Here is a 57,671-nt window from a genome sequence, read left to right as displayed (position 1 = left end):
TTAAACAATCCCGCCGCCATGCCCGCGCGATCTACGGATACCGCCGAGACGGCGAGGCCATCCATTAATCCCCACGGCAAGGCGGCTCCCGCACCAGTGATGACCATGGAAAAGGCAAGTAGAGTCAGTTCATTCAGAGTGATGGCATACGCCATGCCGAACAATCCCAGCGTGGCCAGCAACAGGCCTGCTACCGAGATTTTACCCGCATCAAACCAACGCGTTAATCCAGCCGCAACGCCCGGGAACAGCAACATCGGGGCCGTCAGCGACAGCAAAATAATTGCGCTCTGGGTTTCGCTGAGATGGCGTGCGCCCATTAAAAAAAGTGGGATAACGATCAGCAAAACCACATAGCAATAGCAGGTGGCCACAGGCAACAACAACACCCCAGCAAAGTGCGGCTGACGCAGCAATGCCAGGCTAAACACGGGATGGGCGACACGCTGCGTATGGCGAATGAAGCGCCAACCCGCCAGCAACGTCACGACAATGCCGACGATCGCGGCTGAGGACGATACGCCATATTGGGGTAACAGGATCAGCGTGGTGGTGAGCGCAAGGAGAGCGAGACTAAACAGTGCCGTGCCGCGAATATCTGCCGGTGGGGAATGTGTCGCTGGCGCGGACACCACACTGAACTGACCCACCAAACCCACGATGGCCGCCAGAGCGGACAGCAGCGCATACACCCAACGCCAGCTGAGCGCATCGGTTATCACGCCCATTAACAGTGGACCAAACGCCAGCCCGACGCCAAACAGCGTGCCGAGCAAACTAAATGCCCGCGTGCGAGCCGGCCCACTATAAAGATGGGCCAGTGCAGTTGCTCCGCCGGCCAACGTAAGTGCTGCGGCAATGCCCTGTAATGCACGATAAATGCCGAGGATATAGGTGCTGTCTGTTAGGGCAATCAGCAATGAGCTGAGGGAGAAAAGAGCCAGCCCTGCGATGAACACCCGTTTGTAACGCAGTTTGTCTGCCGCCACACCTGCCGCCAGCAAGCCGCTACCGAAAGTTAACATAAAACCGTTGGTTAACCATGCCAGCGATAGGGGCCCACCATGTAAGGCGTGGCTGATGGCGGGAGTGGTGACCACGCCGCCAGTAAAACTTAAAGGCAGTAACAGCGCCGCCAGCAAAATAGCCAGGGTTGCGCTAATCCTGAAGCCTGTCAAAGAGGGAGAACTGATTTCCGCCATCGTTTATCTCGCAAATGTTGGGGTAGATGACGCCGCATATTATTGAGGATATAAAAGGGGGTAAATGGGGTTTGGCTCCAGACTTTGCGGACAAAAGGTTTCTTATCATGGACAGTATTTCGGCATTAACCTCCTTTGTGCGCACGGCTGAAACACTCAGTTTTGTGCAGGCGGCACAGCTGTTGGGAATTTCTGCTTCGGCAGTGGGGAAAAACGTTGCCCGGCTTGAGCAACAGTTGGGCGTGCGGTTGTTCAACCGCAGTACGCGCAGTGTGAGCCTGACGGTTGAAGGTGCGTTGCTATTGGCACGCACACGTCCCATTCTGGAACAGCTGCGTGATGTTGAGGCCGAGATGACTCAAACGGTGGCGCATCCGAGCGGTAAACTGCATGTGTCGCTGCCGGTGGTTGGATATCGGCTGATAACGCCGTTGCTGCCTCAATTTAGTCAGCTCTATCCTGATGTTGAATTGGATTGTGATTTTAGTGATCGGCTGGTCAATGTCATCGATGAAGGTTTTGACGTCGCGATTCGCAGCGGCGAGATGCAGGATTCACGTTTACAGGCGAGAGCGTTGGGGCCTTTTCGTTTTGTGCTGTGTGCCAGCCCAGCCTATATTGCCGCGCACGGCAGGCCAGCATTAAGTGCAGATCTTATCGATCACCACTGTATCCTTTTCCGCTTTCCCGCCACGGGATTGATTCAACATTGGGAGCTGGACGATCTGCGGGTGACGGGGGATTTCCAACCCGTAAAAAAGCTGACGGTGAATAACATTGAAGCCATGGTGCAGAGTACGCTGGCCGGAATGGGGATCAGCTATGTGCCGGATTTCGTCGTCTGGGAATTACTGGACCAGGGCGAGTTGATTGAAGTGCTGCCGGGAAGCTGTATCCGCGAAAGTGGTTTTTCGGCCATTTGGCCAGGGCGCTATTTATCACCGCGCGTACGTTGTTTTATCGATTTTCTGGCAGAACACTGGCCGGTGTCGCGCCGGCAATAAAAAACGGCGACATCACTGTCGCCGTTTTTCACACTGATTTCAGCATCAGAACTTGTAGTTAAAGTTCGCGCCGTACAGCCAGGCTTTGCCTTCGGAGTTAAAGGTGTAAGGGCCTTCTTTCACCGTGACTTTCTGGCCGTGCATGTAAGAGATACCGAGGTCAACTGACGCATTTTCATTGAAGGCATAAGAAGCACCGGCGCTCAACCACAGACGGTCCTGATCCGGAATTGAGATAGAGCGTTTGTCGGCAGGAACCGGGCTATCATCAAACGCGATACCGGTACGGAAGGTCCAGTTATCGTCGTAGAAGTAAGTGGTACCCAGTGCGATGCGATATGCATCCTTGAAGCCTTCATCTTTATAGAACAGCGTCTGACCATTGCTGCCAGTGGCCTTCAGCTCCTGGAACTGGCTCCAGCTGGTGTAGGTCAGGCTATAGTGTACGGCCCACTGCGGTGCCACTTTATGCCAGCCCGACACTTCCCACATCTCTGGCAGGTTCAGCGTGAGTGAACCCGGAATGGTCTGGCCGCTGGTGCCATATGGCAGACCTAAAGCAATCGCCTGCGGTGTACCGTTGTAAGCCGTTGGAATGCTGCTCTTATAATCGCCGTCAAAGTCGATTTTCACTTCTGAACGATAGGTGAAGCCGAAGCGGTTGTTTTTATCCACTTCATAAAGGATGCCGGCGTTCCAGCCGTAACCCCATTCGTCACCTTTCAGGTGGGCAACCTGAGTATCCGCTGGCATGCCGACGCGAGCGCCGGCTTCACCCGCATAACGTTCGATTTTTGCTTTAGCGTAAACCGCATCAAAGCCAACACCAAAGCTGAAGTGCTCATTCAAACGATAAGCGGTGCTAAGGTTAAAGTTACCGGTCATCAGGTCGGTTTTACCACCGTAACCGCCGGCGGTGTAACCGTCATTGAACTCTGTCGCCAGACCATAGTTAGAGGTGACGGATGCGCCTACCCACCACTGATCGTTAATCGGATGAACGTAATGGAGGTTAGGGATCCACTGATTCGGTGCGATGTTTTTCGCATTCAGGCTGTTGCCGGTTGGGCTCTGGCCGCTGATATCCACTTCCGGATCAATATAAACGGTACCGATGGAGAAAGAAGGGCGATCCATCAATGCCATGGTCGCCGGGTTACGACTGGCAGATGCGGCGGTATCGCCCATCGCACCTTCACCCGAATAAGCACGACCTAAACCAATTGCTGAGAATTCATTAAGTTGAAAGCCTGCGGCGTAAACCTGGGAAGAGATAAGCGCCACTGCAGCTGCCACAGCTGACTTTGCAAACAGGTTCTTATGGTTCATGACCACAACCTCATCTAGATTTATTATTAAACGTTGTTACGTCGCGTAACAAAGGACGGCGGATTGTAGGGACTGATGACAAAGGCACATATCAGACCAGTGCGACGAGTATAGGTCTGACCTGTGTATATGTTGCAATAATGTTTTTTAAATATTTCCGATTTGATCGATAAAATCAGATCTGCTTAACAAAATCTTGTCGATGCTCATCTAGCATAGCGGTCAAATTTGTTCTGGATCAATTTTTAGTGTGATATTCGTCACTTAGCCGCTGAGAGATAGAAGCCAGACCGCGCGGGGCGTACACTTTGTGTCAGAAAATGATCCGATTGTGTCGATTTATCGTCAGGAGAAAACAATGACTGATGCCATTAAAAAATGCAGTGCCACGGAAACGGCGGCGTGCTGCTGCGTAGATGTAGGCACCGTAATGGACAATACCGATTGCACGGCGAGCTGGTCTGGCGCTTTTGCCAATCGTCATGCGGCTGAAGCGATGCTGAAGCACCTGACGGACAAAGCGCGTCAGGTTGAATCCGAGCCTTGCGAGATTCACGCAGAATTCATTGAAGAAGCGCCAGGCATACGCCTGAATGTTGATTTCACTTTTGCCTGCCAGGCCGAAACCTTGATTTTTCAACTCGGCTTACGCTAATCCTGTCGCTGCCGGAAGCCCTTCCGGCAGCGTTTTCTCTTTTTCGTGTCTTCCCTCGCACTTTTTTTCTTCTGTTATTGGCGACTGAGCAACACCTGGTTAACACTGATGATCAGGTCAGACCTGTTTGGCAATGATGCTACGGTCGTAAATTACAGGTGAGTGCAATGAGCAAAGCGCAGCCGCTGCTGACGCGTCAGGGCGAACGAATCGCCATAACCCATGGATTACGCACGCCTTTCGCCCGTCAGGCGAGTGATTTTCATGGCATTCCCGCGCTGGAGTTGGGGCGCATGGTGGTGTCAGAGTTGATGGCGCGCAGCGAATTGCCGGTCGACGTTATCGATCAACTGGTATTTGGCCAGGTGGTGCAAATGCCGGAAGCGCCCAATATTGCGCGCGAAATCGTGCTGAGCAGCGGATTGAGCGTGCACACTGATGCGTACAGCGTCAGTCGTGCCTGTGCCACCAGTTTTCAGGCGGTGGCGAATGTGGCGGAAAGCCTGATGGCGGGCACCATTGATGCGGGTATTGCCGGTGGTGCAGACTCCTCATCGGTACTGCCTATTGGCGTCAGCAAGACGCTGGCGCGCGCGTTGGTCGATCTCAACAAAGCACGAACCTTCAGCAAAAAGCTGCAAATCTTACGCCGTCTGCGCCCACGCGATCTGTTGCCGGTGCCGCCTGCGGTTGCAGAGTATTCCACCGGCTTACGCATGGGTGATACCGCCGAACAAATGGCGAAAACCCACGGCATCACACGTGAACAACAAGATGCTCTGGCGCTGCGCTCACATCAGCACGCAGCACGTGCCTGGCAGTCAGGCGTGCTGGCGCAGGAAGTGATGGCGGCCTTTGTACCGCCATGGAAAGCACCAATTGAGCAGGACAACAACATTCGCTTTAATGCCAGCGCTAGCGACTACGCAAAATTGCGACCGGCCTTTGATCGTCGCCACGGTTCCGTCACGGCAGCCAACAGCACACCGCTGACCGATGGCGCGGCCGCGGTGATTTTGATGCGTGAAGGCCGTGCACAAGAACTGGGAATTGCGCCGCTTGGCTATCTGCGCAGCTACGCGTTTACTGCGATTGATGTCTGGCAGGATATGTTGCTGGGTCCCGCTTATGCCTCACCGCTGGCGCTGGATCGCGCTGGCATTACCCTCAACGACCTGACGTTGATCGATATGCACGAAGCCTTTGCGGCACAGACGCTGGCCAATCTGAAAATGTTCCGTGATGAGCGTTTTGCGCGAGAGGTACTGAATCGCCCGCATGCCTTGGGTGAAGTGAATGAAGAACGTTTCAATGTGTTGGGCGGCTCCATTGCTTACGGCCATCCGTTTGCTGCCACTGGCGCGCGTATGATCACCCAAACGTTGCATGAACTGCGGCGACGCGGCGGGGGATTAGGACTGGTGACCGCCTGTGCAGCGGGCGGATTAGGCAGCGCAATGGTTCTGGAGGCCGAATAATGAGCGCATCTGCATTCCATTTACACATGCGCCTCGATCATGTCGGCATCATTACCATCGACGTGCCGGGCGAAAAGATGAACACGCTGAAAGCGGAGTTTGTCCCACAAATAAAAGCGGTGCTGGCTGAAGCGCGCAGCAATCCGAAGCTGGCGGGATTAGTGCTGATTTCGGGTAAAAGCGATAATTTTGTCGCCGGTGCGGACATCAGCATGATCGCCGATTGCCTGACGGCAGAAGAAGCGGAAGCTTTAGCCCGCCAGGGGCAAGAGGTAATGGCGGAGATTGCGGCGCTGCCTTTCCCGGTGGTCGCGGCGATCCACGGTGCCTGTCTCGGCGGCGGCCTGGAATTGGCGCTGGCCTGCAGCGCACGTATCTGCACGCTGGATGATAAAACCCGCCTGGGCCTGCCGGAAGTGCAGTTGGGCCTGTTACCTGGCTCAGGCGGGACGCAGCGCCTGCCAAAACTGATTGGGGTGCCACAAGCGCTACCGCTGATTCTGAGTGGTAAGCAGCTGCGCGCTAAACAGGCGTTGAAACTGGGTATCGTTGACGATGCAGTGCCTCAATCCATCTTGCTGGAAACGGCGATTGCGCGTGTGCATAAAGGAAAGGTTGTTCGCCGTGAGTTATCACGTCGCGATCGCCTGATGCAGGCGCCACTGGCGCGCTCGCTGTTATTCGCGATGGCAAAACGGCAAACCGACCGCAAAACGCAGGGGAATTACCCAGCAGCGGATCGTATTCTGCAGGTGGTGCGCACGGGGTTGGAGCAGGGCAGTCACGCCGGTCATGCGGCAGAGGCGCGGGCCTTCGGCCAGCTGGCGATGACCCCTGAATCTGCGGCACTGCGCAGTCTGTTTTTTGCCTCGACCGCGATCAAGAAAGAAGCGGTGGCCGAGGCTGAATCGCGCGCATTAAAACACATCGGCGTACTCGGTGGCGGATTGATGGGCGGCGGCATTGCCAGCGTAACGGCGCTGAAAGCCGGTTTTCCGGTGCGAATTAAAGACGTCAATCTCAATGGTGTGAACCATGCATTGCAATACAGCTGGGACCTGCTGAGTCAAAAAGTGAAGCGGCGCCAGCTGAAACCCGCTGAGCGTCAACAACAGATGGCGCGCATCAGCGGCGGTATCGATTATCAGGGGTTCAGCCAGCGCGATCTGGTGATTGAAGCGGTATTTGAGGATTTGACGTTGAAGCAGCAGATGGTAGCGGATATTGAAAGTCATTGTCAGCCACACACCATCTTTGCTTCCAACACCTCTTCGTTGCCGATTGGCGATATTGCCGCCAACGCGCAGCGCCCAGAGAATGTGATTGGTCTGCATTACTTCAGCCCGGTGGACAAAATGCCGCTGGTGGAGGTGATTCCGCATGCGGGCACCTCGGCTGAAACGCTGGCGACCACGGTGCAGCTGGCGCGTCAGCAAGGCAAAACAGCGGTGGTGGTGGCCGATAAACCCGGTTTTTACGTCAACCGCATTCTCGCGCCCTATATAAATGAAGCCATGCGCTGCTTGCTGGAAGAGGAGCCGGTGGACCATATCGATCGCGCGTTAGTGAAGTTCGGTTTTCCTGTCGGGCCGTTACAGTTGCTGGATGAAGTGGGCATTGATGTCGGCAGCAAAATCAGTCCGATTTTGCTGCAGGCTTATGGCGAGCGTTTCAGCGCACCCGAGGCGGTCAATGCCATCCTGGCCGATGGCCGCAAAGGGCGTAAAAACCAGAAAGGATTTTACCTTTACAACGCGGCTCGCTGGCCGGGAAAACGCAAAGTGGATGCCTCAATCTATGACCTGATTAGCGTCAAACCGCAGGCAAAGCAGAGCGAAGAACAGATTGCGCAACGCTGCGTGATGATGATGCTGAATGAGGCCGCACGCTGTCTGGACGAGTCCGTGGTGCGCAATGCTCGGGATGGTGATATTGCGGCGGTATTTGGCATCGGTTTCCCGCCATTTCTTGGCGGGCCGTTCCGCTATATGGATCAACGCGGCGTCAGCCAAATCGTTAATACATTACGTGCATTAATGCAGCAACATGGCGATCGTTTCGCGCCCTGTGACGCTTTAATGGCAATGTCAGAAGCGCAAACGAATTTTTACACTTCTGCACAAATATGAATAGGCGCACAGATTCAGCGGGTTAGTTATGGTGCCATGAAGAAGGTGGTGCGGCACCATTCTGAGATGTGCTTATTTAATAAACAACCGGTTGACTATACTGAAGCCATTGGGGTAAAACACAGCGTTCATTCGCAGAATGAAGCGTCTGGTGCTGTGGTACCCGACGATATCGACAAACAACAGCGGTGCTTTATGCAAGTTTTTATCATGCGTCATGGCGATGCAGCTCTGGAAGCAGCGAGTGATTCAGTACGCCCACTCACAATCTGTGGCTGTGACGAATCGCGCCAGATGGCGAGCTGGCTAAACGGCCAGGCGCTGGATATCGAAAGGGTGTTAGTGAGCCCTTATCTCCGTGCAGAGCAGACGCTCGCCACGGTTCGTGAGGCACTGAACCTGCCAGAAGGGCAGGACGTGCTGCCGGAACTGACGCCGGGAGGCGATCCGGGCATGGTGGCCTGTTATCTGCAGGCGCTGGCGCAGCAGGGTGTGAAATCAGCCTTAGTCATTTCGCATCTGCCGCTGGTGGGCTATCTGGTGTCAGAGCTTTGCCCGCAGGAAGCGCCACCGATGTTTGCTACGTCGGCAATTGCTTATGTGAACTTTGATGCAGACGCCTGTGAAGGCAAACTGGAGTGGCAGGTCAGCCCGTCAAAACTGGCCAAAGCGATGTAATGTCGCCAAAAGTCATATCTCTATGGGCCGCCTTCTGCGGCCCTTTCCTTTTTAAGGATTAAGGCAGCTCCGGTGGTTGCCACTCTTCGACTTCAATCAGCACCAGCAGCGCGGCATCGCCGCCAAATAACTTCGGTGCCTGGTGAAATGCCATCACATGCGGATGTTGCGCCAACCACAGCGGTGTTTGCTGCTTGAGGATATGCTTGCCGTGCCCGGTCATCACGCTGGCACAGAACAGGTGTTCACGGCGGCAGGCGGCAATGAGCGCCCCCAGCTCCTGTTTGGCCTGCTGCTGTCTTAAACCATGAAGATCGAGAAAAATTTCCGGCGTGTAATCGCCGCGTCGCAATTTCTTCAGCTCGTAATGACTGACATCCGCGCGCACATAACGCATCGGCCCCTCGCTGGAGAGCAAAGGCTGAAACTCATCTGAGAAGTAGTGACTGTTATCGGCTTGCTCGGAAAGCAGTCTTTTCAGCGGGACTTCGCGGGTTTTCACTACCGGTTTGTGCACGATAGTGTCTTGTTTCAGCTTACGCGTTCCGCTCATTAACTCACGAAACAGCGCCTGATCGTCCTGGTTTAGGGGCGTCTTCTTACTCATGGCTCAAATTAGGGTTAAAGGGCTGGTTAATAGCCGGTGGCATACCTTAACGCTTAGCGTTAACAAATGTCAGCTTTTTCGCCTCGCTGCGCTGAATTCTGCCCGGCTTCGTGGCAAACTAACGGCCGATTGATTTTAAGGCCTGCGGAGGGCTACGTGGACAAGATTTTCGTCGATGAGGCAGTGAGTGAACTGCACACCATTCAGGATATGCTGCGCTGGGCTGTCAGCCGTTTTTCGGCGGCAGGCATTTGGTACGGCCACGGCACGGATAATCCCTGGGACGAAGCAGTCCAACTGGTTCTGCCCACGCTCTGGCTGCCGCTGGATATCCCAGAAGATATGCGCAATGCGCGCCTGACGGCCAGCGAGCGTCACCGCATTGTTGAACGTGTGATTCGCCGCGTCAACGAGCGCATTCCGGTGGCTTATCTCACCAATAAAGCCTGGTTCTGCGGCCATGAATTCTATGTCGATGAGCGTGTGTTAGTGCCGCGTTCGCCGATTGGTGAGCTGATTGAAAACCGTTTTGCCGGTCTGGTTGGTGAACAACCGCACCACATTCTCGATATGTGTACCGGCAGTGGCTGCATCGCGATTGCCTGTGCTTATGCCTTCCCGGAAGCGGAAGTCGATGCGGTGGATATCTCCACGGATGCGCTGGCGGTGGCGGAGCAAAACATTGAAGAACATGGATTGATCCACCACGTTACGCCTATTCGTGCCGATCTGTTCCGTGGTCTGCCGCAGGTGAAATACGATCTGATCGTCACCAATCCACCGTACGTGGATGCGGAAGATATGGACGATCTGCCGAATGAATATCGCCACGAACCGGAACTGGGCCTGGCAGCAGGCAGTGATGGTCTGAAGCTGGTGCGCCGAATTCTCGCCTGTGCGCCGGATTATCTGAGTGAGCAGGGCGTGCTGATTTGCGAAGTGGGCAACAGCATGGTGCATATGATGGATCAGTACCCGGATGTGCCGTTTACCTGGCTGGAGTTCAATAACGGCGGTGACGGTGTGTTTATGCTGACGCGCGAGCAGATCGTCGCGGCACAGCATCACTTCTCCTTCTACAAAGACTAAAAATGGGGCGAGACATCGCCCGCAACATCGCAACAAGGAACCACAATGGCCGGTAACAGCATTGGACAAGTTTTTCGCGTAACCACCTTTGGCGAGTCGCATGGTATTGCGCTGGGCTGCATCGTTGATGGCGTGCCACCAGGCATTCCTCTTACGGAAGCGGATATTCAGCACGATCTCGATCGCCGCCGTCCGGGCACATCGCGCTACACCACCCAGCGCCGCGAACCGGATCAGGTGAAAATTTTGTCCGGCGTGTTTGAGGGCGTCACTACCGGCACCTCTATCGGCCTGCTGATTGAAAATACTGATCAGCGTTCACAGGATTATGGCGCAATCAAAGATCTGTTCCGCCCCGGCCATGCGGATTACACCTACGAGCAAAAATATGGCCTGCGCGACTATCGCGGCGGTGGCCGTTCCTCTGCGCGTGAAACCGCGATGCGCGTGGCGGCGGGTGCGATTGCCAAAAAGTATCTGCAAATGAAGCACGGCATTCAGGTACGTGGTTATCTGGCACAGATTGGTGATGTAGCCTGCGAGCTGAAAGACTGGAGCATCGTTGAAGAGAACCCGTTCTTCTGCCCGGATGCTTCGAAGCTGGAAGCGCTGGATGAACTGATGCGTGGCCTGAAGAAAGAGGGTGACTCGATCGGCGCTAAAGTCACGGTGATGGCAGAGAATGTGCCACCGGGACTGGGCGAGCCGGTGTTTGATCGTCTGGATGCCGATCTGGCGCATGCGCTGATGAGCATTAACGCAGTGAAAGGCGTGGAAATTGGAGACGGTTTCGCGGTGATTAACCAGCGCGGTAGCCAGCATCGCGATGAGATTCGTGCCGACGGTTTCCAGAGCAACCACGCGGGTGGCATTTTGGGTGGCATCAGCAGCGGCCAGACCATCAGTGCGAATCTGGCGATGAAACCTACATCCAGCATCACCGTTCCGGGTAAAACCATCACCCGTGAAGGCGAAGAAGTGGAGATGATCACTAAAGGTCGCCACGATCCTTGCGTGGGCATTCGCGCGGTACCGATTGCCGAAGCGATGATGGCGATTGTGTTGATGGATCACCTGTTGCGTCAGCGTGCGCAGAACGGTGACGTCAACAGCAGCGTTCCGCGCTGGTAAGCCACGGATGCGCCGCCTGCTCACCACCGTTGCCGCGCTGTTGTGCAGTGCGGCCGTGTTTGCTGCCACGCCCTGGCAGCAAATCCATCAGCCGATTGCTGGCAGCCCACAGTCGATTGGCGGGTTCGCCAACGGCTGTATTGTCGGTGCACAGCAACTGCCACTCAATTCACCCAATTATCAGGTCATGCGTCAGGATCAGCGGCGTTATTTCGGCCATCCCGATCTGATTGCCTTTATTCAGCGTCTCAGTACCCAGGTGCATCAACTGCAGCTGGGGCAGGTGTTGATTGGTGATATGGGCATGGCGGCCGGCGGGCGCTTCAGCAGTGGGCATGCCAGCCATCAAACCGGGTTGGATGTCGATATCTGGTTGCAGCTGCCGCAAAACCGCTGGACGGCGCAGCAGCTGCTGAAGCCACAGCCACTGGATTTGGTGGCACCGGATGATAAGCAAGTGATTGCGCGTCATTGGCAGCCGCAGATCGACAGCCTGATAAAGCTGGCGGCGAAAGATAATGAAGTGACACGTATCTTCGTCAATCCGGCGATTAAAAAGCAGCTTTGTGCGGATGCCGGAAGCGATCGTGCATGGCTGAATAAAGTGCGCCCGTGGTTTGCCCATCGTGCCCACATGCACGTGCGTCTGCGCTGTCCGGCAGGCAGTCTGGAGTGTGAAGATCAGGCTGCACCGCCGCCGGGTGATGGTTGTGGTGCAGAGTTAGACAGTTGGTTCCTGCCGAAAAAACCGGGTAGCACGCCGCCTGTGAAGAAAACGCCGCCGCCGTTGCCGCCATCCTGTCAGGCACTATTAGATCGTCATTTACTCTAGCCGTGACGCTTCCTGTTGCAGCAGTATTGGCAACGTTCTCTCTCCCAGACACAGATGTTTGTGAGACCAGGAGAGAGCACGGATGCCCAGCCTGCAATAAGAATGGTCGGGTTAACTTTACGAGAAAAAAATGGACCTCTTTGTTGTTAGCCCACTATTGCTGGGCGTGTTGTTTCTGGTTGCGGTGCTGGCAGCGTTTATCGACTCCATCGCCGGCGGCGGTGGCTTACTCACCGTTCCTTCATTACTCGCTGCGGGACTCTCTCCTGCTCAGGCTTTAGCCACTAATAAGTTACAGTCGGTGGGTGGATCTTTCTCTGCCAGCCTCTACTTTGTGCGTCGCGGCGCGGTGAATCTTCGCGAACAGCGGCTGAACATTGCCATGACCTTTATCGGTGCAGTGTGTGGCACGGTGCTGATTCAGCATATCCAGGCGGATGTACTACGACAGATTTTGCCGCTCCTGCTGATCAGCATCGGGTTATGGTTCCTGCTGATGCCGCGGCTGGGCGAGTCGGATCGTGAGCATCGCCTGCAGGGGATCGCTTTTGCGCTGGTCGGCGGTGGTTGCGTCGGTTTTTACGACGGCTTTTTTGGTCCGGGTGCCGGTTCATTCTATGCATTGGCGTTTGTGACGCTGTGTGGCTTCAATCTTGCCAAGGCCACCGCCCACGCCAAAGTCCTAAATTTCACCTCCAATTTCGGCAGTCTGCTGTTCTTTATGTTCGGCGGAAAGGTAGTGTGGGGCACGGGCGTGATCATGTTGATTGGCGCATTCGTGGGCGCGCGTATCGGCGCCAGACTGGTGCTGAGCCGGGGTCAGAAGCTGATCCGCCCGATGGTGGTGACTGTATCCGCTGTGATGAGCGCCAAATTATTGTGGGATAGCCATGGCAGTGCGTTGCTGGCGTGGATAGCCACGCTGTAAAGCAGTACTCGTCAAGAACGGCTGCCAATGCGACAATGGCGCTAATTTTTTTAAAGATTAAAATATTATGAGTACAGAACATCATTACCAGCAGCTGGTGGATATTTTTGATGGCTGCTTTGTTGAAGACTTTCAGACCCGTCTAATTAAAGGCGATGACGAACCTATCTATCTTCCAGCGGATGAGGAATCGCCGTGGAACCGCGTGGTGTTTGCTCACGGTTTCTACGCCAGCGCGCTGCACGAAATTTCTCACTGGTGTATTGCCGGTGAAGCGCGCCGCAAGCTGGTGGATTTTGGTTATTGGTACTGCCCGGATGGGCGGGATGCGCAAACGCAAAGTCAGTTCGAGTCAGTGGAAGTCAAGCCACAGGCGCTGGAGTGGCTGTTCTGTGTCGCGGCGGGCTTTCCCTTCAATGTCAGCTGTGACAACCTCGAAGGCGATTGTGAACCCGATCGCATCGCGTTCCAGCGCAAGGTCCATGCTCAGGTGATGACTTATTTTGAGCAGGGTATCCCGGCACGTCCGGCACGTTTTATCGATGCGTTAGCCAGCTATTACGGTACGCCAGCGCTGACGGCGGCACACTTCCCGTGGCCGGAAGATTTGTGATTCGCAAACATATTATTAATGACCCAAAGTCACCCGCGTTGCAGCATAACGGCGAATGAACGACCCCCGGGAACGCGAACCAGCGTGTAACGGGGCAAGAGCGTGAAGCCAGCGCAGTAGCGGCGCGGCGTATCAAGGGCAATAAGGAACAAGACGATGATCGTAGAATTCGAATCCCGCATCCTGGCATTGATTGACGATATGGTTGATCACGCCAGTGACGACGAGCTGTTTGCCGGTGGCTATCTGCGTGGCCATCTGACCCTGGCGGTGGCTGAGATTGAAATCAGCGGTGAGCACACGCCAGAAGCGCTGCAAATCCATGTGACCAACAGCCTGCAAAATGCGATTGCCGCAGGTGAACTGTCACCACGCGATCAGGCGCTGGTGATTGGCATGTGGGATAATTTGTTCCAGCAGGCGCGTCAGACCGCCTGATAAGTCGGGGCGGCCGCTCGCCCCGCCATCCTAGCGTCCCGCTTTCTTACCTTTCAGCAATTTTCTGACCCAGTAACGATTCGGATTCAATGCCGCCAGCGTGGTGATATCCAGCGGTTGCGGCTCACCACTCATCTGTGCCGCCAGTACTTCCGCCGCCAGCGGCGCGCTGCACAAGCCGCGTGAACCCAGCGCACCCAGCACAAATAAACCGGCATGAACCGGTGCATCGGCAAGGGTTTCACCCCGTGCTCGTTGCCCCGGCAAATCAGCATATTGCACCAGCGTTGCGGCGTAATCAGGCGCGCTGCCACTCATCGGTAAGTGATCGCGCGTGGCGCAGCGCACGCCAACACGCGCCTCGTTATCACTGATATCCACCTGCTGTGGCCACTCTGCATCCGGCAGACAGTTCACCAGGCGCTGGCGGTTTTCCTGCTGATCGTCAGCACGGAAATCGGTTGTGGTATCGCCACGATGGTAGCTGGCCCCGATGCAGTGGGTGCTGAAATTCGGGCTGACTGGCGTGAGATAGCCGTCATAGCAGAGTACGGTATTTAACGCGCCCAGCTTAGGATTGGTCGGCACATGACTGACCTGACCCGCCACCGCGTAAACGGGCAAGTCTTTGCTTTGCTCAATTTCCAGCAGCGCATGGCCATTGGCCAACACCACCTGCTGATGTTTTACCGAGGGTTGCTCGCTGAAGTTAAGAGTCCAGCCTTCAGTCGTCGTTTCCAGCGTGGTGACGCGATGCAGCCAGTGCAGGCGTAAACCCAGGTTTTGCGCATGCTCCAATAGGTTGCTGGTCAGTTGCGACGGAGAGAGCCAGCCGCCCTGAGGATAGAAAATGCCACCACTACCGGTATCGACGCCCGCTAATTGCTGCGCGTCCTCCTGACTTACGCCGTACGCCACATCATGCGGCAATCCCATCTCCAGCATCTGGGCAATTTTATCGGCACTTTTACTGTCCCAGCCGAGTTGCAACACACCGCTCCAGTCATGCTCGAACATTACCGATAGCTGGTCGTACAAACGGCGGGCAAAGGTGAACGCTGCAGGAAAGAAAGTGGCGAGAGCGGGATCGTGCTGATTAAGCAGCGGGTAAAGTGCGCCCTGACGATTACCGGAAGCACCCAGCGCGGGCGCAGCATCGGCGCAATAAAGTGTGACCTTCCAGCCGCGGCGCAACAGCGCCAGCGCCAGTACGGCACTCGCCACGCCACCGCCAACCAGCGCCACTTCCTGAGTGCGAGCCGCAGGGCGGGCATACCACGGTTGGCTATGGGGCAGGGCAGCAACCTGCTCCATTACGCCCGTTAGCATTTCGCGTTTGTGACCAAAGCCTTTGCGCTTAGCCACGGTAAAACCCGCTTCCTGTAATCCCCGACGGACAAAACCTGCCGAGGTGAAGGTCGCCAGCGTCCCACCCGGCCGGGCCAGACGGGCCATGGCGGCGAACAGTTCCGGCGTCCACATCTCCGGATTTTTAGACGGAGCAAAACCATCTAAAAACCATGCATCCACCTGAGCATTAAGACTGTCATCAAAGGTATTAATTAGCGCGTTAATATCACCGAGCCAGAGATCGAGCGTGACTTTACCGTTGTTGAACAGTAAACGCTGGCAACCCGGCAGCGCCTGTGGCCACTGTTGCTGTAACTGTTCTGCCCAGTGCGCCAGCTCAGGCCAGTGTGCGTGCGCTGCGACCAGATCGGTTTGCGTCAGTGGGAATTTTTCGCAGCTAATGAAGTGCAGACGCTTAAGTGTCGCGTCGGGATGTTCGCTACAGAAGCGATCGAATGCTTGCCACAAGGTAAGAAAGTTCAGACCCGTCCCAAAACCGCTTTCCGCGACAATAAAAATATCGCGTGAATGTTGAGCGAAACGGACAGGAATTTGGTTGCCGTTGAGGAAAACATAGCGCGTCTCCTCCAACCCGTTGTCGTTGGAGAAATAGACGTCATCGAATGCTCGGGAAACAGGTGTACCCTGATCATTCCAGTTTAATTGCGCGTGTTCAACCGGGGCTAATTTCACGGGAAAGGCTCGTTTTTCAGGCAGTGGCGCGATTTTAACGACTGCCGTCACATGACGCAAATTTACAAAAGGAAATGGCTGATCGGACTTGTTCGGCTTACAACTGTAAGCTAGAGTGCACGTCAATCCAAAAGAAGTGGAATGAGGACTATTGAATGAAACGTGCAGTGATTACTGGCCTGGGTATCGTTTCCAGCATTGGTAATAACCAGCAAGAAGTGCTGGCTTCTCTGCGTGAAGGCCGTTCGGGTATCACCTTCTCTGAAGAGATGAGAGATATCGGTATGCGCAGCCACGTATGGGGCAACGTCAAACTGGATACCAACGGGCTCATCGATCGCAAAATCGTGCGTTTCATGAGTGATGCTTCAATCTACGCTTACCTGTCTATGGCGGAAGCGATTCAGGATTCCGGCCTGACTGACGAGCAGTATCAGAACAACCCACGCGTGGGTCTGATTGCCGGTTCAGGCGGCGGTTCCCCGCGTTACCAGGTGTTCGGTGCCGATGCGATGCGTGGCCCGCGTGGCCTGAAAGCCGTTGGTCCTTATGTGGTGACCAAAGCCATGGGTTCAGGTGTATCAGCTTGTCTGGCTACCCCATTCAAAATCCACGGTGTGAACTACTCAATCAGCTCTGCTTGTGCCACTTCCGCACACTGCATCGGTAACGCGGTTGAGCAGATTCAGTTGGGCAAACAGGACATCGTGTTTGCTGGTGGCGGCGAAGAGCTGAGCTGGGAAATGGCCTGTGAGTTCGATGCGATGGGCGCACTGTCCACCAAATACAACGAAACGCCAGAAAAAGCCTCTCGTACTTACGATGCGAACCGTGATGGTTTCGTGATCGCTGGCGGCGGCGGCATGGTGGTGGTTGAAGAGCTGGAACATGCTCTGGCACGTGGCGCACACATTTACGCAGAAATCGTTGGCTACGGCGCAACCTCTGACGGTGCTGATATGGTGGCACCATCAGGCGAAGGCGCAGTGCGTTGCATGAAGATGGCCATGCAGGGCGTTGATACCCCAATCGATTACCTCAACACCCACGGTACTTCTACACCTGTCGGTGATGTGAAAGAGCTGGGTGCGATTCGCGAAGTGTTTGGTGACAACTCACCGTACATTTCTGCTACCAAAGCCATGACCGGTCACTCACTGGGTGCAGCGGGCGTGCAGGAAGCGATCTACACCTTGCTGATGCTGGAGCATAGCTTCATCGCACCAAGCATCAACATCGAAGAGATTGATGAAGCCGGTAAAGGCCTGAACATCGTGACGCAGCCGACTGAAAAAGCGCTGACCACCGTGATGTCCAACAGCTTCGGTTTCGGCGGCACCAACGCCACCTTGACCATGCGTAAGCTGCCAGCTTAATAGCGTGATCACCGTTTTCCAGGGGCCGGTTTATCCGGCCCCTGTTGTTTTTGACAATTCTCCCGCAGCTTGCCTACACTCTTCACATCTTGCCTGAAACAAAATAATCGTTTGCGCACAGTATGAACCAAACAACCCGTTTTCGCCTGAATACAGGGTGCGAACGTATGTTGGTTTTGCCTGTCGTGCACGCTCTGAACAAGGAGTTCATACCATCATGACCACGGCTGCTGATACGCAGACGCAATCTGTGCTGCCTTTGGGTTGCATATCCTTTGCGGTGTTTCTCACTTACTTAACCGCAGGGCTGGCGCTCCCGGTTATCCCACTGTACGTGCATCAGGAATTGGGCATGAGCAACCTGATGGTGGGTGTGGCGGTAGGGATTCAGTTCTTCGCCACGCTGCTGACGCGCAGCTTCGCCGGACGCCGAGCCGATCAGCACGGTGCCAAGCTCACCACCCAACACGGTATGATCGCCATCGCGCTGGTGGGTGTGGCGTATCTGGCCGCGGCGTTGTTGCCCGTTTCGCCGTGGGCAAAATTTGGTTTGCTGGCGGTGGGGCGCTTATTGCTGGGATTTGGTGAAAGCTTGCTGCTCACCGGCAATCTGACCTGGGGCATGGGGTTGGTGGGAAGCAAACGATCCGGCCTGGTGATGTCGTGGAACGGTATGGCGATTTATGGATCGCTGGCGGCGGGCGCACCGCTGGGTTTGTTGATCAATCAACATGGCGGATTCGCAGCACTCGGTGCTGTCGCGCTGCTGTTGCCACTGCTCTCGCTGGCGATCAATAGCTGGGTCAGTAAAGTGCCGGTGGTGGGTGGTGAACGTCCCTCATTGTTCAGCGTGGTGAAAACTATCTTCCAACCCGGCATGGCGCTGGCGTTACAGGGCACCGGCTTCGCCGTTATCGGCACCTTTACCTCGCTCTATTTTGCCGCAGAAAACTGGGGCAATGCCGGTTTTGCCCTGACCGCATTTGGCTGTGCTTTTGTATTAGTGCGTGTTTTCTTTGGCGGCCTGCCGGATCGTTACGGTGGCGTCCGCGTCGCAATGATCTCGCTGCTGGTGGAAACTGCCGGTTTGCTGGTGCTGGCGTGTGCAAGCTCTGGCTGGATGGCGCTGATTGGCGCCGCGCTCACCGGTTGCGGCTGTTCACTGATTTTCCCGGCGCTCGGCGTCGAGGTGATCAAACGTGTCTCGCCGCAAATTCGTGGCACGGCGCTGGGCGGTTTCTCTGCTTTCCAGGATATCGCTTACGGTGCCAGCGGCCCACTGACCGGCCTGCTCGCCACGGCGTTGGGTTATGGCTCGGTCTACCTTGCGGGTGCCTGCTGCGCAGCCCTGGGCATTCTCGTCACCTGGTCGTTTGCGCGTAGCGCGACAACAGCGTAACCAGCTTATCGCAGGCGCTGACAATCTCACCCGGCGTCAGCGCGGCAAAGCCCAGCAGCCAGCCCGATTGCGGCTGACTGTTGCTGTACAACGGCGACAGACGTGGCAACAGCAGACCGATTTCCCTGGCCTGTTGCGTGAGCTGTGCTTCCTCACCCTGATGCAATGCTACCGTCAGCTGTAGCCCGCCAGACGTCTGCAGCGGCGTCAACCACGGCTGCAGGCGCGTGTTGATCTGCTCCAGCAAACGATTACGGCGGCTGTGGTAAAGCTGGCGCATCAGCCGCAGGTGGCTGGCAAAATGGCCTTGTTGGAGGAACTCAGCGGTAATCGCTTGTGGCAACAGCGCGCTGTGCCCATCCAGAATGCTACGTGCGCGACCCATGGCATCTACCAGTGCTGGCGGCACGACCATCCACGCCAGCCGCAGGGAAGGGAAGAGCGTTTTGGAAAAAGTGCCAAGGCAGATAACCCGGCTGTTATCCTCCAATCCCTGTAAGGCGGGAAGCGGGCGATCGTCATAGTGAAACTCACTGTCGTAATCATCCTCAATTAACCAGCTTTGCTGCTGGTGCGCCCAGTCGAGCCACTGCAGGCGGCGGGCAAGGCTCATCGCGGTACCGGTGGGATAGTGATGTCCCGGCGTCAGATAAACCAGTCTCGCGTCTCCTTCAAGCGGCATCGCGCCTTCGCTATCCAACGGCATCGCACGGCAGTGTGCACCCGCAGCGAGGAAAGCGTTACGCGCGCCGGGATAGCCTGGCTCTTCAAGCCACACTTCATCATTGGCATCCAGCAACATCAGCGCCAGTAACTGCAGGGCCTGCTGTGAACTGGTTAGGATAACGACTTGCCCGGCAGCACAGCGCACCCCGCGTGATAACGCCAGATAATCCGCCACCGCCTCACGAAGCGGCATAAAGCCTAGTGGATCGCCATAACCCATCACCTGGCTGCCCAGCGAGCGCTGCACGCTGTTACTGATCCGGCGCCATTGGGTATGCGGGAAAGCGCGTAATTCAGGCGAACCGGCGGCAAACGCATGGGGGAACGGCGGATCCTGGCAGCCACCGGTTGCTAATATTTGCTCACCACGCCGTGAGAAACGAGGTGAGTTATGTGCGGGTGTGGTCGCCGCCCGTGCAGGCATTGCAATCGATACAAAAGTACCCCGACCCGCCCGCCTCTCCAGATAGCCTTCACTCTCAAGCTGCGCATAAGCGGCTTCCACTGTCACTCGCGACAGCGACAAATCCTCGGCTAACTGACGGCTGGAGGGTAAGCGTTGTTGATGGTGCAAATGGCCGCGGGTTATGGCCTGGCGTAGCGTATGGCATAAACGTTCACGTAAGCCGCCGGATGACGTGTGATTAAACAGGGCTAAAAAAGAGTGGCGCATTGTGGTCTTATCGCTGTGGCGAAAGTGGTATCAAATTGCAGACCACTTTGCCGTAAACTCAGGGAAAATTACACAAGGAGAATGCGATGTCATCAGTCTTACTCTTCCCGCCCGCGGATCCTCAGGAAAGCATGGCGTATCTGCAGCACAAACTGAGTTACTACACCGATGCCTGGGATTTGGCAGAGGATCTGGCGCAAGGCGTCAATGCGATAGTGGTGGTTGATGCGCGATCCACTGATGTCTATCAGGCGGGACACATCACCGGGGCGATTTCGTTTCCGCATCGCACCATGAACGCCGACTCCACCGCGCAACTGGATCGCAGCAAGATCTACATCACTTATTGCGATGGCATTGGCTGCAACGGTTCGACTAAAGCGGCATGGAAACTGGCTTCGCTAGGGTTTCAGGTCAAAGAGTTGATAGGTGGACTGGATTTCTGGAAGCGTGATGGGCATCCGTTAACGTGGGGAACGTCGCCGGGCGAGTGGCCACAGGCCGCACCCGGCGCGCACTGTGGCTGCTAAATTACAGGAACAGCCAGAGTAAAAAGAAGAACAGTGCCAGGCCCAGAATCAATGTCAGTGCCGGGCGCTGTGCCAGCGGACGCGGCAAAATCTCAATCCACGGCGACCAGATCGGCTGCGGACGTAAATCACTGGCGGCGTGCGGCTGCTCCAGCGTTTTCTCGACGCGGCGGCTAAACAGCAAGTTGAGGAGATCCTGGGTTTGCGCGGGCGTCAGTACCGTTTGTGGCGTGGCCTGGAAGCGCTGCTGGCTGTAATCCTCCAGCAGGCGTTGCTCGTCATGCGTCAGCGGCTGCTTCAGCGAAGTTTCCAGCATTTGTAAGGTCGGTGCGCTGTGTTGACCCAATGTCTGACGTACCTGCAAATATTGTGTCAGCAGCGGGAAGTGGCGAGAGGGAATTGGATCGCCACTCTTCAGATTGACCAGTTTCAGCGCTTCAGACAGCAGCTTGACCGGTGATTCGCCGGTCGTGGCCGCGAGACGCGTAACCTGTTGATTCAGCGATTGCTGTTCAGCTGGCAGCAGCGTGCGATCGGACGCGCGCGTTTGCTGCGGCTGCGGGATCGCCATCTGCCCATTTTGCAGCATGGTCAGCACCTGATGTAACTGGTCTTGCGACAGCGCACTCAGCACCGTTTGGTTAAATTGCTGACGGATAAAGTCACTCACCGCCTGGCGATTATTGCCCTGCGGCAGCTTTTCCAGCAGCTGCTGCAACAGCTGACGCGTGGCAAGGCTGTTCTGTACCTGGGTTAAACGACCATTCAGATGTTGCTCAGCGGCAGGAAAATGACGCGATTGCAGCTCAGCATCATTCTTTACGCCCACTTCATGGCGTACGCCAGCCCACAATTCCGGAGCTTTCAAGGTGCTGAGTGACATGATGCGCACAATCAGACGTTCCAGCGTGGTGCGCTGGGCAGGGGAGAGTGGCTGTTCGCCCGCCGGTCCGCCAGGACGAGTGGGGCCAGTCGCGTTAGTGAGCGTTGTACGATCGCCCGCGGGCACACCGGGACCGCTGAGAGGTTGCATGGCGGAATCCTTGAAAAACGAGGTCAGATCCGGGTGCGCCGGAAAAAAGAGGCCATATGATAGCAAAAGCCCCCGGGAAATCCACGGGGGCAGTGAGGGGAAATCGCGTCAGTTCTGGATTTATTCAGCTTCAGCCAGTTTGAGACGCTTACGACGCCAGCGTTTCCACAGTGGCGGCACGATCAGGACAGCGATCGCCAACACCAGCAACACTTTGCAGATCAGGCTTTCCCATAGAATCGGCAGGTTGCCGTTACTGATGGAGAGCGCGCGGCGCAGGTTTTGCTCCAACATCTCTCCCAGTACGAAGCCCAGAATCAGCGGCGACATCGGGAAATCCATTTTACGCAAGATATAGCCAAAGATACCCAGTCCGACCATCAGCAACAGATCAAAAGTGGTACTGTGCACGGCGTAAACGCCCACTGCAGAGATCGCGGCGATGGCGGGTACCAGGAACCACAGCGGGATGGTCAGCATGCGGGCGAAGATGTTGATCATCGGGATGTTCATGATCAGCAGCATGACGTTGCCAATCAGCAATGCTGCAATCAGACCCCAGACGATATCCGGCTGTTCGGTAAACATCGCCGGGCCGGGTGTGATGTTGTACAGCGTCAGCGCACCGACCATCACCGCCGTGGTGCCGGAGCCCGGAATACCCAGCGTCAGCATCGGAATAAAGGAGCCACAAGCCGAGGCGTTGTTGGCCGCTTCAGGTGCCGCCACGCCGCGAATATCCCCTTTACCAAACTGGTCGCTGCCGCTGATTTTTTTCTCGCTCATATAAGCGATGGCACTGGCGATGGTGGCACCGGCGCCGGGCAGTACGCCAACAAAGAAGCCGATAAAGGAGGAACGTAAGGTGGCACCGGTTGCCTGCGCCGCTTCTTTCATGTTGAACATCATGCGGCCACTGGCGCGAACCACTTTCTGCCCGCTGCTGGTGGATTCCAGCATCAGCAGTATTTCACTGACAGAAAACAGCCCGATCACCACGACCACAAACTGGATACCGTCGGAGAGGTGCACGCTGTCGAAGGTGAACCGATAGACGCCGGTATTGGCATCGACGCCAACGGTGGCCATACCCAAACCGATCAGCGCGGCTAAAAACGATTTCAACGGATTGTGGCTCATCATGCTGCCCAGACAGGCAATCGCAAACACCATCAGCGCGAAATACTCCGCTGGACCAAAGGCCAGTGACCAGTTGGCCAATATAGGGGCAAAGAGAATAATGCCGAGAATGGCGATAGTGGATCCTATAAATGAACTCACTGCTGAGATCGACAGGGCCACGCCAGCTTTGCCCTGTTGCGCCATCGGGTAGCCATCCAGCGCGGTCATGATTGCCCCGGCATCGCCTGGCACGTTAAGCAAAATAGAGGAGATACGACCACCGTACTCGCAACCGATGTAGACCGTAGCAAGCAGGATCAGCGCGGACTCGGCAGGTAAGTGCAGAGCAAACGCCAGCGGCATCAGGATCGCGACACCGTTAATCGGCCCGAGTCCGGGCAGTAGGCCAACAATGGTGCCAATAAAGCAGCCGATGAGTGCGATCATCAGGTTTTCCGGCGTCATCGCGACGGCAAACCCTTGCATCAGAAAAGACCAGGTATCCATGTGAGACTCCTGTTAATTGAACCAGCTGCCGACAGGCAAGGTGACATCGAGCAGGCGGTCAAAGGCATAAAACAGTGCGATGCCCATCACCACTCCGGACACCGCAGCCGCCCACCAGCGCGCGCCAAACAACAGCCCAATGCCAAAGGTCAGCAGCGTGGTGCATGCAGCAAAACCCAGACGCTCAAACAGCCAGCCATATACCATCAGCATGACGCACATCAGCACTAACTTTTTCAGAGTGGTGGCGGAAGGCCACTGCACCAGATCGGGTTTGCGCAGTAACATCATCACGGCGCAAATCGCCATTAATCCCAGCAGCAGCATCGGGAAAGGGCGTGGGCCGACCGGTTCATAGCTGTATTCACTCTGGATTTGCCAGGCAATAAACAGCCCGGCAATGCACAGCAGCAGCCAGATACCGGCGAAGATACGATCGCTCATCATCGACTCCGTTATTTGGCCAGGCCAAAGGATTTGGCTTTTTCGCGATAATCAGCCACCTGTTTTTTCACGTAGGCATCCAGCTCGCTGCCGAACATGTTGAACTCAAACAGTCCGCGCATATCTCGCTGTTGCTGAAACTCTTTGGTGGTCACCAATTTTTTGAACGCGTCTTCCCACCACTGATATTCCGCGTCAGTCACTTTTGGACCAAGGTAATAACCGCGAATAATCGGCCACTCGACGTTATAGCCTTGCTCTTTGGCGGTCGGCACACTCGCCAGTTCACCCGGTAAGCGTTTGTCAGACATCACTGCCAGCACGCGCAACTTGCCGGCTTGCAAATGTGGCACCATCTCGCTCATATCCCCGGAGACCACCTGAATATGGTTGCCAAGCAGAGCCGTTACCGGCTCGCCACCGCCCTCAAACGCGATATAGCGCATCTTGCGTGGGTCGATGCCCGCTTCACGAGCCAGCAGGGCGGTTTTCATCCAGTCCTGACTACCGATCGAAGCACCTGCGCCGACCACCACTTTGGTGGGATCGCTCTTCATGGCTTCCATCAGTTCACCGAGGTTTTTCCATGGGGCGTCATTGCGTACCGCGACGATGCCATAATCGGTGCCGACGGCAGCCAGCCACTTCACGTCACTTTCTGAATAGCGGCCAAACTTGCCCTGAGAGAGATTGAGCAACGAACCGCCGGAGAAGGCCACCAGCGTGCCTGCTTCGGCGGGGCGCTGAGCAATGATGGCGTTGTAAGCCACCGCTCCCACACCGCCGGGCATATAGGTCACGCGCATTGGTTTACTGATTTCGCCGGTTTCCTGCATGGAAACCTGAATCAACTTACAGGTCAGATCAAATCCACCGCCGGGTTTGGCGGGGGCGATACATTCTGTCCGGTCTGGCGCTTCCGCCAGCACAGAGGATATCGACAAGGCCACGAGGGTTGAGGCGAGGGCGAGGGGTAAGATTTTTTTCATTATTCGCTCCATTCATGCTTCCAGAGTGTGACAACTGCCGAACATTCGGCGTTGCTGAATTGTTAATGGTGTAACCTTTCATTTACCTTTCAGTGCTCGGGAAAAGTATCAGGATGTGATATGCGTCTCTTACTGGTGGAAGATACGGTTGAGTTGGCCAGCTGGCTGCAAAAAGCGCTGACACAGAAAGGTTTTGCCGTGGATTGGGTCGCGGATGGCCTGGCGGCAGACCACGTGTTGCAGAGCGAAGACTATGCGTTGGTGGTGCTGGATGTATCACTGCCACGGCTGGATGGTCTGGCGGTGCTGGCGCGTTTGCGTAAGCGTGGGCAAACCACGCCGGTATTGCTGCTCACGGCCAAAAGTGCACTGGAACAGCGCGTGCCGGGCCTCAATGCGGGCGCGGACGACTATCTCACTAAACCCTTTGAACTGGATGAGCTGGAAGCGCGCCTGCGGGCGTTGTTGCGTCGCAGCCAGGGGCAGACTGCGCAATCGCAGACTGTGGGCCAACTGGAACGCGACGGCGAAGGCTATTTTCTGCTGAATCATAAACCGTTGATGCTCACCCCGCGTGAAGCCAGCGTGCTCTCGACTTTGATGCAACGCCCTGGACGTCCGGTGTCACGCCAGCATCTTTATGAACAGACCTTTACCTTAACCGATGAAGCCAGCCTGGAAAGCATTGAGCTGTATGTGCATCGGGTGCGGAAAAAGCTGCAGGGCAGCGATGTCGCGATCGTGACGCTACGTGGACTGGGATACAGCCTGGAGTGCCAGCCGTGCGCCTGAGCCATTCGCTGCGTGGTGAACTGCTGTTGTGGCTGGGCGCACCGTTGATGTTGCTGTGGGGGTTGTCGGTTTATACTCATTACCAGAGTGCGCTGCAGGCGGCGAATCAGGCTTACGATCGTTCACTTCTCGCCTCGGCACGCACGGTGGCAGAAAGGCTGGTGGTGCGACAGAACCATTTGGAGGTGGATGTGCCCTGGGTGGTACTCGACAGCTTTGAGCGCAACATGAATGACCAGTTGTTCTATCAGGTGATATCACCGCAAGGCAAAACTCTTTCAGGTTATCCCGATCTGCCCCCTTTACCGCGCAATGCGCCGCTTTCTGAAGCCTATCCCGCTTTAGTGCACTTTTACGATGGCAGCTATCGTAAGCAGCCGATTCGTATTGCGGCGTTATGGCAACCGGTAAACGAGCAGGGCGTAGAGGGGATGGCGCTGGTTCTGGTGGCTGAAACCCTGAACTCTCGCCATGGGTTTGCGGAAGGATTATTGCGCACCGCGTTGATCAGTCAAAGCTTTCTGGTGTTGATTACCCTGCTGTTAGCCAGCCTGTTATTACGCAAAGTGTTGCGGCCGCTGCGCCGATTATCGCGCATCATGCTACGACGTGCGCCAGGTGAGTTGACGCCTTTGCCGTCGCTATTGCCCTGGTCGGAATTGCAGCCGTTAATTATTGCCTTTAATCGACATCTGGAACGACTGCGCGGTTTGCTGGCACGACAGGAACGTTTTAGTGCCGACGTTTCACACCAATTACGTACACCGCTCACTATTTTAAAAACACAGGTTGGCGTTGCGCTCAACAGTGATGATCCTGCGCAGTGGCGGGAAAGTTTGCTCGGCATGCGCCATACGCTCAACGATACGGTGCAACTTACCGATCGGCTGTTGCAGCTGGCGCAAATCAAAGCCCGGCACGGTGAGGACAAGCCTTTTTCTCGGATCAGTTTGAATGAAATTGTGGAACAGGCATGTTTCAGCAGCTATGCCGGCGCGCGCCACAAACACATCGATCTGGGATTTGAAGGCGACATTCCCTGTGTGGTGCAAGGCGATGGCTTATTACTGGCCGAACTCTGTGCCAACCTGCTGGACAATGCGATTAAATACACGCCAGAGGGCGGGATCGTCACGGCGAGATTGCGGGAGAAACAGCTGGAAATTGAGGACAGCGGACCGGGCATTAGCGCGGCACAGCAGCATCAGGCTTTGCAGCCGTTTGGTCGCCTGGATAATGCCAGCCAGCCCGGTGCGGGCATCGGGCTGGCGCTGGTCAAAGATATCTGTGCCTGGCACGGTGCGCAGTTGCTGCTGGATCACAGCCCGCAACTGGGCGGGCTGCGCATCATCATCAGCTTTCGCTGAGCTGAACGGTACGTTCACGTGGCTTGCGCAGCGGTGTTTTCAACCGTTGCGCCAGAATCACTCCCACCAACGTCATGCCACCGCCAATCCAGTGATAGGCGTGCAGTTGCTCATGCAGGAACAGCACGGCAATGATGGCGGTGAACGCGGGCACAAAATTCATAAAAATGGTGGTGGTACTGGCACCGAGACGTTGCACACCAAGGATCCACAAGAACGGCGCGATAATGGACGCGAACAGCCCGGCAAACAGCACCAGCGGAATGTTATGCAAGTTCAGCGTGACGTCCGGTGCGCGCAAGAATCCAGGCAGTAACAGCAACACACCAAAGAAAATCTGCACGTACAGGCTCTGCCAGGTCGGCAGAGGGATTGCCCAGCGTTTGGTCAGCACACCGTAAAGCGCATACGAGGTGGAAGCCGCCAGCATCATCAACTCGCCGTTGCCCAGACGCTGATTCAGCAACTGAGCTGGATTCCCTTCACTCACCAACCATACTAAACCGGCAAAGGACAACAGGCCGCCGATCAAAATACCGCGCGTCGGCGCAAGGCGTAAAACGAACAGGCTGAGCAGAATGGTCAGTAACGGAATCGTGGCACCCAATATACCCATCATCACCGCCGACACGCTGTGGGCGGCATAGTAGGCGAGACTCTGATAAAGCACCATGCCCAACAGGCCGAGGATCAATAATCGCCACAGATTGGCCTTCACGGCATGGCGATGGCGCCACACGCCGGGCAGGCTGAAGGGGGCCAGCACGATGAGCGCCAGCAGCCAGCGATAAAAGGAGATGGCGGCAGGATCGATGCTCCCGGCAGAGAGTTTGCTGACGATGGTGTTGATCGACCAGATCATCACCGCAATCAACGGAAACAGTAAATTCATCGTACGACTCCTGAGTTTAATCGCGAAGAGTTTACATTTGACCGGTTTTATTCAGATAGTTAAAATCGGACAATATTCGTTAGTGACCGGACAGAATGAATTTACAGATCGAGTATCAGCCGCCGATTGATGCGCCGCTACTGCGCTATTTTATGCGCTACGAGCAGGCTAACGCGAAAACTGAATATCTACCGCATCTGCACCGCTGGGGGCAGGTGATTTTCGTCACCAGCCACGTGCTGGAGATGGAAGTGGAGGGGGAACGGTTATTAACGCCCGCTGATATGCCGATCTGGATCCCGCCAGAACAGCGCCACAGCAGCTATAACCATTGCCATGCCCAGTTCCGCACCTTCAATCTCGCCGCCGATCTCTGTGCGGGGATGCCCGACAATGCCTGTTTACTGCACGTTGATGCGATTGTGCACGCCATCATGAATGATTTTGCACAGCGTGAGTTGGAGCAGCCTCAAACGGAAGCGGACTGGCGACTCTGTGAAGTCTTGATTGATCGTCTGCGTCAGGCACCGGTGCACACCAGCTATTTGCCCTTGTCGGACGACAAATTTCTCGCGCCTATTTTGCGCGCGCTGGAAGAAAATCCCGGCGATAACACCACGCTGGCACAATGGGCGAAGCGGGTGTTCACCACCGAGCGTACGCTGGCGCGACGTTGTCAGCAGCAGTTGAAGATGTCTTTCAGCGAATGGCGGCAGCGTTTACGGTTTTTGCGTGCCATTGCGCTGCTGGAGCAGGGGTGCAGCGTGCAAGGCATTGCACACGAACTGGGTTATAGCTCGTCGTCGGCGCTGATTGTGATGTTCCAGCAGCAGGCCGGCACTACACCGGATCGCTATCGCAGCCGGTTAGGTTAATCCCCAGCTTTATGTAAGAATACGCGCCTCAAAACGCCTCAGCAGACAGGACCGCCGCAGTGAAAATTCTCGTCGATGAAAACATGCCTTACGCTCGTGAACTCTTCAGTCGCACCGGTGAAGTATTGGCCGTACCGGGACGTCCGTTACCCGAAGCAGAGTTGCAGGATGCCAGCGGATTGATGGTGCGCTCGGTGACTAAAGTGAATGCGGCGCTGCTGGCCGGTACGCCAGTGAAATTTGTCGGTACCGCGACAGCAGGCACTGACCATGTCGATGATGCATCGCTGGCGGCCGCCGGCATTGCCTTCTCGGCGGCACCCGGCTGTAACGCAATTGCGGTGGTGGAGTATGTCTTCTCCTCCTTACTGCTGCTGGCCGAGCGCGATGGTTTTGAACTGCGTGATCGTACCGTGGGTATTGTCGGCGTCGGTAATGTCGGCGGTCGTCTGCAAAAACGCCTTGAAGCCTGGGGGGTGAAAACCCTGCTGTGTGATCCGCCGCGTGTAGATCGTGGCGATCAGGAAACGTTTCACTCGCTGGATGAACTGGTGGCACAGGCCGATATTCTGACCTTCCACACACCGCTGTTTAAAGACGGCCCCTATAAAAGCTGGCATCTGGCCGACATGGCTCTGCTGATGGCGCTCAAACCCAACACCATCCTGATCAATGCCTGCCGTGGTCCAGTCGTCGATAACACTGCGCTTCTGGAAGTGCTGAGAATGCGCGACGATCTCAGCGTGGTGCTGGATGTGTGGGAACCGGAGCCGGATCTGAACCTCGATCTGTTGGATAAAGTGGATATCGCTACCGCGCATATCGCGGGCTATACGCTGGAAGGCAAGGCGCGTGGCACCACTCAGGTATTCGAAGCCTGGTGCGCGTTTATCGGCCAGCCGCAACAGGTCGCGCTGGAGACTCTGTTGCCTGCACCGGAATTTGGCACCATTACGCTGCACGGCAAGCTCGATCAGCCAACGCTGAAACGACTGGTGCACCTGGTGTATGATGTGCGCCGCGACGATGCGCCACTGCGAAAAGTGGCTGCCAAACCGGGCGAGTTTGATCGCCTGCGCAAGCAGTATGAAGAGCGTCGTGAATGGTCGTCACTGCAGGTGAAATGTGATGATGCCGATAGTGCCGCGATGCTGGAAAAGCTCGGTTTCCGCGCCAGTTTGTAAAGTTAAATCAATCCCCTGCGTTTTCGCGCGGGAAAAGTCTTAAATGTCAGGCGGTGTCATCACCGCCTTCTGTTTTTATGTCATTGTCTGGAGTAAACCAACATGTCTGACGGCTGGAATATTGCGCTATTGGGCGCAACAGGCGCAGTAGGGAACGCTGTACTGGAATTGCTGGCAGAACGCCAGTTCCCGGTTGGTGAATTGTATCTGCTGGCGAGCGAAAACAGCGCCGGTGAAAGTGTGCGTTTTGATGGTCGCACCCTGCGCGTGCAGGATGCGGCTGAATTTGACTGGACGCAGGCGCAGCTGGCGTTTTTCGCTGCCGGACGTGAAGCTTCCGCGCGTTACGCGGATGAAGCCGCAAGCCAGGGTTGCCTGGTGATCGACAGCAGCGATCTGTTCGCGCTGGAGCCGGATGTCCCGCTGGTGGTGCCTGATGTGAACCCGCAGGTGCTGGCCGATTATCGCAATCGCAATATCGTGACGGTGGCCGATGCGCTGGTAAGCCAGCTGTTAAGCGCTATCAAACCGCTGGTGGATACTGCGGGGTTAAGCCGTTTGCAGGTGACCAATCTGATGTCGGTTTCCAGCCACGGTAAAGCGGCAGTGGATGGCCTGGCGGGCGAAAGCGCACGTTTGCTGAATGGTGTACCGGCAGATGAGCACTATTTTGGTCGTCAACTGGCGTTCAACCTGTTGCCGCAGTTAGCGGATAGCCATGGCAGCGTGGAGAGTGAACGTCGTCTGGTGGATCAGGTGCGCAAAGTGCTGCAGGACGAAGGCTTGCCAATTGCCGTCAGCAGCGTGCAGGCGCCAGTGTTTTACGGCAACACGCAGATTGTGCATGTCGAAAATTTACGTCCGCTGTCAGCCGAAGAAGCGCGAGATGAACTGGCGCGTGCTGATGACATCAACCTCAGTGAAGACGGTGAATATCCGACGCCCGTCAGCGATGCATCAGGCAATGATGCGCTGAGCATTGGCAATGTGCGTAATGATTACGGTCTCCCTGAGCTGCTGCAATTCTGGTCCGTGGCTGACAACGTTCGCTTCGGCGGCGCACTGATGGCGGTAAAAACCGCTGAGAAATTGGTGCAGGAGTACTTCTATTAATGTTGTCTGAAGAAACGACATTTAAGCTGGCGTTAGGCATTGAGTACGACGGCAGCCGTTACTACGGCTGGCAGCGGCAAAACGAAGTGCGCAGCGTGCAGGAAAAGCTGGAAAAAGCGCTGTCGAAAGTGGCGAATCACCCGGTGGTGGTGTTCTGCGCCGGACGCACGGATGCCGGTGTACACGGTACCGGGCAAGTGGTGCATTTCGAAACCACCTCGCAGCGCGCCGACAGCGCCTGGACGCTGGGCGTCAATGCCAACCTGCCGGATGACATCGCGGTACGTTGGGTGAAAGCGGTGCCGGAGGAATTTCATGCCCGCTTTAGCGCCACCGCGCGTCGTTACCGCTATGTGATTTTCAATCAGCGGCTGCGACCGGCGATTCTTGGCAACGGCATCACCCATTTTTATCATCCGCTGGATGTCGAGAAAATGCAGCGTGCCGGTCAGTGTTTAATTGGCGAGAACGACTTTACCTCGTTCCGTGCGGTGCAGTGCCAGTCGCGCACGCCGTGGCGCAACGTGATGCACCTTAACGTCACACGTTACGGACCTTATGTGATTGTCGATATCAAAGCCAACGCGTTCGTGCACCACATGGTGCGCAATATTGTCGGCAGCCTGATGGAAATTGGCTGCGGCAACCAGCCGGAAAGCTGGATGGCTGAGTTGCTGGCGGCAAAAGATCGTACTCTGGCGGCAGCGACCGCTAAAGCCGAGGGGTTGTATTTGGTGGCGGTGGATTACCCATCTCACTTTGCGTTACCTCAGCCTGCGTTGGGACCGTTGTTCCTCGCAGATTAATTTAAATGAGTAAGGATGTTTGGGAGCCGGAACATTATGGAATTCATCCACTTTTTGATCGACTTTATTCTCCATATTGATGTGCATTTAGCCGAACTGGTGGCGCAGTACGGCGTCTGGATTTACGCCATTCTGTTCCTGATCCTGTTCTGCGAAACCGGCCTGGTGGTCACACCGTTCCTGCCTGGGGATTCGTTACTTTTTGTTGCTGGCGCGCTGGCGGCACTGCCAGGTAACGATCTCAACGTGCATTTAATGGTCACGCTGCTGGTGATTGCTGCCATCCTCGGCGATGCGGTGAACTACACTATTGGTCGGTTGTTCGGTGAGAAGCTGTTCAGCAATCCGAACTCGAAAATTTTCCGTCGCAGCTATCTGGATAAGACCCACGCCTTCTACGATCGCCACGGTGGCAAAACCATTATACTTGCGCGCTTTGTACCAATCGTGCGAACCTTTGCCCCCTTTGTGGCGGGGATGGGACACATGTCTTATCGCCACTTTGCGCTCTTCAACGTGACGGGCGCACTGCTGTGGGTGCTGTTGTTCTCCTATGCCGGTTACCTGTTTGGTGATTTGCCGGTGGTACAGGAGAACCTAAAACTGCTGATTGTTGGCATCATTGTGGTCTCAATTTTGCCAGGCGTGATTGAAGTATGGCGCCATCGCCGTCAGGCACGTCAGCAGAAGCCACAGTAAGGCTGTCACCAGATTTTTATCCACAGCGTGAACGGGTTGTGGTTTAATGAGCGACATTTACGGCCTGCTGAAGGTGATTTCAGCAGTCACAAGAAGACTGGACCAGGTCAGCATTAAACAGAAAGGTCATCAATGAGCTGGATTGAACGCATACTGAATAAAAGCACCACCACGCCAACGCGCAAAGCCAGTATCCCGGAAGGGGTCTGGACCAAATGCGATAGCTGTGGTCAGGTGCTGTACCGCGCCGAACTGGAGCGTAACCTTGAGGTCTGCCCGAAGTGCGACCACCACATGCGCATGCACGCCCGTGAGCGTTTGCACACCATGCTGGATGAAGGTTCTCTGGTTGAATTAGGCAGCGAGCTGGAACCGAAGGATCTGCTCAAGTTCCGCGATTCTAAGAAGTACAAAGATCGTCTGGTTGCCGCACAGAAAGACACCGGTGAGAAAGATGCTCTGATCGCCATGAAAGGCACCCTGCACGGTATGCCAGTGGTGGCAGTGGCTTTCGAGTTTTCCTTTATGGGCGGCTCAATGGGCTCTGTGGTTGGCGCGCGCTTTGTGCGTGGCGTTGAGCAGGCACTGGAAGATAACTGCCCGCTGATCTGCTTCTCTGCCAGTGGCGGTGCCCGTATGCAGGAAGCGTTACAGTCGCTGATGCAGATGGCAAAAACCAGCGCAGCGCTGGCGAAAATGCAGGAGCGCGGCTTGCCGTACATCTCCGTGCTGACTGACCCAACCATGGGCGGTGTGTCTGCCAGCTTCGCGATGCTGGGCGATTTGAACGTCGCTGAACCGAAAGCGCTGATCGGCTTTGCCGGTCCACGCGTTATCGAACAGACCGTGCGTGAAAAACTGCCACCGGGCTTCCAGCGCAGTGAATTCCTGATCGAAAAAGGCGCGATCGACATGATCATCCGTCGTCCGGAAATGCGCTTTAAGCTGGCCAGCCTGCTGGCGAAAATGATGAACCTGCCAGCGCCGCTGCAGGATGGTGATCAGCCTTCTACGGCTGTGCCAGAGAGCAACGAGGCCTGACAGGCAACGAAAAGCGGTGGTTAAACGCTTTTCACCAATGAACCGTAAACACCCAGTCATTCGAGTTGCAGCAAGGCGGCAAACGAATGAATCCCCGGCAGCTTACCCACTAAGGGATCGGGGGTGATTGAGTGCAGCCCACGCCGCTGCGGCTTGAATGACGATGTGTAAGATGAGTAAACGGGACACATGGACACTCTGCAGCTTCCTCAAGCCACGTCGCCTTTGGCCACGTGGCTTCATTATCTTGAACACCTGCATTCTCAGGCCATCGAATTGGGTCTGGATCGTATTCAAGGCGTCGCCGCACGCCTTGATCTGCTAAAACCCGCTCCGTTTATCTTCACCGTTGCCGGTACCAATGGCAAAGGCACCACCTGCCGCACGCTGGAAACGCTGTTGATGGCCGCAGGCTATCGCGTGGGCGTGTATAGCTCGCCGCATCTGGTGCGCTACACCGAACGCGTGCGCGTGCAGGGCTCCGAGCTGGATGAAGCGCTGCACAGCGCCAGTTTCGCCAGTATTGAAGCTGGACGCGGTGACATTTCACTCACCTACTTTGAATTCGGCACCCTCTCTGCACTGAATCTGTTCCGTGAGGCCAATCTTGATGTGGTGATCCTCGAAGTGGGTCTTGGCGGACGTCTTGATGCCACCAACATCGTGGATGCGGATGTGGCGGTGATCACCAGCATCGCGCTCGATCACACCGATTGGCTGGGGCCGGATCGCGAAAGCATTGGTCGGGAAAAAGCCGGCGTGTTCCGTGGTGGCAAACCTGCAGTCGTCGGTGAAGCCGATATGCCGCACACCATCGCTGAGGTAGCGGCGGAGAAGGGCGCTCAGCTGCTGCAAATCAACCGTGACTGGCAGTGGCAGAAGCAGGAAAACAGCTGGACGTTGCAGGATGCACACGGTGAACTGTGCGACCTGCCGTTGCCGCAGGTGCCGTTGCCAAATGCGGCGACCGCCCTCACTGCGCTGCGCGCATCAGGACTCAACGTCAGCGAAGCGGTGATCCGCGAACACCTGCCTCTGGCGATTCTGCCCGGGCGCTTCCAGACGGTGAGTGAAAGCCCGCGCGTGATTCTCGATGTGGCACATAATCCGCATGCGGCGCATTATCTGTGCTCACGTCTGGTGGAGTTGCCGAAAAGCGGTAAAGTGCATGCAGTGGTCGGCATGTTGCATGACAAGGACATCGCGGGGACGCTGGCCGCGCTGGCACCGCAGGTGGATCGCTGGTTCTGTGCACCGCTTGACGGTCCGCGTGGCGCCACCGCCGATGAGCTGATCGCCCACCTTGAAGGTGGCAATGCGTATGATAACGTCGATGCAGCATGGCAGGCCGCGCGTCAGCAAGCTGCGCCTGAGGATGTGATTCTGGTGTGTGGTTCTTTCCACACCGTTGCACAGGTTATGGAATCGATGTCAGCGGAGAATGGCAGTGGCAAGTAAGTTTCAAAATCGCTTAGTCGGTACAGTCATTTTGGTGGCGATTGGCGTCATCGTGCTGCCGGGGCTGCTCGACGGCAAGAAAAAGCATTACAAAGAAGAGTTCGCGGCGATTCCGCTGGTGCCAAAGCCGGACGATCAGCAGGATAGCGAAATGGTGCCGCCGGTGACGCAACCGCTCCCGGCGCAGCCGCCGGAAGGGGCGAGCACGGCGCAAACCCCGGATAACGGTAAAGCCAGCAGCTCGGCCAGCAATGGCAATGCGCAACCGGTGCAGAACAGCGAGCCTACGCTGGTGACACCGCCGCCGGTGCATCAGCAGACGAAGCCGGTTGAGCAGCCGAAGCCAAAAGTGGTCGAGCAGCCCAAACCTAAGCCGGTTGAACAGCCGAAGCCAAAACCGGTCGAACAATCGAAGCCCAAAGTGGTAGAACAACCGAAACCGGTTGAGCAGCCAAAAGCGGTCGAAACACCGAAACAGAGTGAACCGGAAGCGGCTCCTGCGGGGCAGGCGTTTGTGGTTCAGCTGGGTGCGCTAAAGAACGCGGCCAAGGTCAGTGAGATTGTGGCGCAACTGCGTCTGTCAGGATATCGTGCCTTTACCGTGCCATCCACGCCGGTGCAGGGACAAATCACGCGCATTTATGTGGGGCCGGATGCCTCAAAAGCGAAGCTGCAGAGTTCGCTGAGTGAGTTACAAAGCATCTCCGGGCTCGGTGGCGTGGTGAAACCGTACGGCACGCGTTAATGCTGTGATAAGCCGCGCCGATAGCAGTAAAAGGCGCGGTATAGCACAAGCGGTTAAGCGAAAATGTTGTGGAAAAGTTGTTTTATATCAGTTAGTTAAATTGCTGATTTTACTCAGGGCGAGGAAAGTTTTTTTCATCGCCCTTTTTATGGATACAGAACCTGAAAACCCTACGCAAACGTTTTCTTTTTCTGTTAGAATGCGCCCCGAACTGGATGCAGGGGTGCATAAGCACTGGGTTGGAAGCGTTCATGATCTGGATTGATTACGTCATTATTGCGGTAGTTGGTTTTTCGGCTCTGGTCAGCCTGATTCGTGGGTTTGTCCGGGAAGCCTTATCTCTCGTTACCTGGGGATGCGCGTTTTTTGTCGCCAGTCATTACTACACCTACCTTGCAGTCTGGTTTACAGGTTTTGACGACGAACTGGTTCGCAACGGCATCGCGATAGCGGTGTTATTCGTTGCCACTCTGATTGTGGGTGCCATCGTGAACTATGTGATCGGCTCGCTGGTGGAAAAAACCGGCTTGTCGGGAACCGACAGGGTGTTGGGGGTCTGTTTCGGGGCGTTGCGTGGCGTGCTGATTGTTTCCGCTATGCTCTTCTTCCTCGATACATTCACCGGCTTTTCCAAAAGCCCGGACTGGCAACAGTCGCAACTCATTCCCCAGTTCAGTTACATCATCAGGTGGTTTTTCGATTACCTGAAAAGCACGTCCAGTTTTATACCCCGGTAACGCCACCGGGAGTGCGGCCAATGAGGAAATGACAACATGTGCGGTATTGTTGGTATCACCGGTTTTATGCCAGTAAACCAGTCGATCTATGACGCGTTAACGGTGCTACAGCACCGCGGGCAAGATGCCGCCGGCATTTGTACCATCGATGCGCTTAACTGCTTCCGTCTGCGTAAAGCGAATGGCCTGGTGAGCGATGTCTTCGAAGCACGCCACATGCAGCGTTTGCAGGGTAATATCGGGATTGGCCATGTTCGCTATCCAACCGCGGGCAGTTCCAGCGCTTCTGAAGCGCAGCCTTTCTACGTAAACTCCCCGTATGGCATCACGCTGGCGCACAACGGCAACCTGACCAACGCGCACGAACTGCGTAAGCATCTGTTCGAAGTGGGTCGCCGTCACGTTAACACCACCTCTGATTCTGAAATCCTGCTGAACATCTTTGCGCAGGAGCTCGACCGTTTCCAGCATGACCCGCTGGAAGCTGACAACATTTTTGCTGCGGTAGCGGCAGTGCACCAACAGGTGCGCGGCGCTTACGCAGTGGTTTCGATGATTATTGGCCATGGTTTAGTTGCGTTCCGCGATCCAAACGGGATTCGCCCATTAGTGCTGGGTAAACGCGTGATTGCTGATGGTCGCACCGAATATATGGTGGCGTCAGAAAGCGTGGCACTGGATACTTTAGGCTTCGAGTTCATCCGCGATGTGGCGCCTGGTGAAGCGGTGTACATCACCGAGCAGGGACAACTCTCCACGCGCCAGTGTGCTGAGAATCCCAAAACCAACCCTTGCCTGTTCGAATACGTCTACTTTGCGCGTCCAGACTCCTTCCTTGATAAGGTGTCGGTCTACAGCGCACGTGTGCGTATGGGCACCAAACTCGGTCAGAAAATTGCCCGCGAATGGGAAGACCTGGATATCGATGTGGTGATTCCTATCCCGGAAACCTCCACTGATGCCGCGCTGGAAATCGCCCGTATTCTCGACAAGCCATATCGTCAGGGCTTCGTGAAAAACCGCTATGTGGGCCGCACCTTTATCATGCCAGGCCAGCATATGCGTCGTAGCGCGATTCGCCGCAAACTGAACGCCAACCGTGCTGAGTTCCGCGGTAAGAACGTGCTGCTGGTTGACGACTCCATCGTGCGTGGCACCACGTCTGAGCAGATCATTGAAATGGCGCGCGAAGCCGGTGCAAAACGTGTTTACCTGGCGTCTGCCGCGCCGGAAATTCGTTTCCCGAACGTCTACGGTATCGATATGCCAAGCGCTACCGAACTGATCGCGCATGGTCGTGAAGTGGAAGAGATTCGTCAGCTGATCAAAGCCGACGCGCTGATCTTCCAGGACCTCGATGATCTGATCGAAGCAGTACGTGAAGAGAACCCGGATATCGCACAGTTTGAGTGCTCGGTATTCAACGGCGTTTACGTCACCAAAGATGTCGACCAGCAGTACCTCGAGTATTTGCAGTCACTGCGTAATGACGATGCGAAAGCGATTCAGCGTCAGAACGAAGTGGAAGGTCTGGAGCTGCATAACGAAGGCTAACCGCCTCGTGGTGCTCATCTTTAACAGGGCGGGGGAGACTCCGCCCTGTTTGTTTTTGTATTTTTGCTCAGTGAGCGGCTATCATTGCCGCAATCTGAACGGGCAGGGCTGAATAATGAAACGACTGATCATTGGTATTTCCGGCGCCAGTGGCGCGATATACGGCGTGCGATTGTTGCAAGTGCTGCAACCTTTGGCCGATGTGGAAACCCATTTGGTGATCAGTCCGGCTGCGCGTCAGACGTTATCGCTGGAAACGGATTACAGCCTGCGTGATGTGCAAGCACTGGCTGATGTGGTGCATGACGTACGTGATATCGCTGCCAGCATCTCATCAGGTTCCTTCAAGACACTTGGCATGGTGATTTTACCCTGTTCAATGAAAACCCTTTCCGGCATCGTGCACAGCTACAGTGATAGTTTGCTGACGCGCGCCGCCGATGTGGTGCTTAAGGAGCAGCGTAAACTGGTCCTGTGCGTGCGCGAAACGCCGCTGCATCTTGGGCATTTACGCATGATGACCACGGCCGCGGAATTGGGCGCACTGATCATGCCGCCGGTGCCCGCTTTTTATCACCGCCCACAAAAAATTGAAGATCTGGTCGATCAAACCGTTAATCGCGTCATTGATCAATTCGATATTGAGCTGCCGCAAGACCTGTTTACCCGTTGGCATGGCGCATAATGGTGCAATTTTGCACTAACTGTGTGCAATTTCGCGTGCCCGATCACTCTTCGTGCATCTTGTGCACCAAAAGTTAACAATGTCGCTTTTTCTTCCTCACGCCGCTGTTATATTTCCCTCACAAACTAAGTGCTTGCGCCCCTGAAGGGCGCGGTATTTAGTGCGCCTGAGCACGCTTTCGCCGTTTTGCATAACTGGCATGAAACCTGCAAATCATTCAGCGCAAACACATATCACGACCATATAACAATAAGCACTTCACTTGAGGGTTACCTATGAAAAAGCGAGTTCTGGCTCTTTCCCTGATGCTGGCCATGTCCAGCGCTGCGAGCGTGTTCGCTGCGGTACCAAAAACGCTGCGCATCGGGACAGACCCGACCTACCCGCCGTTTGAATCCAAGAATGCACAAGGCCAGTTAGTCGGCTTTGACATCGATCTGGCGAACGAAATCTGTAAGCGTATCGAGACCAAATGTACTTATGTGGAAAGTGATTTTGATGCACTGATCCCGTCGCTGAAAGCGAAGAAGATCGACGCTATCATCTCTTCTCTCTCCATCACCGAGAAACGTCAGGAAGAGATCGCCTTCTCTGAAAAACTTTACGCCGCCAATGCGCGTTTAGTGGCGAAGAAAGGTTCCAGCCTGCAACCGACCATCGAATCGCTGAAAGGTAAAAACATTGGTTTGCTGCAGGGTACCACTCAGGAAACCTACGCGAACGAAAACTGGCGTCCTAAGGGTGTCACTGTAACGCCATACGCCAACCAGGATCTGGTGTATCAGGATCTGGATGCGGGTCGTATCGATGCGGCTTTCCAGGATGAAGTGCAGGCGAGTGAAGGTTTCCTGAAACAGCCGGTTGGCAAAAACTATGCGTTTGCCGGTCCAGCGGTTAAAGATGACAAAATCTTTGGTGTCGGTACCGGTATGGGCTTACGCAAAGATGATGCCGACCTGAAAGCGGCCATCGATAAAGCGTTTGATGCCATGCGTAAAGATGGCACTTACGACAAGATTGCGAAGAAGTACTTTGATTTCAACGTATACGGCGATTAATTGTCCTGTTTTCTGACCTTGATGATTGATTTGCAGCAGGGTTGGTCATAACTATTCACTCCGGGCGCTTACTTATGTAAACTCCCGGGGTTCATACGCTTGCCGCCATCTACCCTGTGATTCAAATCCTGGTCAGGACTGTCCGTTAGTTGGGCAGCGTTTGTTATTTTCCCTCACGACAGGATCGAACCCATGCTGTATGGCTATTCTGAAGTAATCCTAAAAGGCACCCTGGTGACCCTTGAGCTGGCACTCAGCTCCGTGGTGCTTGCCTTAGTGCTTGGCTTAATGGGCGCTGGCGCCAAACTCTCTCGCAGTCGCCTGCTGGTGATGATTGCTGAAGGCTACACCACCTTAATCCGCGGTGTACCTGATCTGGTTTTGATGTTGCTGATCTTCTACGGTCTGCAAATCGCTCTCAATACGGTCACTGATGCGCTGGGCATGGCGCAGTTTGATATCGATCCGATGGTGGCCGGTATCATCACGCTTGGCTTCATCTATGGTGCCTATTTCACCGAAACCTTCCGGGGTGCTTTCCTCGCTGTGCCAAAAGGGCAGATTGAAGCGGCTACCGCTTTCGGTTTTACCGGTTCGCAAACTTTCCGTCGTATTTTGTTCCCGGCGATGATGCGTTTTGCGTTACCAGGTATTGGCAATAACTGGCAGGTGATCCTCAAAGCCACAGCGCTGGTGTCGCTGCTGGGGCTGGAAGACGTGGTGAAAGCCACGCAGCTGGCGGGTAAAAGTACCTGGCAGCCGTTCTACTTCGCGATCGTCGCGGGGGTGATTTATCTGGTGTTTACCACGCTGTCGAACGGCGTGCTGTGGTGGCTTGAACGCCGCTACACGGTGGGTGTGAAAAGGGCAGAGCTATGATCGATATTATTCAGGAGTATTGGAAACAGCTGCTCTGGACCGATGGTTACCGTTTTACCGGCGTCGCCATTACGTTGTGGTTGTTGATTCTTTCCGTGGTGATCGGTGGTTGTATGGCGGTGTTGCTGGCGATTGCGCGTGTATCGCCAAATCGTTATATCTCAACGCCCGTCTGGCTGTTCACCTATGTCTTCCGTGGTACGCCGCTGTATGTCCAGCTGCTGGTATTCTATTCCGGCATGTATACGCTGGAAGTGGTGAAAGGATCGGAGCTGCTGAATGCCTTCTTCCGTAGCGGCCTCAACTGTACGCTGCTGGCCTTTACGCTGAACACCTGCGCTTACACCACCGAAATTTTTGCCGGGGCCATTCGCGCGGTTCCCCATGGCGAAATTGAAGCGGCACGCGCTTACGGTTTCTCCCCGTTTAAAATGTATCGCTGCATCATACTACCGTCGGCGCTGCGTACCGCGCTGCCAGCCTACAGTAATGAAGTGATCCTAATGCTGCACTCCACCGCGCTGGCATTTACTGCCACGGTGCCAGATCTGTTGAAAATCGCGCGTGATATTAACTCGGCGACCTACCAGCCGTTTACCGCGTTTGGCATCGCTGCGGTGCTGTATCTGATTATCTCTTACGTGCTGATTAGCCTGTTCCGCAAGGCGGAACGCCGCTTCCTGGCGCACGTGAAACCTTCTTCATCGCATTGAGTATCACTATGGCTGACAACAAATTAAGCGTTACCGAACTGCACAAGCGTTACGGTGAACATGAAGTTTTGAAAGGCGTATCACTGCAGGCGAACGCCGGCGATGTGATCAGCATTATTGGCTCGTCCGGTTCCGGGAAAAGTACCTTCTTACGCTGCATTAACTTCCTCGAAAAGCCGAGCGAAGGCACCATTTCGGTCAACAACGAGCAAATCAATCTGGTGCGTGATACCGATGGGCAGCTGAAAGTGTCCAACAAAGAGCAGCTGCGTTCACTGCGCACCCGTCTGACCATGGTGTTCCAGCACTTTAACTTGTGGAGCCATATGACGGTGCTGGATAACGTCACCGAAGCGCCAATCCAGGTGCTGGGGCTGAGCAAAGCCGAAGCGCGTGAGCGTGCGATTAAATATCTGGATAAAGTCGGCATTGATGAGCGTGCGCGTGCTAAATATCCGGTGCATCTTTCGGGCGGTCAGCAGCAGCGTGTGTCCATTGCCCGCGCCCTGGCGATGGAGCCGGAAGTGCTGTTATTTGATGAACCGACTTCTGCACTCGATCCCGAGTTAGTCGGCGAAGTGCTACGCATCATGCAGAAACTGGCTGAAGAGGGTAAAACCATGGTGGTGGTGACGCATGAGATGGAGTTTGCTCGTCATGTTTCCAATCACGTGATTTTCCTGCATCAGGGCAAGATTGAAGAGCAGGGCTCGCCAGATGAGCTTTTCGGCAACCCGAAAAGCCCACGTTTGCAGCAGTTCCTGTCGGGATCGCTGAAGTAAATTTTGCACGATGGTTGAGGCGATGGAAGCGGGGGCAGAGGAGTAACGCATCCCGCGCCAGGGATGGCGCGGGCTGAGGCCCAGGGATGGTTTATGCCGTCTTTACGATCTGCCCCCGCTTCCTGAGCAGGCGCTGAAAACTCACTCTCGCAGTAACCTCAGCGCCGTATCTTCATCGGTTACCAGTCCCGACACCCAGCCGCCCTGCAAGGCAGCCCGAATCGCCGGATACTTCCGCTCGCTGCCTGAAAAACCAATAATCTTGCGCTGTGTCTGGCTCTCCAGCAATACGCTGGTCAGTAGCTCATCGGTTTCGCCCCACACGCGCTCACCTTGCTGATTGAAAAAGTGACCGAGCATTTCGCCTACCACGCCGCGTGCATTCAGTGCCTCAACCTGTGCATCGGTGATAAATCCTTCGGCATTTAACGGACAACCCGGCATCACTTCCCCAATACCAACAAAGGCCACGTCCGCCTGCAATGCGCGATCGGTGACGCGCTGATAAACCTGATGCTGCACCCACATCGCTTTATCCTGTGGTGTGTCGGCATACAGCGGCGCAGGAATGAAGAAATACTTGCCCTGCATCTTCTCCGCCATCTTCAACGGCACGTCATAGCGTGTGCCCGAATCATCTCGCGCGATGGCGCCAATCATCGAAACGCACTGATGCTGCGGGCGATCCACCCATGGCAATGCATCGATCATTGAGCGGAGAGTCTTGCCCGAACCAATGCCAAACACCTGCGGGGCTTCCTCATTGATGAACTGTGACATCACCGCCGCGCCTTCCACCGCCAGCATCTGTTGAATGGCGTCATCATTCAGATTGGCCGACGGCACCACGCGGCACAGATCCAAAGCAAACTTCTCCTGCACCTCACGTGCCAGTTGCAGACAGCGCGTCACAGGATGATCAATCTTCACGCTCACCATGCCCATTTCACGTGCGCTGGAGACCAGGCGCTGCGCTACCTGACGTGATAATCCCAATGCCTGCGCAATCTCCTGCTGCGTTACGCCTGCGACGTAATACATCCACGCGGCACGCGCGGCCAGCTCCTGTTTTTTCTCTTCTCTGCTCATCACGCTGTTCCGTCTAAATCGATGCGTCATCTTATCGCGTGTTTTACGAAAAGCACTAACTGAGCAAAAGCCCTAAAAAAGAGCAAAAGTATTATTTGTGATAAAGCTCGCAGAATAATCCTCGCCTCGAGCACTATGCTAAACGTCATCGGGCAAATGCCCTGTAATGTGGCAAATGTTTAATTGAGGCGATTATGACCAATCAATCAGTGTGGATGCACATCGGCGCGGGATCATTTCATCGGGCACATCAGGCGTGGTATCTGCATAAACTGCGCGAGCAGGGAGACGAAAACTGGGGCATCGCACTCGGCAATATTCGCAATGACGCGGTGCCGCTGCTCAATCAGTTAGCGGCACAGAACGGCGAATATGTGCTGGAAACCGTGACGCCTGAAGGTGAGCGCGACTATGAAACTATCACCTCAGTGCGCAAAATTTTGCCTTGGGATAGCGAAATCAGCGCGCTAGTCGAGCAGGGAGCCAATGCCGACACTCGCGTGATTGGCTTTACCGTAACCGAGGCGGGTTACTACTTAACGCCGGAATTCACCCTGGATCTTAACCAGGCAGACGTGAAGGCCGACCTGAGCGGCGATATCCGCACTATCTATGGCGCACTCAGCCGTATCCTGACGAAGCGTGTTGTGCAGGGCGGCGCGCCAGTCACACTGCTGAACTGTGACAACCTGCGCCACAACGGCGAGCGTTTCCGTGAGGGTTTCCTCGCCTTCCTTGCGGCCAAAGGCGATACCGCGCTGGCAGATTGGGTGCGCACGCAGACCACTTCACCGAATACCATGGTGGATCGCATCACGCCACGTCCTACACCAGATGTGGCGGAGCGCGTGCAAGCCGCAACCGGCAAACAGGATAGCGCAGCGGTGATGGCGGAATCCTTTATTCAGTGGGTGATTGAGGATGACTTTATTGCCGGACGCCCGGCGCTGGAAAAGGTCGGTGTTGAGCTGGTGGAATCGGTGCTGCCGTGGGAAGAGGCGAAAATCCGCATCCTCAACGCGACGCATGCTGCGATTGCCTGGGCGGGCACGCTGATTGGCTTGAACTATATCGATGACAGCACCCGTCATCCGGCGATTTATCAACTGGCGCACGACTACGTCACTCAGGATGTTATTCCCTCCCTGTCGCCCAGCCCGCTTGATTTAGCCGAATACCGCGACGTAGTGCTGGCCCGCTTCAGCAACCCTTACATCAAAGACACCAATCAGCGCGTAGGCGCTGACGGCTTGTCTAAAATTCCCGGCATGGTGACGCCAACCCTGCAACAGTGCTACCAGCGCGGTGCGCAGCCCAGTGCAACGGCGGTGATTCCGGCGCTGTTCTTCCTGTTTATGCAGCGCTGGGCCAATGACGATCTGCCGTATTCCTATCAGGATGGTGCGCTACAGGCCGATGCGCTGCGTAACCAGTTCGCCAGTGCCGATCCGCTGAAGGCCTTCCTGAGTGATAACGCGCTGTTTGCGGAACTGGCCAACGATAAGGCGTTTCATGCCCTGGTGACGCGTCGTGTTGAGAGTTTGCAGCAGTGGCTGAAACAGCCAGAACTGGCGGCGGTGTAATCATGTATCTCGGCATCGATATTGGCACCTCAGAACTTAAAGCGCTGATCGTTAATACAGACGGCGAGATTGTGGCGTCGCAGCACGCCACGCTGGCTGTGCAGCGTCCGCATCCCCATTGGGCAGAACAGGATCCCGAACGCTGGTGGCAAGCCTGCGCCGAGGTGCTGGCGGCATTGCGTCATCAATCTCCTGATGCGTGGGCCGAGATTCGCGCCATCGGCTTGTCCGGTCAGATGCACGGTGCTGTGCTGCTGGATGCGGATGGCAAGGTACTGCGTCCGTGCATCTTGTGGAACGACACACGCAGTGCGCCGCAGTGTGAGGTGCTAAGGAAGTGCTATCCGCAGATGATGGCGATCAGCGGCAACATGATCATGCCTGGCTTCACCGCGCCGAAGCTGCGCTGGGTGGCAGAGCATGAGCCGGAGATCTTCAGCCGCATCGATAAGGTTTTGCTGCCCAAAGATTACCTGCGCTGGCGTCTTACCGGGCGCTTTGTCAGTGAACCTTCCGATGCTGCCGGCACGTTGTGGCTGGATGTGGCGCAGCGTGATTGGTCCGATGAACTGCTGGGCATCACCGGGCTGACGCGCGCCCAGATGCCCGAACTGGTGGAAGGCAGTGCAGTGAGTGGCCGTTTGCAGCCAGCACTGGCGAGCGAGTGGGGCTTATCCACTTCGGTGACGGTGGCGGGTGGTGGCGGTGACAATGCCGCTTCAGCGGTTGGCGTGGGTGCAGTGAATCCGGGCGATGCCTTTATTTCACTGGGCACGTCCGGCGTGATCTTCGTGGTGAACGATCGCTTACAGGCCGATCCGCAATCTGGGGTGCATGCCTTCTGCCATGCGCTACCGGGCCGCTGGCATCAGATGAGTGTGATGCTCAGCGCCGCCAGTTGTCTGCGCTGGCTGTGCAATCTGCTGTCGGTGAGCGAAAGCCAACTGATGGAGGAGATGGCACAACTCAGCGATGAACAACTGCGCCGCGCACCGGTTTTCCTGCCTTATCTGTCAGGTGAGCGCACACCGCATAACGATCCTGACGCCTCAGGTTCTTTCTTCAATCTACGCCACGAAACGCCGCGTGCCTTGCTGGGCTATGCGGTGATTGAAGGTGTGGCATTTGGGCTGGCGGATGGGTTAGCCGTGCTCGGTGACGCTCAGCATCACATTCAACAATGCAGCCTGACCGGCGGCGGTGCGCGTAGCACGCTGTGGGCACAGCTGATTGCCGATGTGCTGCAACTGCCCATCGTCACCCATCCGGCCAGCGCATCGGGGGCACTGGGCGCCGCGCGTTTAGCCTGGCTGGCCGATGGTGGCAATGAGCATGAGGTTTGCCTGAAACCTGCGGTACAGGCGCGCTATCAACCGGACGTGACGCGAGGTGCCGTGCTGCAACAGCGGCTGCGTCTGTTCCGCGAACTCTACATCCAACAACAACAGGTGCGCAGCTTGCTGCCTGCATAACGGCTTACCGAACAGAAGGTGATTGTGATGCAATCGAACGAATACTGGTTTGGCTTACCGAAAAAGATGTTCTGGGGCTTCCTCGCTATCGCGATTTTTATGGCGGGTGATGGCTTTGAAATGGCGTTTCTGTCACGCCATATCACGGATATGGGCTTTACGCCTGCGCAATCTGCGGTGGTGTTTACTTTCTATGGTTTAGCGGCGGCGCTGGCGGCTTGGGCGTCTGGCGTGGTGGCAGAGCTGATCACCCCGCAGCGCGCGATGATGATTGGCTTTGTGCTGTGGATCGTGATGCATGCGCTGTTTATGTCGCTGGGACTTGGCCTGCGCAACTACCCGCTGATGGTGCTGTTCTACGGCATCCGTGGATTGGCTTATCCGCTGTTTATCTACTCGTTCATGATGATGCTGGTGCAGGTCTTGCCACGTGAGAAACTGGCAGCAGCAACCGGCTGGTTCTGGGCAATGTATTCCGTCGGCATCGGCGTGGTCGGCAGCTACCTGCCAAGTCTGACCATCCCGATGTTGGGGGAAACCGGGACGCTGTGGCTGGCAATCATCTGGGTGGCCTGTGGTGGGATTCTGGCGTACTTTAGCCTGCGCAACGTGCCGGTGGACCGCTCACGTGTGAATTTGCCGATGCGTGACAAAATGACCGAGATGTCGCGGGCCGTGACCATCCTGTTCACCAATCAGCACGTGTTTTATGCCTGCCTGATTCGCATCATCAACACGCTGTCGCTGTTTGGTTTTGCCATCATCATGCCACTGCTGTTTGTCGATCGTCTCGGCTTCACTATCTCTGAATGGCTGCAGATCTGGGCGGTGTTCTTCTTTGTCACCATTTTCACCAACATCTTCTGGGGCATCACCGGTGAGAAGCTAGGCTGGATCCGTCAGGTGCGCTGGTTCGGTTGCCTCGGAATGGCGATTTCCAGCCTGATGTTTTATTACCTGCCACTGTATGCCGGTCATAACTTCTGGGTGGCACTGATTCCGGCGGTAATGCTGGGGATCTTTGTGGCGGCATTTGTACCGATGACGGCGGTATTTCCAACGCTGGAACCGCATCATAAAGGTGCCGCCGTCTCGATCTACAACCTGTCGGCGGGCCTGAGCAATTTCGTGGCTCCGGCTATCGCCTCAGTGATGCTGCCGTTCTTTGATATTGTCGGGGTGGTATGGGCTTATACCGCGTTGTATGTGTTTGCGGGGGTGCTGACCTTTATCATTCGCGTGCCGCAGCCGGGACACACGCGTGAAGCGAGGGCGGTGAAATCGCGAGTAGCGGAACAACGCAGCTAAGTGAAAAACGGCGGCTCAGGGCCGCCGTCTGTTTATCAGACCACATCCTGCAGCGCTTCCTGCAAATCATACCAGCGGAAGCCAAAACCCGACTCCTCCAGCCGTTTCGGCAAAACATGCTGCCCACCCAGCACCAGCACGGCAGATTCTCCCATCATCAACTTAATCGCGCTGGCTGGGGTGCGCATAAACGCCGGTCGATGCATTACGTGGCCGAGTGTGGCGGCGAACTGCTCATTGCGCACCGCATAAGGCGCAACCATATTGAACGGTCCGCTCAGGTCGTTATTGTCGATCAGCCAGATGATCGCGTTAACCAGATCGTCAATGTGAATCCACGGCAGATACTGCTTCCCACTGCCAATCGGACCGCCGACGCCAAGTTTGAACGGCAGCTTCATTTTTGCCAGCGCGCCGCCTTCCTCTGCCAGCACTACGCCAGTGCGTAATAAACAAACCCGGGTGCGATCGCTCTGTGCATTAAGTGCCAGCTGTTCCCAACGTGCACACAGGGCATGAGTGAACTCATCGTGACCGGGATCGTCTTCCGTTAATACCAGATCGCCGGTATCGCCATAAAAACCGGTCGCGGATCCGGAAATTAAAAAATGCGGTGGGTTGCTGCTGGCGTGTATCAGCGAAACGATTTGCTCGGTGATCTGCCAGCGACTTTCACACAGCCGCTGTTTCTGTTGTTCGGTCCAGCGTTTATCGGCGATCGGCTCGCCCGCCAGATTAATCACGCCATCAATACCGTCGAGATCGTTTTGCTGATTGATACCGGACCATAGCGAAACGCGAGGATCCAGTTTGTCCCGTGCCGCCGCGACATCTCGGGTGACGACGTTCACCTGATGTCCGAGCAACAGCAGACGCGGTATCAAATGGCGGCCTATCAAACCTGTGCCACCGGTAATAAGCAGGTGCATGCTGAGCCTCCTTGTAATTTATTTTCTGCTCAGACTGATCATAGAAGAGAAGCGCACGGATAGCGTGACAGCGCTTACGCTAATGAAGAAAAAGGGAAAGTTTGTGTTGGTCTTAAGGTCAAAGATCCGACCAGCACACCATTGCCTAAACAAATAAAAATCGGTAAATAGAAAGCACACCTGATGCTTATTGAGGCAGCCGATGAACTATCCATCCATCACCTTGTGGTCCGATGCATCCTTTTTCAGCCCTTACGCTATGTCTGTCTACGTTGCACTCACCGAGAAAGGCATTCCTTTCACCCTAAAGCGCGTGGACCTGGCGCAAAACGCCCAGCTTGATGATGACTACCGCGCGCTGTCGCTGACCTGTCGCGTACCTACGCTGCAGATTGATGATCTGGTGCTCAATGAATCTTCAGCGATTGCTGAGTACCTTGAAGAGCGTTTCCCGGCCCCTGAATTCGAGCGTCTCTATCCACGCGATCGTGAAAAGCGTGCGCACGCGCGTGAAGTGCAGGCGTGGTTGCGCAGTGATTTAATGGCGCTGCGTGCTGAGCGTCCGACGGAAGTGCTGTTTGCCGGCGAGCGCTTTGCGCCATTAACTCCGGCTGGTGAGCAGGCGGCAAGCAAGTTGATTGCGGCGGTTCAGCGCCTGCTACCGGATGGACAACAAAACCTGTTTGGTGAATGGTCGATTGCCGACACCGATTTGGCGGTGATGATTAACCGGCTGGCACTGCATGGCGACACGTTACCGGTGAAATTGCAGCATTACGCCGAGTTTCAGTGGCAACGCGCGTCAGTGCAATTGTGGCTGGCCGAATCGGGCAAATCGCGCTAAGCACGAAGAGCCTTGCGGAGGCGAAAAGAACGCTTTACCTTACCGCTCATTCTAATAAGGCATCGCAAACAGGCGCGTGCTGGGCACGCCGAAAACAGAAAAGGGTTACGGATGGTGGATCAAACGGCAGATAGCGGTATCGAGTGGGTTGATATCGTTAGTGAAGAGAACGAAGTCATTGCGCAGGCCAGCCGTGCGCAGATGCGTGCGCAGAATTTGCGTCATCGTGCGACCTACATCGTGGTGCATGATGGTATGGGCAAAATTCTGGTGCAGCGTCGTACTGAAATCAAAGACTTCATGCCGGGTATGCTCGATGCGACCGCCGGTGGCGTGGTGCAGAGTGGTGAAGACATGCTGGAATCTGCACGCCGTGAAGCGGAAGAAGAGTTGGGGATCGCCGCAGTGCCGTTTGCCGAGCATGGTAAATTCTACTTCGAAGATGAGCACTGCCGCGTCTGGGGCGGATTGTTCAGCTGCGTTTCTCATGGTCCGTTTGCCATGCAGGAAGAAGAAGTCGACGAAGTGTTCTGGATGACACCAGAAGAGATCACCGCGCGCTGCGATGAATTCACCGACGACTCGCTCAAAGCCGTATCACTGTGGCTGAGCCGCAACAGCGATGCCGCGCGTCGCAAGCAGAGCAGCGAATCCTGATTTCCGCTACGTTCGAACAAGGCGCCAAACGGCGCCTTTGTTATTTCTAGTGCTCACGTAAAATGTCTTTGAGCAGTTGCAGGGCCTTATCAAACTGCGGCTGTGGAATCGTCAGCGGGTAAAGGAATCGGATCACATTACTGTGTACGCCACAGGTCAGTAAAATCAGCCCTTGCGCCAGCGCCTGTAACTGAATCGCTTTGGTGATTTCTGCTGATGGTCGGCCTGCGTCATCCTGAAACTCTGCCGCAACCATTGAGCCGTACCCACGCACCTCAGCAAGGGATGCGCATCCAGCACTCCGCAAAGTGGCACTGAGCTGTTCGCCCAATTGATTAGCGCGTGCGCACAGCTGTTCTTCATCAATAATATCCAGCACGGCATGCGCGGCGGCTATCGCGGGCGGGCTGCCCGCATAAGTGCCACCTAAACCACCCGGTTCAGGGGCATCCATCACTTCGGCACGCCCGGATACGGCCGATAACGGAAACCCGCCCGCCAGACTTTTTGCCATGGTGATCAAATCTGGCTGCACATCGTAATACTCAGTGGCGAACAGCTTGCCGGTGCGTGCAAAACCGCTCTGAATCTCATCGGCGATTAACAAGATGCCGTGACGATCGCATAAGGCACGTAACGCAGAGACAAACTCCGGCGGCGCAATATAAAAACCGCCTTCGCCCTGCACCGGTTCAAAGATGATCGCCGCCACCTGCTGTGGACTAATATCGCTGCGGAAAATCGCTTCCAGACTCTCCAATGCCTGATGCACGCTCACATTGTGCAGCGCATTAGGGTAGTGAGCATGAAACACCGAGCCGGCAAACGGACCAAAGCCGGTTTTGTAAGGCACGACTTTGCCCGTCAACGACATGGTCATATTGGTGCGCCCGTGGAATGCGCCAGTGAACGCAATAACGCCGGGACGGCCCGTCGCCGCGCGGGCAATCTTCACCGCGTTCTCCACTGCTTCTGCACCGCTGGAAAAGAAGGTGGTTTTCACCTCGCCGCTCATTGGCACGCGCTGGTTAAGCCGCTCAGCGAGATGAATATAATTCTCGTAAGGGATGACCTGAAACGCGGTATGGGTAAAGCAATCCAGCTGCTGCTGCACGGCTGCCATCACTTTAGGATGACGATGTCCGGTATTCAGCACCGCAATGCCTGCCGCGAAGTCAGTGTATTCACGCCCATTCTGATCCCAAACCGTGGTGTTTTCCGCCTTCACCGCATAGAAATCACACATCACACCCACACCGCGCGGCGTGGCCTTCAATCGACGACGGTGCACATCACTGTTGCTCATCATTCACCTCGCAAGTCACGGGAGCCTGTCATCAGTGTGAGCGGCAGGATGTTTTTTCGCCAGTGAACCACTGCGTGAAAGTCGCCACGTTACATTCCCTCTGAATACGAAGGTGTGCGCCACAAAAGCGATGATGAAGTTTGAAGGGCAGGGAAGAAGAGTATTAACAGAAACGTACGACATAGCCTTTCATGACAAACAGTCAGAATGCTGAGGTGTTTACCACAAAAGCGATGATCAAGTTTGAAAGGCAGGGAAGGCCAGTGCGAAGAGCGAAGCGTCCGCGCCATGGACGGCGCGGCCGATCTGCAGGGATGCGTTAATCCTTCGCGATCGGACTGGCCTTCCCTGTCGTTTACACCGGGCATTCAGCAACAACTGCACCCAGCCCACAGCGACAATCGCACCCAGCCCACAGCAACAACAGCACCCAACCTTCACCACCCACCAATCTTAAAGCAAAAAAAAGAGCACAAGGTCTAACCCTCATGCTCTCCACATTCAGCGGCAAGAAAAAGAAATTAGCCTTCCGCCTGCTGTGACTGAATCGCGGTCAGTGCGATGGTATAAACAATGTCATCCACCAACGCGCCACGTGAAAGATCGTTCACTGGCTTACGCATACCTTGCAACATCGGCCCGATGGAAATCAGATCTGCCGAACGCTGTACCGCTTTATAAGTGGTATTACCGGTGTTCAGATCCGGGAAGATAAACACGGTAGCGCGACCTGCAACCGCTGAGTTTGGCGCTTTTGATTTCGCGACATCTTCCATAATCGCGGCGTCATACTGCAATGGACCATCGATCACCAGGTCAGGACGTTTCTCCTGCGCGATACGCGTCGCCTCGCGTACCTTTTCAACATCGCTACCCGCACCAGAGTTACCGGTTGAGTAAGAAATCATCGCCACGCGTGGATCAATACCAAAGGCCTTAGCAGAGTCCGCAGATTGAATAGCGATCTCTGCCAGCTGTTCTGGATTCGGATCCGGGTTAATCGCGCAGTCACCGTACACCAGCACCTGCTCAGGCAGCAGCATAAAGAACACGGAAGACACCAGTGAACTGTTTGGCGCGGTCTTGATCAACTGCAACGGCGGACGAATGGTATTGGCGGTGGTATGAACAGCACCTGACACCAAACCGTCCACTTCACCGCGCTCCAGCATCATGGTGCCGAGCATCACGTTATCTTCCAGCTGCTCCTGCGCGACCACTTCGGTCATGCCTTTGCTCTTACGCAACTCAACCAAACGCGGCACATAATTCTCGCGCACCACTTCTGGATCGACAATCTCAATGCCCTGGCCCAGCACCACACCCTGAGCGGCAGCCACACGCTGGATCTCGTCAGGGTTACCCAACAGTACACAAGATGCAATGCCACGCTCGGCACAAATCGCCGCCGCTTTCACCGTACGCGGCTCGTCGCCTTCTGGCAGCACAATGCGTTTGCCTGCTTTACGTGCCAGCTCGGTCAGTTGATAACGGAAGGCTGGTGGAGACAGACGACGGCTACGTTCGGAAGTTGCAGTGAGTGACTCCACCCAATCGGCATCGATAAAGCTGGCCACATACTCCTGCACCTTCTCAATGCGCTGGGTATCATCTGCAGGCACTTCCAGATTAAAGCTCTGCAGGCTCAGCGAAGTCTGCCAGGTATTGGTTTTCACCATAAACACCGGCAGGCCCGTCTGGAAGGCGCGTTCACACAGACGCGCAATCGGTGCTTCAATCTGATAACCACCGGTCAGCAACACGGCACCGATCTCAATACCGTTCATGGCGGCGAGACAAGCTGCAACCAGCACGTCTGGACGATCGGCCGATGTCACCAGCAGTGAACCCGGACGGAAGTGCTCCAGCATATGCGGAATGCTACGTGCGCAGAACGTCACCGATTTCACGCGGCGGGTCTGGATCTCACCTTCGTTAATAATCTCTGCATTCAGATGGCGGCACATATCGATGGCACGCGTCGCGATCAGATCGAAACTCCAGGGTACACAGCCCAGAATCGGCAATGGGCTGTTAGCAAACAGCTGCTTAGGATCGATATTGGCAATATTTGCTTTCGTCGAATCATCGAAAATTTCAGACAGGTCAGGGCGCGTACGACCCTGCTCATCCACTGGCGCGTTCAGTTTATTAATGATCACGCCGGTGATGTTTTTGTTCTTACTGCCGCCAAAGCTGCTTTGCGTTAATTCAATGCGCTCTTTCAACTGCGCAGGCGAATCATTGCCCAGCGCCGTCACGAACACGATTTCCGCATTCAGGGTTTTTGCGATTTCATAGTTCAGTGAAGAGGCAAACTGATGCTTGCGGGTTGGCACCAGTCCTTCAACCAACACCACTTCCGCGTCTTGCGCATTAGCGTGGTAGTTAGCAATGATCTCTTCCATCAACACGTCTTGCTGGTTCGAACCCAGCAGTGACTCAACGCGTGACATCTGCAGCGGTTCAGCGGCAGGGATCGCGGAGTTCTTACGAATGATGGTGGTGGTCTGATCGGGCGCATCGCCGCCCGCACGTGGCTGGGCAATCGGCTTGAACACGCTCAGGCGAACGCCTTTGCGCTCCATGGCACGAATCACGCCGAGGCTGACGCTGGTCAGGCCGACGCTGGTGCCGGTAGGGATGAGCATGATTGTACGTGACACTATAAAAACCTCTCAGGTGTTGCAGACTAGCCAAAACAACTCCGTCAGCCTGAGCTGACGGAGAGAAGTGTATTTAGGCGGTCAGACGCGCGGCGTCCTGGGCGATAACCAACTCTTCGTTGGTTGGGATCACCACGGCCGGGCGGGTGCCCTCTTTGTTGATAAAGCCAGACTTACCGAAGCGGGCCGCGAGGTTACGCTCGTGATCCACTTCAAAGCCCAGCAGACCCAGTTTCGCCAGCGCCAGCTCACGCACCATCGCCGCGTTCTCACCGATACCACCGGTGAATACCACGGCATCCAGACGACCTTCCATCAGCGCGGTGTAGCTGCCGATGTATTTCGCCAGACGATGGCAGAACACGTCCATCGCACGCTTGGCATCTTCTTTGGTCGCGTAGTTGTCTTCAACATAGCGGCAGTCACTGGTGACTTCGGTCAGACCCAGCAGACCAGACTCTTTGGTCAGCAGTTTATTGATCGCATCCACACTCATACCGAGGGTGTCATGCAGGAAGAACACGATAGCCGGGTCGATATCACCACTGCGGGTGCCCATCACCAGACCTTCCAGCGGCGTCAAACCCATAGAAGTATCGACGCACTGGCCGTTACGGATTGCAGAGACTGAACCGCCGTTGCCGAGGTGGCAAGTAATGATATTCAGTTCATTAACTGGCTTGTTCAGCATTTTGGCGGCTTCCTGAGTCACATAGTAGTGGCTGGTGCCGTGTGCGCCGTAGCGACGAACGCCGTGCTCTTTGTACAGTTTGTACGGCAGGGCATAAAGATATGACTCTTCCGGCATAGTCTGATGGAATGCCGTATCAAAAACCGCCACATTCTTATCTGACAGATGAGGGAAGTTCTTCAGTGCTTCGTCGATACCGATCAGATGCGCCGGGTTGTGCAGCGGAGCAAAAGAGGAAGCATCTTTAATGCCCTGAATCACCGATTCATCGATGATGACTGATTTTGTCAGCTGCTCGCCACCGTGGACGATACGATGGCCGATTGCAGCGATTTGTGCCGAAAGCTCTGGTTTTTGTGCCAGAATAGTTTTAACAATGAAGTTCAGCGCTTCACTGTGCGCTGCACCTGCACCCAGAGGTGCTTCTTGTTTGCTGCCTTCCAGTTTCCATTTGATACGCGCTTCTGGTAAATGGAAACACTCCGCCAGACCTGACAGATATTCGTCACCGGTGGCTGGATTGAGGATGGCAAACTTAAGGGAGGAGCTGCCGCAGTTCAGAACCAGTACTAACTTCGTTGACATGGAAGTACCTATTGATTAAAGAGTGGCTAAAAATAACGCAATCAGACTAACAGCGTAGCCCATGAATGCTGGTAGATTAATGATTAACATCATGCGGTAGTCAAAAAGAGACCGACATGCAAAAAAAATTTCGGTAATTTTACGCAGATTTTTGAAATCTGCTTAGCGAAACATGGCTCTAAACCGCTCTTTTATTGAGCTGAAGCTTCCGGTAATGTTGCTAAAACGGCGTCAGAATACCCACTGTCACCCGCAAAGACAAAATCTTTTGAAGGAAGTCACGTAAAGTTGTTTAGTTATCATTTTATTTTAATCGTTGCAGAATTAGTTGAGGTCTATCATGGCGAATGACACAAGCAATCCCGGCTGGTTTGGTTTATTCCAGAACGGTCAGCGTTACATGAAGACCTGGCCAGCCGATAAGCGACTGGCACCCATGTTCCCGGAAAACCGCGTGGTGACGGCAACGCGTTTTGCCATCCGCTTTATGCCCCCGCTGGCGATATTCACCCTGACGTGGCAAATCGCCATGGGCGGACAGTTGGGACCGGCGATTGCCACTGCACTGTTTGCCTGCAGTCTGCCGATGCAGGGATTGTGGTGGCTGGGTAAGCGCTCCATCACGCCATTGCCGCCGACGTTGCTGCACTGGTTCCACGAAGTGCGCGCAAAACTGGAAGAAGCGGGACAAGCGATTGCCCCTGTTGATGGTAAACCGACTTATCAGGCGCTGGCCGATGTGCTGAAGCGCGCCTTCAAACAACTCGACCGTACCTTCCTCGACGATCTTTGATCGATCATCCCCTTTTACTGCCAGAGAATGTGTGCAGTAACCGGGTTTAAATCAAAGAAAAGTGATGCGGGCAAACACGCATCGCTTTCCTTGTGTAATCATTTATCCATTGTTTAAATCTTAAGCGGCCGTGATGGCCCGGGAGCGAACCGTGGAAATGACCCATGCACAACGACTGATCCTCTCCAATCAATACAAAATGATGGCGATGCTTGAGCCGGAAAATGCGGAGCGCTATCGCCGCTACCAGACCATCATCGAACGGGGCTACGGCCTGCAACTGCGCGAACTCGACAAAGAGTTTGGCGAGCTAACGGAAGCCACCTGCCGCCAACTCATCGATATTATGGAAATGCACCATGCGCTGCATGTCTCCTGGTCGAACCTGAAAGAAGCCAATAGTATCGAAGAGCGCCGTCTGGCGTTTCTCGGCTTTGATGCTGCCACCGAGGCGCGCTATCTCGGCTATGTGCGCTTTATGGTGAACGTCGAAGGACGCTACACCCATTTTGATTCTGGAACTCACGGCTTCAATGCTCAGACGCCGATGTGGGAAAAATACCAACGTATGCTGGCGGTGTGGCACACTTGTCCGCGTCAGTATCATCTTAGCGCGAACGAAATCGCGCAGATTCTCAATGCCTGAATAAGGAGCAACGCGTGGAGTACAGGGGTTTTCTGTTTGATTTGGACGGTACGTTGGTGGATTCGTTGCCTGCGGTGATCCGCGCATGGTCATTGTGGGGCGAGCGCCAGGGTCTTGCGGCGGAAGAAGTCCTGAACTTCATACACGGTAAGCCAGCGATCAATTCACTGCGCCATTTTATGGCAGGCCAGTCTGAAGAGGCGATTCAGGCGGAGTTTATGTGGCTTGAGCGTTTAGAAGCAGAAGACACGCAGGGCGTGCAAGCGATTCCGGGGGCAAAGGCATTGCTCGCCACACTCAACGAACTGCAGATTCCCTGGGCGATAGTGACTTCAGGATCTATCCCGGTGGCTCACGCGCGTTACAAAGCGGCGGGTTTACCGATGCCGGAGGTGTTCATTACCGCAGAAAACATCAAATTGGGTAAACCGAACCCGGAGCCGTATCTGCTGGGTGCTGAACGCCTGGGACTGCCTGCAGCGGAATGCGTTGTGGTTGAAGATGCGCCCGCCGGCATTATTGCCGGGCTGGAGGCGCGCAGTGCAGTGGTTGCTGTTAATGCCCCCACGGATGCCCCGCGCCTGAATGAAGTGACCTGGCAGGTGAAAACACTGGAACCGCTGGTGGTTTCACCTACAGAAAACGGCATGTTTACGCTTTCTGCCAACGTCTGACAGAACGGGCCATAGCGGCCTAATGCCAGTCAGTTAAGCCTGACTGGCATTTTTTCTTCTGGCTGTCGGATATTTATAGGGTCTCTCTTTCAC

General features: G+C 55.4%; 54 protein-coding genes (1 of these 54 running past the window's edge). 39 read left to right on the top strand and 15 right to left on the bottom strand.

Going from position 1 to position 57,671, the window contains the following annotated elements; genetic code table 11:
* Window positions 1-1,202: the 5' portion of an MFS transporter gene (locus tag AC1MDE_RS18050; protein WP_480344919.1), read on the bottom strand. Its footprint begins 310 nt before the window's first position; the window shows 1,202 of its 1,512 coding nt (coding positions 1-1,202); the start codon lies at window positions 1,200-1,202; its stop codon lies beyond the left edge, outside the window.
* A 107-nt stretch (window positions 1,203-1,309) separates the two neighbouring features.
* On the opposite strand from AC1MDE_RS18050, the gene AC1MDE_RS18045 reads away from it, so the two are divergent.
* Window positions 1,310-2,206: a LysR family transcriptional regulator gene (locus tag AC1MDE_RS18045; RefSeq protein WP_058959031.1), complete on the top strand. Its 897-nt coding sequence runs from the start codon at window positions 1,310-1,312 to the stop codon at window positions 2,204-2,206.
* 45 nt (window positions 2,207-2,251) lie between these two features.
* Here AC1MDE_RS18045 and fadL read toward each other — a convergent pair whose 3' ends face one another.
* Window positions 2,252-3,535, bottom strand: coding sequence for a long-chain fatty acid transporter FadL (fadL, locus tag AC1MDE_RS18040; RefSeq protein WP_034825171.1), 1,284 nt, complete (start codon window positions 3,533-3,535; stop codon window positions 2,252-2,254).
* Between the two features lie 358 nt (window positions 3,536-3,893).
* On the opposite strand from fadL, the gene AC1MDE_RS18035 reads away from it, so the two are divergent.
* The 4 genes from AC1MDE_RS18035 to sixA all read left to right on the top strand — a co-directional run bounded on the left by AC1MDE_RS18035 (window position 3,894) and on the right by sixA (window position 8,475).
* Entirely contained in the window at window positions 3,894-4,190 is a 297-nt protein-coding gene (locus AC1MDE_RS18035; RefSeq protein WP_479399111.1) for a YfcZ/YiiS family protein, read from the top strand.
* A gap of 167 nt (window positions 4,191-4,357) precedes the next feature.
* Window positions 4,358-5,668, top strand: a complete 1,311-nt coding sequence (gene fadI / locus AC1MDE_RS18030) for an acetyl-CoA C-acyltransferase FadI (protein WP_479399109.1) — start codon at window positions 4,358-4,360, stop codon at window positions 5,666-5,668.
* Window positions 5,668-7,797, top strand: coding sequence for a fatty acid oxidation complex subunit alpha FadJ (gene fadJ, locus AC1MDE_RS18025; protein ID WP_479399107.1), 2,130 nt, complete (start codon window positions 5,668-5,670; stop codon window positions 7,795-7,797). Before fadI ends, fadJ begins: the two co-directional genes overlap by 1 nt.
* A gap of 195 nt (window positions 7,798-7,992) precedes the next feature.
* Window positions 7,993-8,475: a phosphohistidine phosphatase SixA gene (sixA, locus tag AC1MDE_RS18020; protein WP_479399105.1), complete on the top strand. Its 483-nt coding sequence runs from the start codon at window positions 7,993-7,995 to the stop codon at window positions 8,473-8,475.
* Window positions 8,476-8,533: 58 nt separating this feature from the next.
* On the opposite strand, the gene smrB is transcribed toward sixA, so the two are convergent.
* Window positions 8,534-9,082 (bottom strand): endonuclease SmrB, encoded by a 549-nt coding sequence (gene smrB, locus AC1MDE_RS18015; protein WP_034825165.1) that lies wholly within the window; start codon window positions 9,080-9,082, stop codon window positions 8,534-8,536.
* Window positions 9,083-9,238: 156 nt separating this feature from the next.
* Between smrB and prmB the strand changes: the two genes are divergently transcribed.
* The 6 genes from prmB to AC1MDE_RS17985 all read left to right on the top strand — a co-directional run bounded on the left by prmB (window position 9,239) and on the right by AC1MDE_RS17985 (window position 14,113).
* Window positions 9,239-10,171, top strand: coding sequence for a 50S ribosomal protein L3 N(5)-glutamine methyltransferase (gene prmB / locus AC1MDE_RS18010; RefSeq protein WP_160869175.1), 933 nt, complete (start codon window positions 9,239-9,241; stop codon window positions 10,169-10,171).
* Window positions 10,172-10,216: 45 nt separating this feature from the next.
* Complete coding sequence (gene aroC, locus AC1MDE_RS18005) at window positions 10,217-11,302, top strand: chorismate synthase (protein ID WP_058959027.1); 1,086 nt, start codon at window positions 10,217-10,219, stop codon at window positions 11,300-11,302.
* 7 nt (window positions 11,303-11,309) lie between these two features.
* On the top strand, window positions 11,310-12,134 hold the full coding sequence (gene mepA, locus AC1MDE_RS18000; RefSeq protein ID WP_034825159.1) for a penicillin-insensitive murein endopeptidase: 825 nt from the start codon (window positions 11,310-11,312) through the stop codon (window positions 12,132-12,134).
* A 130-nt stretch (window positions 12,135-12,264) separates the two neighbouring features.
* Window positions 12,265-13,062 (top strand): sulfite exporter TauE/SafE family protein, encoded by a 798-nt coding sequence (locus AC1MDE_RS17995; protein ID WP_034825156.1) that lies wholly within the window; start codon window positions 12,265-12,267, stop codon window positions 13,060-13,062.
* Window positions 13,063-13,129: 67 nt separating this feature from the next.
* Window positions 13,130-13,675 (top strand): elongation factor P hydroxylase, encoded by a 546-nt coding sequence (locus AC1MDE_RS17990; RefSeq protein WP_034825153.1) that lies wholly within the window; start codon window positions 13,130-13,132, stop codon window positions 13,673-13,675.
* 156 nt (window positions 13,676-13,831) lie between these two features.
* On the top strand, window positions 13,832-14,113 hold the full coding sequence (locus AC1MDE_RS17985) for a YfcL family protein (protein WP_034825151.1): 282 nt from the start codon (window positions 13,832-13,834) through the stop codon (window positions 14,111-14,113).
* 30 nt (window positions 14,114-14,143) lie between these two features.
* On the opposite strand, the gene mnmC is transcribed toward AC1MDE_RS17985, so the two are convergent.
* The gene (gene mnmC / locus AC1MDE_RS17980; RefSeq protein WP_479399100.1) at window positions 14,144-16,156 is read right to left on the bottom strand and encodes a bifunctional tRNA (5-methylaminomethyl-2-thiouridine)(34)-methyltransferase MnmC2/FAD-dependent 5-carboxymethylaminomethyl-2-thiouridine(34) oxidoreductase MnmC1; all 2,013 of its coding nucleotides are present in this window, start codon (window positions 16,154-16,156) and stop codon (window positions 14,144-14,146) included.
* Window positions 16,157-16,311: 155 nt separating this feature from the next.
* Here mnmC and fabB point away from each other — a divergent pair, with 155 nt between their 5' ends.
* On the top strand, window positions 16,312-17,532 hold the full coding sequence (gene fabB / locus AC1MDE_RS17975; protein WP_034825147.1) for a beta-ketoacyl-ACP synthase I: 1,221 nt from the start codon (window positions 16,312-16,314) through the stop codon (window positions 17,530-17,532).
* A gap of 217 nt (window positions 17,533-17,749) precedes the next feature.
* Window positions 17,750-18,931: an arabinose transporter gene (locus AC1MDE_RS17970; RefSeq protein ID WP_479402493.1), complete on the top strand. Its 1,182-nt coding sequence runs from the start codon at window positions 17,750-17,752 to the stop codon at window positions 18,929-18,931.
* Here AC1MDE_RS17970 and pdxR read toward each other — a convergent pair.
* Window positions 18,894-20,330, bottom strand: a complete 1,437-nt coding sequence (pdxR, locus tag AC1MDE_RS17965) for a MocR-like pyridoxine biosynthesis transcription factor PdxR (protein ID WP_058959024.1) — start codon at window positions 20,328-20,330, stop codon at window positions 18,894-18,896. The two genes, AC1MDE_RS17970 and pdxR, sit on opposite strands and share 38 nt — an antisense overlap.
* A gap of 86 nt (window positions 20,331-20,416) precedes the next feature.
* Between pdxR and AC1MDE_RS17960 the strand changes: the two genes are divergently transcribed.
* Window positions 20,417-20,860: a rhodanese-like domain-containing protein gene (locus tag AC1MDE_RS17960; RefSeq protein WP_058959023.1), complete on the top strand. Its 444-nt coding sequence runs from the start codon at window positions 20,417-20,419 to the stop codon at window positions 20,858-20,860.
* Between the two features lies 1 nt (window position 20,861).
* Here AC1MDE_RS17960 and flk read toward each other — a convergent pair whose 3' ends face one another.
* The 4 genes from flk to AC1MDE_RS17940 form a co-directional block, all read right to left on the bottom strand.
* Complete coding sequence (gene flk, locus AC1MDE_RS17955) at window positions 20,862-21,893, bottom strand: flagella biosynthesis regulator Flk (protein ID WP_058959022.1); 1,032 nt, start codon at window positions 21,891-21,893, stop codon at window positions 20,862-20,864.
* A gap of 120 nt (window positions 21,894-22,013) precedes the next feature.
* Window positions 22,014-23,522 (bottom strand): tripartite tricarboxylate transporter permease, encoded by a 1,509-nt coding sequence (locus AC1MDE_RS17950; protein ID WP_034825138.1) that lies wholly within the window; start codon window positions 23,520-23,522, stop codon window positions 22,014-22,016.
* A 12-nt stretch (window positions 23,523-23,534) separates the two neighbouring features.
* On the bottom strand, window positions 23,535-23,966 hold the full coding sequence (locus AC1MDE_RS17945) for a tripartite tricarboxylate transporter TctB family protein (RefSeq protein ID WP_058962348.1): 432 nt from the start codon (window positions 23,964-23,966) through the stop codon (window positions 23,535-23,537).
* A gap of 11 nt (window positions 23,967-23,977) precedes the next feature.
* Entirely contained in the window at window positions 23,978-24,955 is a 978-nt protein-coding gene (locus tag AC1MDE_RS17940) for a Bug family tripartite tricarboxylate transporter substrate binding protein (RefSeq protein WP_480344918.1), read from the bottom strand.
* 120 nt (window positions 24,956-25,075) lie between these two features.
* Between AC1MDE_RS17940 and tctD the strand changes: the two genes are divergently transcribed.
* Together tctD and AC1MDE_RS17930 are read left to right on the top strand one after the other, a co-directional pair.
* Entirely contained in the window at window positions 25,076-25,747 is a 672-nt protein-coding gene (gene tctD / locus AC1MDE_RS17935) for a transcriptional regulator TctD (protein WP_480344917.1), read from the top strand.
* On the top strand, window positions 25,738-27,114 hold the full coding sequence (locus AC1MDE_RS17930) for a sensor histidine kinase (RefSeq protein WP_480344916.1): 1,377 nt from the start codon (window positions 25,738-25,740) through the stop codon (window positions 27,112-27,114). The genes tctD and AC1MDE_RS17930 overlap by 10 nt, the downstream gene beginning before the upstream one ends.
* On the opposite strand, the gene AC1MDE_RS17925 is transcribed toward AC1MDE_RS17930, so the two are convergent.
* Window positions 27,101-28,006, bottom strand: a complete 906-nt coding sequence (locus AC1MDE_RS17925) for a DMT family transporter (RefSeq protein WP_058962344.1) — start codon at window positions 28,004-28,006, stop codon at window positions 27,101-27,103. The genes AC1MDE_RS17930 and AC1MDE_RS17925 overlap by 14 nt on opposite strands.
* Window positions 28,007-28,101: 95 nt before the next feature.
* On the opposite strand from AC1MDE_RS17925, the gene AC1MDE_RS17920 reads away from it, so the two are divergent.
* From AC1MDE_RS17920 to hisP, 15 genes are all read left to right on the top strand, one after another.
* Window positions 28,102-28,881 carry an AraC family transcriptional regulator gene (locus AC1MDE_RS17920; protein WP_058962343.1) on the top strand — a complete coding sequence of 260 codons (780 nt, stop codon included), beginning with the start codon at window positions 28,102-28,104 and terminating at the stop codon, window positions 28,879-28,881.
* Between the two features lie 59 nt (window positions 28,882-28,940).
* On the top strand, window positions 28,941-30,065 hold the full coding sequence (pdxB, locus tag AC1MDE_RS17915) for a 4-phosphoerythronate dehydrogenase PdxB (RefSeq protein ID WP_058962342.1): 1,125 nt from the start codon (window positions 28,941-28,943) through the stop codon (window positions 30,063-30,065).
* Window positions 30,066-30,167: 102 nt separating this feature from the next.
* On the top strand, window positions 30,168-31,178 hold the full coding sequence (locus AC1MDE_RS17910) for an aspartate-semialdehyde dehydrogenase (protein WP_058962341.1): 1,011 nt from the start codon (window positions 30,168-30,170) through the stop codon (window positions 31,176-31,178).
* Window positions 31,178-31,984 (top strand): tRNA pseudouridine(38-40) synthase TruA, encoded by an 807-nt coding sequence (gene truA / locus AC1MDE_RS17905; RefSeq protein WP_097116567.1) that lies wholly within the window; start codon window positions 31,178-31,180, stop codon window positions 31,982-31,984. Before AC1MDE_RS17910 ends, truA begins: the two co-directional genes overlap by 1 nt.
* Before the next feature lie 36 nt (window positions 31,985-32,020).
* Window positions 32,021-32,683: a DedA family protein gene (locus AC1MDE_RS17900; protein ID WP_034825120.1), complete on the top strand. Its 663-nt coding sequence runs from the start codon at window positions 32,021-32,023 to the stop codon at window positions 32,681-32,683.
* Window positions 32,684-32,815: 132 nt separating this feature from the next.
* Window positions 32,816-33,724 carry an acetyl-CoA carboxylase, carboxyltransferase subunit beta gene (gene accD / locus AC1MDE_RS17895; protein WP_034825118.1) on the top strand — a complete coding sequence of 303 codons (909 nt, stop codon included), beginning with the start codon at window positions 32,816-32,818 and terminating at the stop codon, window positions 33,722-33,724.
* A 189-nt stretch (window positions 33,725-33,913) separates the two neighbouring features.
* Entirely contained in the window at window positions 33,914-35,182 is a 1,269-nt protein-coding gene (folC, locus tag AC1MDE_RS17890; RefSeq protein WP_058962340.1) for a bifunctional tetrahydrofolate synthase/dihydrofolate synthase, read from the top strand.
* Window positions 35,172-35,927: a cell division protein DedD gene (gene dedD / locus AC1MDE_RS17885; RefSeq protein WP_058962351.1), complete on the top strand. Its 756-nt coding sequence runs from the start codon at window positions 35,172-35,174 to the stop codon at window positions 35,925-35,927. The genes folC and dedD overlap by 11 nt, the downstream gene beginning before the upstream one ends.
* 251 nt (window positions 35,928-36,178) lie before the next feature.
* Window positions 36,179-36,664: a colicin V production protein gene (gene cvpA / locus AC1MDE_RS17880; protein ID WP_034825265.1), complete on the top strand. Its 486-nt coding sequence runs from the start codon at window positions 36,179-36,181 to the stop codon at window positions 36,662-36,664.
* Between the two features lie 36 nt (window positions 36,665-36,700).
* Window positions 36,701-38,218, top strand: coding sequence for an amidophosphoribosyltransferase (gene purF, locus AC1MDE_RS17875; protein WP_058962339.1), 1,518 nt, complete (start codon window positions 36,701-36,703; stop codon window positions 38,216-38,218).
* 115 nt (window positions 38,219-38,333) lie between these two features.
* Window positions 38,334-38,903 (top strand): UbiX family flavin prenyltransferase, encoded by a 570-nt coding sequence (locus AC1MDE_RS17870; protein ID WP_038645698.1) that lies wholly within the window; start codon window positions 38,334-38,336, stop codon window positions 38,901-38,903.
* Window positions 38,904-39,178: 275 nt separating this feature from the next.
* Window positions 39,179-39,961: a lysine/arginine/ornithine ABC transporter substrate-binding protein ArgT gene (gene argT, locus AC1MDE_RS17865; protein WP_034825110.1), complete on the top strand. Its 783-nt coding sequence runs from the start codon at window positions 39,179-39,181 to the stop codon at window positions 39,959-39,961.
* 192 nt (window positions 39,962-40,153) lie between these two features.
* On the top strand, window positions 40,154-40,840 hold the full coding sequence (locus AC1MDE_RS17860; RefSeq protein ID WP_038645701.1) for a histidine ABC transporter permease HisQ: 687 nt from the start codon (window positions 40,154-40,156) through the stop codon (window positions 40,838-40,840).
* Window positions 40,837-41,553, top strand: coding sequence for an ABC transporter permease (locus AC1MDE_RS17855; protein WP_034825106.1), 717 nt, complete (start codon window positions 40,837-40,839; stop codon window positions 41,551-41,553). Before AC1MDE_RS17860 ends, AC1MDE_RS17855 begins: the two co-directional genes overlap by 4 nt.
* 8 nt (window positions 41,554-41,561) lie before the next feature.
* Window positions 41,562-42,335: a histidine ABC transporter ATP-binding protein HisP gene (hisP, locus tag AC1MDE_RS17850; protein WP_038645703.1), complete on the top strand. Its 774-nt coding sequence runs from the start codon at window positions 41,562-41,564 to the stop codon at window positions 42,333-42,335.
* Between the two features lie 141 nt (window positions 42,336-42,476).
* On the opposite strand, the gene AC1MDE_RS17845 is transcribed toward hisP, so the two are convergent.
* Window positions 42,477-43,424: a sugar-binding transcriptional regulator gene (locus AC1MDE_RS17845; RefSeq protein ID WP_058961288.1), complete on the bottom strand. Its 948-nt coding sequence runs from the start codon at window positions 43,422-43,424 to the stop codon at window positions 42,477-42,479.
* A 194-nt stretch (window positions 43,425-43,618) separates the two neighbouring features.
* On the opposite strand from AC1MDE_RS17845, the gene dalD reads away from it, so the two are divergent.
* Genes dalD through AC1MDE_RS17830 form a run of 3 tightly spaced genes read left to right on the top strand, consistent with a single transcriptional unit; the run spans window position 43,619 to window position 47,787 of the window.
* Window positions 43,619-45,007, top strand: coding sequence for a D-arabinitol 4-dehydrogenase (gene dalD, locus AC1MDE_RS17840; RefSeq protein WP_058961289.1), 1,389 nt, complete (start codon window positions 43,619-43,621; stop codon window positions 45,005-45,007).
* A gap of 2 nt (window positions 45,008-45,009) precedes the next feature.
* A complete protein-coding gene (xylB, locus tag AC1MDE_RS17835) occupies window positions 45,010-46,479 on the top strand; it encodes a xylulokinase (protein WP_058961290.1) in 1,470 nt (489 codons plus the stop codon).
* 27 nt (window positions 46,480-46,506) lie between these two features.
* The gene (locus AC1MDE_RS17830; protein WP_058961291.1) at window positions 46,507-47,787 is read left to right on the top strand and encodes an MFS transporter; all 1,281 of its coding nucleotides are present in this window, start codon (window positions 46,507-46,509) and stop codon (window positions 47,785-47,787) included.
* 35 nt (window positions 47,788-47,822) lie between these two features.
* Here the strand turns inward: AC1MDE_RS17830 and AC1MDE_RS17825 are convergent, their stop codons facing one another.
* The gene (locus tag AC1MDE_RS17825) at window positions 47,823-48,716 is read right to left on the bottom strand and encodes a TIGR01777 family oxidoreductase (RefSeq protein WP_058961292.1); all 894 of its coding nucleotides are present in this window, start codon (window positions 48,714-48,716) and stop codon (window positions 47,823-47,825) included.
* A gap of 202 nt (window positions 48,717-48,918) precedes the next feature.
* On the opposite strand from AC1MDE_RS17825, the gene yfcF reads away from it, so the two are divergent.
* On the top strand, window positions 48,919-49,560 hold the full coding sequence (gene yfcF, locus AC1MDE_RS17820) for a glutathione transferase (RefSeq protein ID WP_038645717.1): 642 nt from the start codon (window positions 48,919-48,921) through the stop codon (window positions 49,558-49,560).
* Window positions 49,561-49,671: 111 nt separating this feature from the next.
* Window positions 49,672-50,217 carry an NUDIX hydrolase YfcD gene (yfcD, locus tag AC1MDE_RS17815; protein WP_034825091.1) on the top strand — a complete coding sequence of 182 codons (546 nt, stop codon included), beginning with the start codon at window positions 49,672-49,674 and terminating at the stop codon, window positions 50,215-50,217.
* 46 nt (window positions 50,218-50,263) lie between these two features.
* Here the strand turns inward: yfcD and AC1MDE_RS17810 are convergent, their stop codons facing one another.
* The 3 genes from AC1MDE_RS17810 to ackA form a co-directional block, all read right to left on the bottom strand.
* Window positions 50,264-51,523, bottom strand: a complete 1,260-nt coding sequence (locus AC1MDE_RS17810; RefSeq protein WP_480344967.1) for a 4-aminobutyrate--2-oxoglutarate transaminase — start codon at window positions 51,521-51,523, stop codon at window positions 50,264-50,266.
* A gap of 521 nt (window positions 51,524-52,044) precedes the next feature.
* The gene (gene pta, locus AC1MDE_RS17805) at window positions 52,045-54,189 is read right to left on the bottom strand and encodes a phosphate acetyltransferase (RefSeq protein WP_182058733.1); all 2,145 of its coding nucleotides are present in this window, start codon (window positions 54,187-54,189) and stop codon (window positions 52,045-52,047) included.
* 73 nt (window positions 54,190-54,262) lie between these two features.
* A complete protein-coding gene (gene ackA, locus AC1MDE_RS17800; protein ID WP_034825086.1) occupies window positions 54,263-55,465 on the bottom strand; it encodes an acetate kinase in 1,203 nt (400 codons plus the stop codon).
* 340 nt (window positions 55,466-55,805) lie between these two features.
* Here ackA and yfbV point away from each other — a divergent pair, with 340 nt between their 5' ends.
* The 3 genes from yfbV to AC1MDE_RS17785 all read left to right on the top strand — a co-directional run bounded on the left by yfbV (window position 55,806) and on the right by AC1MDE_RS17785 (window position 57,578).
* Window positions 55,806-56,258: a terminus macrodomain insulation protein YfbV gene (gene yfbV / locus AC1MDE_RS17795; RefSeq protein WP_034825085.1), complete on the top strand. Its 453-nt coding sequence runs from the start codon at window positions 55,806-55,808 to the stop codon at window positions 56,256-56,258.
* A gap of 151 nt (window positions 56,259-56,409) precedes the next feature.
* Complete coding sequence (locus AC1MDE_RS17790) at window positions 56,410-56,904, top strand: YfbU family protein (RefSeq protein ID WP_058961294.1); 495 nt, start codon at window positions 56,410-56,412, stop codon at window positions 56,902-56,904.
* 14 nt (window positions 56,905-56,918) lie between these two features.
* Entirely contained in the window at window positions 56,919-57,578 is a 660-nt protein-coding gene (locus AC1MDE_RS17785) for a sugar phosphatase (protein ID WP_480344915.1), read from the top strand.
* Window positions 57,579-57,671: the final 93 nt, after the last annotated feature.

This window comes from Pantoea folii (genome assembly GCF_056678875.1).
The sequence above is the reverse complement of the archived record's forward strand: the minus strand, read 5'-3'. Positions and strand labels throughout refer to the sequence as shown.

Coding starts and splice junctions, on each gene's coding strand:
- AC1MDE_RS18045 (WP_058959031.1), top strand. CDS start 1,310: ATGGACAGTATTTCGGCATTAACCTCCTTTGTGCGCACGGCTGAAACA.
- fadL (WP_034825171.1), bottom strand. CDS start 3,535: ATGAACCATAAGAACCTGTTTGCAAAGTCAGCTGTGGCAGCTGCAGTG.
- AC1MDE_RS18035 (WP_479399111.1), top strand. CDS start 3,894: ATGACTGATGCCATTAAAAAATGCAGTGCCACGGAAACGGCGGCGTGC.
- fadI (WP_479399109.1), top strand. CDS start 4,358: ATGAGCAAAGCGCAGCCGCTGCTGACGCGTCAGGGCGAACGAATCGCC.
- fadJ (WP_479399107.1), top strand. CDS start 5,668: ATGAGCGCATCTGCATTCCATTTACACATGCGCCTCGATCATGTCGGC.
- sixA (WP_479399105.1), top strand. CDS start 7,993: ATGCAAGTTTTTATCATGCGTCATGGCGATGCAGCTCTGGAAGCAGCG.
- smrB (WP_034825165.1), bottom strand. CDS start 9,082: ATGAGTAAGAAGACGCCCCTAAACCAGGACGATCAGGCGCTGTTTCGT.
- aroC (WP_058959027.1), top strand. CDS start 10,217: ATGGCCGGTAACAGCATTGGACAAGTTTTTCGCGTAACCACCTTTGGC.
- mepA (WP_034825159.1), top strand. CDS start 11,310: ATGCGCCGCCTGCTCACCACCGTTGCCGCGCTGTTGTGCAGTGCGGCC.
- AC1MDE_RS17995 (WP_034825156.1), top strand. CDS start 12,265: ATGGACCTCTTTGTTGTTAGCCCACTATTGCTGGGCGTGTTGTTTCTG.
- AC1MDE_RS17990 (WP_034825153.1), top strand. CDS start 13,130: ATGAGTACAGAACATCATTACCAGCAGCTGGTGGATATTTTTGATGGC.
- AC1MDE_RS17985 (WP_034825151.1), top strand. CDS start 13,832: ATGATCGTAGAATTCGAATCCCGCATCCTGGCATTGATTGACGATATG.
- fabB (WP_034825147.1), top strand. CDS start 16,312: ATGAAACGTGCAGTGATTACTGGCCTGGGTATCGTTTCCAGCATTGGT.
- AC1MDE_RS17970 (WP_479402493.1), top strand. CDS start 17,750: ATGACCACGGCTGCTGATACGCAGACGCAATCTGTGCTGCCTTTGGGT.
- pdxR (WP_058959024.1), bottom strand. CDS start 20,330: ATGCGCCACTCTTTTTTAGCCCTGTTTAATCACACGTCATCCGGCGGC.
- AC1MDE_RS17960 (WP_058959023.1), top strand. CDS start 20,417: ATGTCATCAGTCTTACTCTTCCCGCCCGCGGATCCTCAGGAAAGCATG.
- flk (WP_058959022.1), bottom strand. CDS start 21,893: ATGCAACCTCTCAGCGGTCCCGGTGTGCCCGCGGGCGATCGTACAACG.
- AC1MDE_RS17950 (WP_034825138.1), bottom strand. CDS start 23,522: ATGGATACCTGGTCTTTTCTGATGCAAGGGTTTGCCGTCGCGATGACG.
- AC1MDE_RS17945 (WP_058962348.1), bottom strand. CDS start 23,966: ATGAGCGATCGTATCTTCGCCGGTATCTGGCTGCTGCTGTGCATTGCC.
- AC1MDE_RS17940 (WP_480344918.1), bottom strand. CDS start 24,955: ATGAAAAAAATCTTACCCCTCGCCCTCGCCTCAACCCTCGTGGCCTTG.
- tctD (WP_480344917.1), top strand. CDS start 25,076: ATGCGTCTCTTACTGGTGGAAGATACGGTTGAGTTGGCCAGCTGGCTG.
- AC1MDE_RS17925 (WP_058962344.1), bottom strand. CDS start 28,006: ATGAATTTACTGTTTCCGTTGATTGCGGTGATGATCTGGTCGATCAAC.
- AC1MDE_RS17920 (WP_058962343.1), top strand. CDS start 28,102: ATGAATTTACAGATCGAGTATCAGCCGCCGATTGATGCGCCGCTACTG.
- AC1MDE_RS17910 (WP_058962341.1), top strand. CDS start 30,168: ATGTCTGACGGCTGGAATATTGCGCTATTGGGCGCAACAGGCGCAGTA.
- truA (WP_097116567.1), top strand. CDS start 31,178: ATGTTGTCTGAAGAAACGACATTTAAGCTGGCGTTAGGCATTGAGTAC.
- AC1MDE_RS17900 (WP_034825120.1), top strand. CDS start 32,021: ATGGAATTCATCCACTTTTTGATCGACTTTATTCTCCATATTGATGTG.
- accD (WP_034825118.1), top strand. CDS start 32,816: ATGAGCTGGATTGAACGCATACTGAATAAAAGCACCACCACGCCAACG.
- folC (WP_058962340.1), top strand. CDS start 33,914: ATGGACACTCTGCAGCTTCCTCAAGCCACGTCGCCTTTGGCCACGTGG.
- cvpA (WP_034825265.1), top strand. CDS start 36,179: ATGATCTGGATTGATTACGTCATTATTGCGGTAGTTGGTTTTTCGGCT.
- purF (WP_058962339.1), top strand. CDS start 36,701: ATGTGCGGTATTGTTGGTATCACCGGTTTTATGCCAGTAAACCAGTCG.
- AC1MDE_RS17870 (WP_038645698.1), top strand. CDS start 38,334: ATGAAACGACTGATCATTGGTATTTCCGGCGCCAGTGGCGCGATATAC.
- argT (WP_034825110.1), top strand. CDS start 39,179: ATGAAAAAGCGAGTTCTGGCTCTTTCCCTGATGCTGGCCATGTCCAGC.
- AC1MDE_RS17860 (WP_038645701.1), top strand. CDS start 40,154: ATGCTGTATGGCTATTCTGAAGTAATCCTAAAAGGCACCCTGGTGACC.
- AC1MDE_RS17855 (WP_034825106.1), top strand. CDS start 40,837: ATGATCGATATTATTCAGGAGTATTGGAAACAGCTGCTCTGGACCGAT.
- hisP (WP_038645703.1), top strand. CDS start 41,562: ATGGCTGACAACAAATTAAGCGTTACCGAACTGCACAAGCGTTACGGT.
- AC1MDE_RS17845 (WP_058961288.1), bottom strand. CDS start 43,424: ATGAGCAGAGAAGAGAAAAAACAGGAGCTGGCCGCGCGTGCCGCGTGG.
- dalD (WP_058961289.1), top strand. CDS start 43,619: ATGACCAATCAATCAGTGTGGATGCACATCGGCGCGGGATCATTTCAT.
- xylB (WP_058961290.1), top strand. CDS start 45,010: ATGTATCTCGGCATCGATATTGGCACCTCAGAACTTAAAGCGCTGATC.
- AC1MDE_RS17830 (WP_058961291.1), top strand. CDS start 46,507: ATGCAATCGAACGAATACTGGTTTGGCTTACCGAAAAAGATGTTCTGG.
- AC1MDE_RS17825 (WP_058961292.1), bottom strand. CDS start 48,716: ATGCACCTGCTTATTACCGGTGGCACAGGTTTGATAGGCCGCCATTTG.
- yfcF (WP_038645717.1), top strand. CDS start 48,919: ATGAACTATCCATCCATCACCTTGTGGTCCGATGCATCCTTTTTCAGC.
- yfcD (WP_034825091.1), top strand. CDS start 49,672: ATGGTGGATCAAACGGCAGATAGCGGTATCGAGTGGGTTGATATCGTT.
- AC1MDE_RS17810 (WP_480344967.1), bottom strand. CDS start 51,523: ATGAGCAACAGTGATGTGCACCGTCGTCGATTGAAGGCCACGCCGCGC.
- ackA (WP_034825086.1), bottom strand. CDS start 55,465: ATGTCAACGAAGTTAGTACTGGTTCTGAACTGCGGCAGCTCCTCCCTT.
- yfbV (WP_034825085.1), top strand. CDS start 55,806: ATGGCGAATGACACAAGCAATCCCGGCTGGTTTGGTTTATTCCAGAAC.